Below are 57,523 nucleotides of genomic sequence, written 5' to 3'. Positions count from 1 at the left end.
AGGCTGTGATTCGGTAGCGGGCCGAGCGACGATCTCCGGAAGCTGTTGCCGCCGAAGTTTTCCCGCTGTGGTCCGCGGCAGCTCGGCCGCGAAGACGATCTCGCGCGGAACCTTGTAGTTGGCCAGGGTGGACTTGATATGTGCTTGCAGCACAGCGACACTCGCGCCAGCACCGTCCTTGAGCACCACGACCGCCGCCAGCCGCTGCCCGAAATCCGCGTCCGGCACGCCCACCGCCCCCGCGTCGGCGACCGCCGGATGCGCCAGCAGCGCCTCCTCCACCTCCTGCGGGAAGACGTTCTCGCCGCCGGAGACGATCATGTCGTCGGAGCGCCCGTCGATGAACAGTCGCCCGAGTTCGTCGACATGGCCGAGATCGCCGGAGTCCATGTACTTTCCGAGCATGGTCTTGGTCTTGCCGTCGCTGTAGCCGTGGAACAGGCCCGGGTTCTTGTTGATGATCCGACCGGTGGTCCCGGTCGGCACCTCGCGCCCGTCGGAGTCCACGATGCGAATGTCGACGATCCCGGTCGGCGGCTTGCCCACGGTGCCGGGCGCGGCCCGCAGGTCCGCCGGTGTCGCGATCGCGCCCGCTCCGGTCTCGGTGGAGGCGTAGCCGTTGAACAGCACCTCACCGAACTCGTCCATGAACGTGCCCGCCAGCCACGGCGGCAGCGGCGCGGCACCGCACACCACCATCTGCAGGCTGTCGACGTGATAGCCGTGCCGTTCCGGCGGCGGCAGGTCCATGATGCGTTTGAGCATGGTCGGCACCAGGCAGGCGATGCGCACCCCGTGGCGTTCGATATCGGCGAGCACCGTCTCGGCATCGAATCGCTCGTGCACGATGGCCGTGGATCCGAGCGCGAAAGCCGCGATCAGCGCGAGGAATCCGTAGGTGTGATGCAGCGGCGGCGCGACGATCATGGGTTCGCCGAGCCGGGGAATCGGCTCGATCTTGGCGAGATCCTCGAGCGCCAGGAGCATGCGCGGACTCAGGCCGACGGCCGCGGAACCCGCACCGCGCAAACCCAATTGGCGTGGCGCGCCCTTCGGGACACCCGTGGTGCCACCGGTGAGCAGGACCAGCGAGCCGCCGTAGGCCGGTTCCCGCACCGCGGGCCCTCCCGCCGCGACCAGCTCGGCCACGGTGGGCAGTCCCCGAGCGCCACCCCGGACGATCACCTGTCGGCCGTGATACCCGGATTTCTCTATCTCACCGTGGAATTCGCCGTCGTAGAACAGCAAGTCCACACCCTCGCGGTCGAGCACCTCCCCTATCTGCGGACCGGCGAACCCGTAGTTCAGCGGCACCAGATCCGCCGACAGCCGCGCGGCCGCGTAGCAGGCGAGCACGAACCCGCGATGATTGCGGCACAGCACCCCGACCCGATTGCCGCGCCGGATATCCCAGCGCGCCCGCAGCGCCGCTGCCAGCCGCCGCACCTGCTCGTCGAGTTCGGCCGCGGTGATCGGCCCGTCATCGTCGATCAGCGCGGGTCGATCCGGAAACCGCGCCGCGAAACTCGACAGCACCGTCGCCGGTCCGACGCCACCGCGCAGTGCCCAGGCCAGCTGTGGAATCCTGCTGGGCGGCACCAGTTTCAGCGCGCCACTGGACGGCACCCAGCCGGCGACGGTGACGGCGTCGTCGAGCAGGTTGACCGCCCGCTCCACCCGCCCGATCGGTCCGGCCCAGTCGGTCGGGCGATTGTTCCAGTTGCCGGCCTTGGCATACTGGGTCAGCATCCATTGCGCGGCACGGGAATTGTCCAGTGCGTACGACATCGGCGCGGCGGCCCGTTCCCACCAGGGGCGAATCGCCAAGGGCCGATCCACGATCGCGCGGCACACCATGCTCGCCGCCTCCTCGGGCGACATGCTCGGGGTGTAGCGGTAGATCCGGTACGGGCCCAGCATGTCCGAGCGCACCAATTGCAGATGCACGGAGGTGACGGTGATGCCGTCGGCGCGCAATTCCGGCGCCGCCCCGCGCATCCAGGCATTGAACGCCGATTTGGTGGCGATGTAGGCGGTCCAGCCGACCGCCGGACCGTGCACCCCGGCGGTGCTGATATTCACGATGTGGCCGCGGTGGCGGGCCCGCATGGACGGCAGCAGGCTCAACACCAGCCGCACCGGACCCAGGTAGTTGATGTGCGCGGTGTCGTCGAAGTTGTCCCAGCGCTCCAGTGAATCCGACAGCCAGCGGCGAATCGACTTGCCCGCGTTGTTGACGAAGACATCGACGCGGCCGTGGTCGGCGAGCACCCGCGCGATCAATGCCGCGCAGGCGTCCGGATCGGCGAGATCGGCCGGATAGGGGTGCACTGTCCCTGGCACGCCGGACATTTCGTCGCGGAGTTCCTCGAGCAACGCGGTGCGGCGGGCCACGGCCAGCACGGTGGCCCCATTGGCTGCCAGGCGGCGCGCGGTCGCCCGCCCGACCCCGCTGGACGCGCCCGTAACCAGGATCACCTGGCCGGTCACGGCGGCTCCGAGCCGCCGGTCGCTGATCCCGGGACTGGCCGCGCCGAGCGCGATCCGCAGGGATTTCGGTAGTTCGATCATGGCTCGACTTCCTTGTCGGGCAGCCCGATTCAGGCGGTGCGGATATCGAATTCGTAGTCGGAGAACGGGAATCGATGGTGAGCGCGCCGCGCCGCGAAGAACCCGGTCGGACGGATATAGGTGCTGTCACCCTGGGAATTGCGGTAGTAGGTTGGCACGTGCGCGTTGAGTTCGGCCAGGTAGTAACGCATGGCCTCGCCGTGCCGGTAGATGCGCTCGTGATAGGCGTCGTGCGCGGACTGCCGAATGGCGACGAAGGTCGCGCCCCGCCGCCGCGCCTCCGAAATCGCCCGCACCGCATGGTCGGCCGTCATCTCCACGAACGCGTGCCAGCCGCTGCCCGACCACGAATACGGGCCGACCAGCGTCCAGCGATTGGGCAGGATCGGCAGCGCCACACTCTGATACGCCTGCAAACCGTGCTCGGTGAAGAACTTGCCCAGATCGACACCGTCGCGCCCGATCACCATGCCCGGCGTGTAGGTCTCCGGATCGGAGAAGACGTGATAGCCGGTGGCCAGCACCACCATGTCGAAACCGCGCTCGACCCCGTCCCGGGTGCGGATGCCGTCCGCGGTGAAGCGCTCGATCGGATCGGTCACCAGCTCGACATTGTCGCGATTGAACGCCAGCAGATAACCGGTATTCGCGGTGGGCCGCTTGGCAATCGGCCCGTAGTCCGGAGTCAGCGCCGCGCGCACCTGCGGATCGCGCACCATCAACCGCAGCATGGCCCGATAGCCGCGGATCGCGGTGGCGTCCACGGCGCGCAGCGTCGGCCGCACCACCGGCATCGGCGTATTCGACATCACCCGCAACGCGGCATCGACCACCACCAGCGCCGAACCGTGAATCGCCGCCTGCAATCCGGGTGTCCGCAACACCGTCTGCACGGCGCGCGGAATGCGCGGATTCGGTTTCGGCACACACCACACCGGCGTGCGCTGGAACACCGTCAGGCTCCCCACCCGGCCCGCGATCGACGGGGTGATCTGCACCGAACTGGCCCCGGTCCCGATGATCGCCACCCGCTTACCGGTCAGGTCGTAGTCGTCGTCCCACTCCGAAGGCCGCTGCAACTTGCCCCGGTACTCGGCCAGCTCCGGAATCCCGGGATCCTCCTTGGGGCTGATGAACGCCCCGACCGCACTGACCACGAACCGGGCCGTGGTCTGCGTGCCGTCCGCGAGATGCAGAATCCAGCAGTGCCGTCGCTCATCCCATTCCTCGCTCAGCACGCAGGCGCCGAACCGGATGTGCGGATACAACCCGAACCGGCGCGCGACCGCCACGTGATAGCGCTTCACCTCCGGCCCGGAGGCGAACAGCTTGCTCCAGTTGGGATTTCGCGCGAACGAATACTGATAGGCCAGCGACGGGATATCGACTTCGAGACCGGGGTAGTGGTTCTCGTGCCAGCTCCCGCCCACGTCCTCGGCGCGCTCGAGAATCACGAAGTTCGAGATCCCGGCCTGCTTCAATTTCACCCCGGCCGCGATCCCGCCGGGCCCCGCGCCGATGACGGCGACCTCGTGATCGGGAGTGGCGGGAACCTCGGCTTCCGCAGGGCTGTCGGCAGATTCGGTCTCGGCTGGCGTGGCGGTGTCGCCGGTGGATTTCGGGGTGCGGCGGGCAGGTTTCGCTGCGCTGCCACCAGAGGATGCAGGGGTCACGACGGGACCTTCCGGACGGACTCCGGCGCTGCGCTGCGCCGGTCGTGTCACCCAGGGTAAGTCTGTCTGGGACAGTGATCAAGACCCAGTGTGTAACACACCTGGTCCCGCGGTCCGTGAGGCCGGATTGGAGTGGTCAGCCCGCCGCGAACCCCGTGGCGGTGGTGGCGGCGCGACGGGCGCGCACCGCGTTCAGATCGGTCGGCTGCCCGGTGCGCTGCCGGTATCGTGCGATCACCGCGGCGAGATCGGGTGTCCAGCGCAGGATTTCATCGCGCAGGGGACCGGTGGTGTCGAGCTGGGCGATGGTGCCGACCAGGGTGGCCAGGCCGCGCTGGAAGGGCGTCAGATACGCGGGGACGTCGAGCTGGCGGTACACATTGTTCAGATCCGGGTCCACCACACTCCTGGTGAGCCCGCGCAACCAGCGCATGTCCAAGCGAAAGACGTCGTGCCGCAGCAGTTCACTGACCGGCAACAGCTTCGCGACCAGTGCCTCACTGTCGAAATCGCGCTGCGCGTCCACGAATCCGTGCCGCCGCGCGGTGATGTCCAACTCCCCGGGGTCACCGGTGAGCAGCGCGCTCACCAGATCGCGCAGCAGCGCCGGGAATCGTTCCGGCGGCCACGGCGGACACGCGCCGAAATCCACCACGCCCAGCCGCCCGTCCGGCAGCACCCGGAAATTGCCCGGATGCGGGTCGCTGTAGAGCAGCCCCGAGCGCGGAGCGGAGGACCAGAAGAACCGCGCCGCCAGCAGCCCCACCCGATCGCGTTCGGCCTGCGCACCCGAATCGATCAAGCGCGACAGCGGGATTCCGTCCAGCCACTCGCTCACGATGACGTCGCCGCGCTGCGCCACCACCTGTGGGACCCGGAAATCCGGATCGTCGGCGTAGGCGGCGGCGAAGCGGCGCTGGCTGTGCGCCTCGGCCTCGAAATCGAGTTCGGCGCGCACACATTCGGCCAGCTCGTCGACGAAGGCGCGGGAATCCAGGTACGGCGCGAAAACCGGTGTCAGCCACGCCAATCCGCGCAGCTGCCGCAGATCGGCGTCGATGGCCGCGCGAGCGCCCGGATACATCACCTTCACCGCCACGGTCCGGCCGTCGTGCCAGGTCGCCCGGTGCACCTGCCCGATGCTGGCGGACGCGGCCCGGCGATCGTCGAAGGCGCGGAAGTCGTCTCGCCACCGCGGCCCGAACGATTCCGCGAGCACCCCGTGCACACTGCGCGGCAGCATGGGCGGCACGGCGTCCTGGAGACGGCTCAGCGCGATGCGGTAGGGCTCGGCCAGATCCGGCGGCAGCGCCAGCTCGTAGATGGCCAGGATCTGCCCCAATTTGGCGGCGCAGCCCTTCAATTCGCCGAGCACCTCGGCCATGTGCTCGGCGGTGCGCAGCTGGATCGCCCGATCCACCTCGTCGGCGGGGCGGCCGAGCGCTCGTTTACCGGCGCCGGCCATCCGGCGTCCCGCGTAGGACAGCGGTACCGCGGCCAACCGGCCGGACCGGGCCATCCGACCTGCGGGCGGATTCGCGCCCGGGTCCTGGTCATCCCGCCGAGCCCGCCGAAAACTCATCGATCAACCCCTCGTGCGCGTCGGAGCGAATGCGCACAGGCAGTCTGCCACGAAGTGAAACCGGACGGACTGGAATCCCGTACCGCGCGGTAGCTTCTCCGGGCGGCCGCTGGTCAGGGCTGTCGGACCGACACCAGCGCGAGATCTGCCAGGCGATGGGCGCGAGCGATCTCGGCCGGGGTGAACGGCTCCCCGCTGCGCAGGAATGTCATAGGGTCCAGCTTCTCCGGCGGCGCGATCTCGAGCAGGGTACTGCCCGGCACCCGATCCGGATCCGGCGTCGGAACATATTGCGCCCCCAGCAGTTCCGCGATCACCAGCGGCAGCTCCGCGGGATCGGCGGCCACCCGGGTCGCCAGGCCCAGCGCCCGGGTCTGCCCGTCGACCAGGGTCAGCGCCGAGGCGGGCCAGATGCCGACCGGCACGCCCCCGGCCCGGGAAATGGCCTGGGTCAGGCGATTCGGGGCCACATCGGCCGGGGTGGAGACGATCAGCTCGTCGAGCACGCCGTTCTCCAGATGGTGCACGTGCACGGTGAGAATATTGGCGCGGCGAATGGCCAGCTGCTTGGCGAGCAGTTCGAGGCGGCCGGGCTTGTTGTCCAGGCGCACCCGGATGCGCCACAGCCGTTCGGCGCTGTCTAGGTGCGCGCGGTGCTGCAATTCCGGGCCGTGCAGCCAGCGGCCCAGGTACCGCATGGCACCCGGTTCGACCACCCAGATGACGAGGATGGTGGTGGTGATGGTCAGCACCGCCACCATCGCCAGGTACGGCAATTCGAGATGGATCACCAGCGCGTGCAGCGCCAGCTCGACCGGGAAGACCGCGCCGAGTTTGGCCAGCGTCAACCGGGTCCGGCGGGGGTGGGGCAGTCGTCCGCACACTTCGCATGCCAGCGCATGTATCTCGGATTGCCTCATGTTCACCAGATTCCGCGACCGAGGTTTCGGCACTGTGCCGCGGTGTAAAGCCGCGATGAATCATCGCGGGAAAGAGCTTGGGGCAGCACACAATCGAGTGAACCGAGACACACGCCGTCGCGCGCTGTGCCGCAGCGCACAGAATTTGCCTCGATAAACCGGCGGGCGAGCTACTTGACCGGGAGGGTCCGCGCGAAGGACACCCCGCGCCGCACCCACTCGTCGAGCACCGCGTCGTCGGCCACCGTCTCGGTGCTGACCCGCAGCCAGCCGCGCATTTCGCGCCCGCCCATCACCATGGGTTCGACCGTGCCCGGTGACAGCAGCTCCGGGGCGTCCGCCGGATCCACCCGCACCATCAGACCGCCCTTACCGCTGGCCGCCACCGCCATATTGCCGCCGATCAGAAACGCCAGACCGCCGAACATCTTCTTCTGCACCGCCTCGGCCACATCCGGACCCAGACTGTCGCGGATGCGGTCGGCGAGCTGCTCGTCGTATGCCATCCCGATATTGTGCGCCCGTCCACCGACAGGGCCCGATCGGCTACCCTGCGGCCCGCTGACCAGCTAATTCCCTGCTCCCGAAGAGACCGTTCCGGCAGGTGTCGGGCGGCTCCGATTGAGGTACACAGGGTGAGTGGAAGACCCGCCGACAGTGGGTGTCGAAGAGGAGTTCCTCCTCGTGGATCCGCGTTCCGGTGTGCCCGTCGGTCGAAATGCCGACGTCGCCCGTACCGCAGCGGATTTCGGCATGGACCTGCAATTGGAAATCATGCGCTGCCAGGTGGAGACCACCACCCGCGTGCATACCAACACCGCCGACCTGCTCCGTGAACTGCGCGAATTGCGCCGTGGGGCAGCGGTCTGCGCCGAGAAGAACGACGCGCTGCTGCTCGCCGCGGCCGTACCCCCGACCATCCCCGATGACCTCGCCATCACCAATTCCCCGCGCTACTCCCGGATTTCGGAGAGCTTCGGGCGGCTCGCGCACGAGCAGGGCCTGTGCGGCTGCCACGTGCACGTCGCGGTGCCGGATCGGGCCGCCGCGCTGCGGGTGAGCAACTTCCTGCGCCCTTGGCTGCCGCTGCTGCTGGCGCTGACCGCCAACTCGGCCATCTACCGCGGCGGCGAAACCGGGTACGCCAGTTGGCGAAATATCCTTTGGCGACGCTGGCCCAGTGCCGGTCCGCCACCGCATTTCGACTCGGTGGGCGACTTCGAGACGGCGGTGGAGTCCATGCTGTCGCTGGGCGTCATCCTCGATCGCAAGATGGTCTACTGGGATGTGCGGCCCTCCAGCACCTTTCCGACGGTGGAGGTCCGCGTCAGCGACGTGCCCGCCACCGTGGAGGAAACCGCGCTGCTGGCCTGCCTGGTGCGGGCGTGCGCGATGACCGCGCGCACCATCGAGGTGGTGCCGCTGGTCGCGGAAGACACACTGCGCGCGGCATATTGGCGCGCGGCGCACGAGGGCATCGACGGCACCGCCATCGACCCGCTCGACGGTCACACCATGCCGGTCCGGGATCTGCTGGCCCGACTCATCGAGCACATCCGGCCCGCGCTCGAAGAACTGGGCGACCTGGACTTCGTCACCGAGACGGTGGCGGACGTGTTCGCCCGCGGCAATGGAGCGCGCCGCCAGCTCAACGCTTTTCGTGCCCGCGGCGAACTCGCCGACGTGATCGACGAGCTGGCCGAGGCCACCCTGTTCACCTGCCGATGAGAGGCGAAATCACTTCAGCTGCAAGCAGAGTGCGAAATCCTCGAGCTCCGGTCCGCCGCCGTAACTGACCTTGTGGGTGATGATCACGTCGGTGGCCGGGTACTGGGTATCGCACTCGGTGTCGGCGGTCGGCCCGGTCGGCTTGCCGAGCACGGTGGCCTGTGCGCGCTGGTCGCCGCAGTCCACGATCTCCACCTTGGGAGTGTTGTCGGTCTGGATCGGCCCGTTCGAATCCCACACGCAGTCACCGACTTTCGCAGCCTTCGCACCGCGGGTCGCGGGCGTGGTCGGCACCACCGGGGCGGTCGGGAAGGTCGGCATCACGGGCGCGTCGAACGTCGGCACCGGATAGGTGTTGTGGCTGCCCGAAGACGGGTAGCTGTGGTGGGAGGAGGAGGACGACGAGCTCGTCGCCGAGACGATCAGCAGCACGATCAGCCCGATCGGGACCACCAGACCGAGGATCTGCGGCCGCAGGTACAGCGGTTTACCCGGATCCATCGGCCGCGACGGCCCGCCGGGAATCGGCGGGGCCAGGCTGCCCAGGCGAGCGCGGTTGACCGCGTTGATCAACAGGGTGACCGGATTGGCCAGCAGGAACGAGATCGGTCCCCACCAACCCTGAACCAGGCTGTCGCCGGTCATCTTCCGGAAGGAGGCCAGCCCGCAGTCGCGGCAGTACGGTCCCGGCAGCTTGCGGAACTGCATGATGAAAACCATGCCGCGATGCGCGCGGAAGTCGAGGTCGAGGCCGGGGGTGGAGCCGCAGTAGCGGCAGTACACCCCGTTGGCCTGCGAGAACTGGGCGGGCGCCGGTTCGTGGTGGACCGGACCCGACGTGAATCGGGTATCGGCGAACGGCGATTCGGGCATGGACAAGCTGAGCAATCCCCCTGGGTGGAGCTGGAAACCGCCGTATTCAAGCACATCGGTGTGACAACCGCAGATTCCAGCTGAACAATCGCCCAGATTTGGGGGTGGATACGGATTACGGCATGGGCTGATCGTCGCGGATCATGTCGTAATTGACCTTGGTGCCTTCGACATTGGTGGTCTTGGCGGTGACGCCCCAGCGGGTGCCGTCGGTCTCGGTCACCACGCACCGCACCGTCGCACCGGTCGCGCCGCGCAGCAGGCCGTTGCAGGTGGAGGACTGCGGGGCCTGTCCGACCTGCTGCTGATAGAACTGCGAGACGCTGGTCGCGATGTCGTCGGGGCTGACGAAGGCGTCGTTGATGTTGATGTCGTAGTAGGCGTCGCTGCCGTCCACCTTGGTGACCTTGGTGGTGACGTTCCAGTTCTGCCCGTCGGCGGAGGTGATGGTGCAGTTCTGGGTGGCGTCCACCTTGGCCTGCAGATCCCCGTCGCAGGCGACCGTTTTCGCGTCTTCGTGGGACTTGTCCTTGAACAGGCTGCCCACCTTGGTCTGCACGTCGGTCTTGCTGACCGAGCCGGGGCTGGACGAACAACCCACGGCGATGAGAGGTACACACACGAGTGCCAGAACGGCTGTCAGGTTTTTCATGAACAACTTTAGGGGTGGTCGGCCCTGAAAAATCTTGAAATTCGCTGTGCGAACCTGGCAAATCCGGCGTGTCGGGGGAGGCCGCGCCGTGCAAATGTCCGAATTGAGGGGTGCCCCTAACGGACCGGTCCGAACTGGGGCCCGGACCGGACCGCGGGCACGTGATCAGGCGTCTTGCTCGCGCCACTCCGACAGCTGCGGAGCCTCGTTGCCGATGGTGGTCGAGTCGCCATGCCCGGTGTGCACCAACGTTTCCGGCGGCAGGGTCAGCAGCCGGTCCGCGATCGAATCGACGATGGTGCCGTGATCGGAGAACGACCGTCCGGTCGCGCCGGGGCCGCCGTGGAACAGGGTGTCACCGGTGAACACCACCCCGAGATCGGGGGAGTGGAAGCACACCGCGCCGGGCGCGTGGCCCGGCGTGTGCAGCACGTGTAGTTCGGTGCCGCCGATCGCGATGGTCTGCTTGTCGGTCAGCTCGCCGTCGGGTGCGGTGTCCGGATGCGTCTGGTGCCACAGCACCAGATCCTCCGGGTGCAGCAGCACGGGAGCGCCGGTGGCCCTGGACAATTCGGGTGCCACCCGCACGTGGTCGTCGTGCGCGTGGGTGAGCAGGATGGCCTTCACCACACGGGTGCCGATCACGTCCAGGATGGCCGCGACATTGTGCGGGGCGTCGATCACCACGCATTCCAGATCGTCGCCGACGACCCACACATTGTTGTCGACCTCGAAGGTCTCACCGTCCAGGCTGAAGGTGCCGCTGGTGACGGTGTGGTCGATGTGCGCCATCAGAACACCACCACCGAGCGCAGCACGTCACCGTGATGCATCTTGGTGAAGGCGTCCTCGACCCCGTCGAGCGGGATGGTCTCGGAGACGAAGCCGTCCAGATCCAGGCGGCCCTGCTTGTAGAGCTCGATCAGATACGGGAAGTCGCGCGAGGGCAGGCAGTCGCCGTACCACGAGGACTTCAAAGACCCACCGCGCGAGAAGAAGTCGATGAGCGGCATCTCCAGGGTCATCTCCGGGTTCGGGACGCCCACGAGCACCACGGTGCCCGCCAGATCGCGGGCGTAGAACGCCTGCTTCCAGGTCTCCGGACGGCCGACCGCGTCGATCACCACGTCCGCGCCGAAACCGTCGGTGAGTTCCTGAACCCGTTCCACCGCATCCTCTTTCGCGGCGTTGACGGTGTGGGTGGCCCCGAAACCCTTGGCCCACTCCAGTTTCCGCTCGTCGATATCGACGGCGATGATGGTGGTGGCGCCCGCCAGCTGCGCGCCCGCGACGGCCGCGTTGCCGACACCGCCGCAGCCGATCACCGCGACGCTGTCACCGCGGCTCACGTTGCCGGTGTTGATGGCCGCCCCCAGGCCCGCCATCACACCGCAGCCCAGCAGGCCCGCCGCGGCGGGGGAGACGCTGGGATCCACCTTGGTGCACTGCCCGGCGTGCACGAGGGTCTTCTCCGCGAACGCGCCGACGCCCAGCGCCGGGGTGAGCGGAGTGCCGTCGGTCAGCGTCATCGGCTGTGCGGCATTGAAGGTCGAGAAGCAATACCAGGGCTTGCCTTTTCGACAGGCCCGACAGGAACCGCAGACGGCCCGCCAGTTCAAGATGACGAAATCGCCGGGCGCCACATCGGTGACGCCCTCGCCCACCGATTCCACGATGCCCGCGGCCTCGTGTCCGAGTAGGAACGGAAATTCGTCGTTGATGCCGCCCTCGCGGTAATGCAGATCGGTATGGCAGACCCCGCAGGCCTGCACGGTGACCACGGCTTCGCCCGGACCCGGATCGGGGATGACGATTTCGGTCACTTCCACGGGCGCGTTCTTGGAGCGTGCGATGACGCCGCGCACAATTTGGGACAACGAAAATTCCTTCCTGGCAAACGCAATGTCTTCGACTATGGCATCCGGTCTGGGCCACGTCACGTGGTAACTCCCGACACCCGGGACGAAACGCCTTGTGGCCGATCACAAGAGGGCTTGCGCGGCGGCCTCGGCGATAGTGGCCGCCACCTGGCTCAACGCGGGCGAATCCAACTTCCACTGCTGCCAATACAGCGGAACGTCAACGTGCACATTCTCATCGAGGGGGACCAGGTCGTCCTCCGGGCGGATCATCAGGTCCGGAATCATGCCCCAGCCCATGCCGAAGCGTACGGCGTCGTTGAATCCGGCGGAGGACGGGATGTAGTGCCGCGGCGGATCCAGTTGCCTGCGGGTGTAGTGCCGCATCAAGCGGAACTGTAGATCGTCTTTGCGGTCGAAGAGCACCACGGGCGCGACCGCGAACGCAGCGGTGGTCGCGCCGTCGGGAAACCAGGTGCGCGCGTAGGCGGGTTGGGCCATCGGCCGGTAGCGCATGGCGCCGAGTCGGCGCACCGTACAGCCCTGCACGGGGGCGGCGGTGGAGGTGATGGCGGCCATCACGGTGCCGTCGCGCAGCAGCCGGGTGGTGTACTCCTCGTCCTCGCGGTGCACGTCGAATGAGACCCCGGCGGACGCCCGCGCGAGGGCGTCGATGACCCAGGTCTGTAGTGAATCGGCATTGACGGCAAGGGGAATGATCAGTGGCCCGGCCGCCGGTTGATGCGCGTCGCCGAGTTCGCGCGCGGTATCGCCGGTGAGCAACTGGATCTGGCGGGCCAGCCGCAGCACGGTGAGCCCGGACTCGGTGGGCTGCACCGGTTTGGTGCGCTGCACCAGGATCCGCCCGGCGGAGTCCTCGAGCGCCTTGATGCGCTGACTGATAGCCGAGGGAGTGACACTGAGCTTCCGTGCGGCCGCCTCGAAGGTGCCCTCGCTGATCACGGCGTCGAGTGCGCGCAGCTGATCGAGCTGTAGATCCATAATTAGAGATCCTAATGGTGGGTCAGAATCTTTAGCTGGCCTGGTGCTGGACGGTTGCCTACTTTCAGAGTGTGAACGCATCATCGGCGGCCCTGGCGGCCTTCTCGGGACTCGGCTTCGGACTCTCGCTCATCATGGCGATCGGCGCGCAGAACGCCTTCGTGCTGCGCCAGGGCATCCGGCGCGAACACGTGCTGCCCGTGGTCGCGGTGTGCATCGGCTCCGATGTGATCCTGATGACCGCCGGGGTGGCGGGGTTCGGGACGGTGATGCGCACCGCGCCGGAGATCATGACCGTCGCCAAGTACGCCGGCGCCGCGTTCCTGCTCGGCTACGCCGTGCTCGCGGCCAAGCGTGCGTTCTCCGCCTCGACCCTGTCCGCGGGCGGCGGCGCGCCCATCGCGCTGGGCGCCGCGGTGGCCACCTGCCTCGCGGTCACCTGGCTCAACCCGCACGCCTACCTCGACACCGTGGTGTTGCTGGGCTCCTTCGCCAGCACCTACGCCACCCCCGACCGCTGGTTCCTCACCGCGGGCGCGATCATCGCGAGCCTGATCTGGTTCGTGTCACTGGGTTTCGGCGCACGACTGCTCGCCCCGGTCTTCGCGAAGCCCAAGGCGTGGCGGGTGCTGGACTGTGGTATCGCCCTGGTGATGACCGGCCTGGCCGCCGGTCTCGTACTGAGCTGACCGCCGCCGCAGGCACTTTCGCCCCGCTGGTAGCGTCGCGCCCGTGAGCACGCTGCCGACCGCCGCCGAAGAGACCCGGTTCTGGGCCGTCCTGGAATCCGCCTGGGAGAGCCTCGGTCCCGAACCGGCCCGGCTGCGAAAGGCGTTGCTGGACGGCGATTCCGCCGCGGCGGACGCCCTGGACCCCTATCTGGACCCGTTCGTCGCCGCCCTGCGCACCGCGGCCGCCGACCTGACCGGTGCGGAACTGACCGCTCTGGACCGGGTCGCCGAACGCACCCTGCACGAACTCGACCGCGAGGACATCCACGAGGTCACCGACGGCTCCGACGACGGCTTCCTCTACTGCCGCGGCTTCATCCTCGCCGTGGGCCGCGACTATGTGAGCGCCGTGCTGGCCGACCCGTCCCTCGCGGTCGTGGACGCCGAATGTGAATCCGTCTGCTACCTCTTCGCCCATCAGCACGCCGACCGATTCGGCGATTTCCCCGAAACCGGCTCGGGCATTTCCCGGGAATCGTTCGCCAACCCCGCGGGCTGGTCCTGACAATCGCGGCAAGAATGGGTGCAAACCCTGAGGCGAGGCGCGGTTATCTTTCGGCACACTGGCCGAATGGAGACATTGCACCTGGTCGACGGACCTTCAGCGGCGGAGTCCTTGCGCGTGGCGCTGAGCGGTATCGCGGGCCATGAGAATGATTCCATCGCCTGGTTTCCCGACGACCTGAGTATCGGCCCATTGACACCCCAGGATCCGGCCATTCGCGCGCAATGGTGGCGCGGCTGGTGGGAGGAAATGGTTATCGCCCAAACAGGCGCGGAATCGACCCACGTGGACGACCTGCCAGCGGAACTGACAGCGTTTTGGGAAGCCGCGGAACAGGCCGACCATCTGGTGGTCTGGTACGGCCGCGACAATGCCGGTGAATTGTCGTTGTTCCACGCGGTGTGTGACCGCCTGCGCGACAAGCCTTTCGACGTGATCGAACTCCTCGGCGCGGTCGCCGCCTACGATCCGGACAAGCTGGCCGTCCACGTCCCCGAGGCCCGCCCGATCACCGCGACCGAACGCGCCACCGCCCGCCACACCTGGCAGCACCTCCGCGAGGAGAACCAAACCTTCCGCATCGTGCGTGGCGACCTGGTTTCCGCCCCCGCCCACCACTACGACGGCGCCCTGCTGCAAGCCGCGACCGCCGACTGGACCCCCATCGCCCGGACCATCGCCCCGGTCATGGCCGCCATGAACGTCGGCGACTCCCCGCTGATCTGGCGTGTGAAAACCCTCACCGAATCCGGGCGTCTTCTCATCGACGGCGATCCCTGGTTGGCCCGCGAAACGTCCGTCAAACGCCCTGCTCCCCAGCCCAACTGATCAACCCACCCCAGGACCGAGGAGCTCCCAACTGCCGCTGCTCAGCGCCCGGCGTGCGCGATGAGGTTGTTCACGACATCGGGGAAGTCGGCGGTGATCTCCGGCCCGATCTCCGGTCCGATGGAATCGGCTGCGGTACCGGTGATCTCGGTGCGGTAGGTGACGCGGGTGCGGCCGTCCTCGAGTGCGGTGAGCCGGTGTTCGGTGCGCACGTCGAACCCGTCGCCGGTCATGACGTCCACCCACAGGCTGCCGGTCTCGATCTCCACGAACCGCAGTTCGACGGTGTCACCGCCGGGCACGGTCATCCGGAAGCTGGTGCCGACCGCGAACGGACCGTCGAGTTCGAACTTCTCGATCCCGTCGTTCCATTCGATCCACAGCTCGGGATTCGACCAGCTGTTCCACAGCGCCTCGGGTGACACCGACGTCTCGGCGCTGTACTCGTATTCCCACATATCCCGAGCTTCCGTTCGAATCCGATCGTAGTGCGCGCAACGTATCACGATTGCGATCCCGTTGTGGGCCAGCGAGATTGCCTGAGAACGCGCTGTGTGACTAGCCGTTCGAGGCCCAGGCGATCGGGTCGACCGAGAGCCACGGCGCGACCGCGAGCGCCGAGGGTGTGAGCCCCGCGAACGCCATGACATCGCGATGTAGATGGGATTGATCGGCATACCCGCAGTCGGCCGCCACCGCGGCGGCACTGTCGCCCCGCGCGAGCAGGTGCGCCGCCCGATCGAACCGCACCAGCTGTGCGGCCCGCTTCGGCGTCATCCCCACCTGTGCCCGGAACCGCGCCCACAACCGTTTTCGACTCCATCCGGTCTCGACCGCCAGCTGTTCGACCCGGATCCGCCCGCGGCTGTTCATGATTCGCCCCCACGCGAACTCCACCTCCGGATCCACCGTCCGCCCGACGTCCCGCCGCCGCATCACCTCGCCGCTCACGATCGCGAACCGCTGCTCCCACGACCCCGCCGCATGCATCCGCTCCCGCACCCGCGCCGCGTCACCACCCCAGAACTCCTCGAGCCCCGCCACCGTCCCGCCCAATCCCGGTGCACCCTCCAGCACCCCGTGCGCCACCACCGGAGACAGCCGCACCTGCAACAAATCCACGTCAAGCCCCGCACCGCGCACACCCGCAGACCCCAGCCCCACCACCCCCTGGCCGCCTCCGACCCCACCGTCGTCCATCAACCGCACATCCCCGAAATCGATGAACACGGTCAGCGCCGGGTACGGAACAACCTGAAGCTCAATGGGACTCGCGGCCCGCCCCCGAAACCCCGCCATGGCAATCCCCGCCACCAGGCCCGCCCGTGCGGGAACCGAGACCTCCACCGGAACCCCCGCGATACGCACCGGCTCGACCGCCATCCCGCCATCGTACGAGCCGCGTTCGCTCGATACGAGTCACCGGCTGTGACGGGGAAGTTGGTCGGCGAGGGTGGTGAGGCGATCCTCGATCCTGGTCATCAGGAGTTGAGCATTGCGGCAGCGGCTCAGGTCGAGGGCCTCGTCGAAGATCGCCCGGGCGGCGTCTGGATCGCCGTCGCGCTGGCGGAGGTCGGCGAGGTCGATGAGGGCGGTGATGAGTTCGGTCGAGGATTCGCCGCGCCGCAGCAGCGTCACCGCGGTGGCGAGGGTGTCGGCGGTGGTGTGGTCGGCGGCGGCGAGTGCCACCGCGCGCAGGGCGCGCCCGACGGTGACCGGAGTGTTCCAGCGCCGCGCGAATTCCAGTTCGGCGGCGGCCAGTTCGCGCGCCTGCTCCAGCTCACCGAGCCGGGCCAGATGCAGCGCGGCCCAGCTGCGCCAGGGGATATGGGACGGATTGTGCAGGTCCCAGGCGGCGAGGCGGCGGCCGATATCGAGGAAATGGCCGACGGCCGCGCGGGATTGGCCGCGCGCGGTGCAGATCAGCGCCCGCACATAGGTGATGACCATCCACTCCCAGGAGTCGGAGTAGGTGTAGGCGCGGGTGCTGTCGAGCCACCGTTCGGCGTCGTCGAAGCGACCGGTGCCCAGCAGTGCGTGCGCGTACTGCGCGACCAGTGCTGGCGGATGCCGCACTCCGTCGGCGGGCGGCGTCAGCGCGACCACGGCCAGCAGGCGCTCGGCATCGGCATACCTGCTCTGCCGCAACAGGGTTTCCGAACCGATCACCAGCCGGTAGATATCGATATCCCCGAAATGCTGGTCGGCCGCACGGGCGCTGAGTTCACCGGCGAGGGTGAGTTCATCGGTCCACAGCGCGACGTGCGCGGCGATGCCCAGCAGCTCGGGCGGCAGCCGTCCCGCCGCGGATTCGCCGGTGGCGGAAAGGAAGTACGCGCGCGCCTGCTGCGCCGTGGTGCGCACCGAGAACGTGTCGCCGAGCACCACGGTGGCCGAGTCGATGCGGTCGGGCGCGTCGGTCCCGTGGGCGTCGGTGAGGTAGCGCGTCCAGGCGTCGGCGGTCAGCGCGGCGATCATCCACCGCCCGGCCCGCACCGGGGTGATGGCCTCAGGGTCACGCGCGAGGGTCTCGCCGATCACCTCGTCCAGCAGCTCCTCGGCGGCGCGCGGCTGCCCGCAGCTGACCAGCGTCCAGGCCAGCGGAATAACCGCCGCGGGAACGGTTTCCGCGGCCCGCTGCCCGGCCAGCGCCTGTTCGAGATAGGCCCGGGCGGCCACCGGCTCGGACCACTGCTTGACCAGCCCGAGTCGCATCAGCACCTCGTCGCGCTGCTCGGGCGTCGAAATGCGTTGCGCTGTCTCGAGATAGGCGGCGGCGTCGCCGAGGTCGAGTTCCCGCACCGCCTCGCTCGCGGCGTCGATGAGCGTCGGCACCCACGACGACCACCGCGCCCCGGACAGCTCCCGCAGGTACCGCGCGACCGTCCGGGCGTTGGACGACCGTTGCCGGGCACGCAGGGCCGCCAGTTCCCGAATGCGATGGACCTCGGGATACGGGCACATCTGTCGTAAAGAGTTGGCGGGCAGCGGATGCCGGAACCGTGGCGGGTCGGCGACGGCGAGAATGCCCCCGGTGACCAGCAGTGCGCACCGTTCGGCGACCTCGTGCTCGGGCTGCTCACTGGCGGCCGCGATAACCTCCACCGGGGCCTGATAGTCCTGCAACACCGCGATCACCCGCAGCATCCGCCCGCCGTCGGGTGAGTACCGGCTCAATTGCCGTCGCAGCGCGCGCAGGTAGGTGCCGCCCGCGAGATGATCCGGCACCCGGCTCGGATGATCCAGTAGCGCCAGGTCTCTCAGCAGCGCGGTGGCCAGCAGCGGCAATCCGGCTGTCGCCTGGTGGATTTCGAGGGCGAGCCGATCATCGACCGGACGGCCCAGCATCCGCTCGGCCAGCGCCGCGACGGCCGTCACCGGCAGCCCGCCGAGCCGAATCACCTCGATGGCAGCGCATTCCAGCTCGGTGTGCAGCTCCGATACCTCTGTCGCGTACCAGCCGCGCTCGTCGACCATGGCCACGATCAGCACCCGTAGACGGCGCAACATCGGTGCCAGCGCACGCAGCAGTCGCAGCGACACGAGATCCGCAGTGTCGAGATCGTCGAGCAGGATCAGGCGCGTCCGTGGGTCGGCGGCGAAGCGTTCGGCCAGCAGCTCCGCCTGTGCCGGAGCTGTATCGGCGTCGGCGGCTGCTCCGGTGACCCGAGTCAGTGCGCTGAACAGTGCTGTACCACCGGCACTTTCGAACATCGATATGAGATCTGCATCGGCAACCGTCCCTGCCGCCGCGGTCAGCAGCGCGGTTTTGCCCGCCCCCGGATACCCCGACACCACGATCAGTCCGCCCGCTCCACGCCCGGCCTGCGCGTACCCCGCCGCGATCGCCGCCAGTTGGATGTCCCGATCGAGCAATTCGGTGCTCCGCGCGACCACCGGCCCCGGCGCGCTCGACACCTCCGCCCGCTCGGACTGCCCGTGCAGCAGCCGCCGATGCAGTTCCTGCAGTTCGGAATTCGGCTCCACCCCGAGCTCGTCGACCAGCCGCCGCCGAGTCTGCGCGTACACGTCGAGGGCCTGCGACCGCCGCCCCTGCCGGGCCAGCGCCCGCATGAGCAGCCCCGTCGATCGCTCCCGCAGCGGGTGCTCGGCTGCCAGCGGCCGCGCCCGCTCCACCACGAAGTCGGTGCGCCCCAGCGTGAGCGCCACCATGAGACTGTCCTCCAGTAGCGACAGATAGCGTTCCCGCAACACCGTCCGCCGATTCGCCGCGGCGGGCCCCGGCACCCCGGCCAGCGGCTCTCCACCCCCCAGCTGCAACGCCTGCTCGTAGAACCGTTGCGCCCCCGCCAGATCGCCGCGCCCCCGCGCCTGCTCGGCCTGCGCCGCCAGCTGATCGAACACACCCAGGTCGAGTTGCTCGTCGGTGATGTTCAGCCGATACCGCCCGCGCGCGGATTGCAGCAGCGTCGATTCCGCGCGCGGCGCGCGCTCGGGTTCGAGGGCCCGCCGCAGGGCCGAGATGTGCGTCTGGATCAGCCCGATCCCACTGGGCGGCATCTCCCCGTCCTCGTAGAGACCGTCCAGCAGCGCCGTCGCCGGCACCCAGGTGCGCCGCTGCACCGCGAGCATGGCCAGCAGCGCCCGCCGCTGTGGCGGCCCGAGCGGTACCGGCTGCCCGTCGCGCAGCACCTCCACTACATCGAGCACCACGATCCGGACATCCGGCACCCGCACCTCCGCGCCGGGATGTGTCATCGCTTCTTCCTCCGCACCCTGCTATTCGTTCGCAAACCCGAACAGCCTAGCTAAACCGGACAAATATCGGATGCCTGTGGGCCCTGACCTGTGCGTTCGGAACTCGTTGAGTCGCCATTGAGCGGCCGCCCCCAGAGTTCCTCCCATCTGACAAACCCGACAGTTTCGAAAGGGCATCACCCACATGCGCAACACCCTCCGCCGATCCGGTCGCACGATGATCCTGATGAGCGCGCTCACCATGGCCCTGGCCGCGGCGGCGTGCTCCTCAGCGAGCGATCAGCCCGCCGCCAAGCCCTCCGCCACCGTGCAACCCGATCCGGCCAAGCCCTCGATTCTCCTGGTGCACGGCGCGTTCGCCGACGCCTCCAGTTGGAGCGGTGTAGTGGAACAGCTGCAGCGCAAGGGCTTCCGAGTGACCGCCGCCGCCGTGCCACTGCGCGGACTCGACTACGACAGCGCCTACATTCGCGGCATCCTCGACACCATGCCCGGCAAGACCGTCCTGGTCGGGCACTCCTACGGCGGCGCGGTCATCACCAATGCCGCGGTCGGCTCGCCCAAGGCCGCCGGGCTGGTCTACGTGGCCGCCTTCGCCCCGGACAAGGGCGAATCGCTCGGCGAGCTGGACGGCCGCTACGGTGGCCCGGCCACCAAAATCACCGTGCCGCAGATGTTCCCGGCCCCGGCGGGCGGCGCCTCCCTGCCCGAGCTGGTGATCACCCCCGACAAGTACGTCGAGTACTTCGCCCCCGACGTCCCGCCTGTGCAGGCCGCGGTGCTGGCCGCCGGGCAGCGCCCCATCGCGGTCACCGCCTTCACCGAGAAGACCGGCGACCCGGCCTGGCGCACCCTGCCGTCCTGGTATCTGGTGGCCAGTGACGACCGGATGATCCCGCCCGCCGGTCAGCGTGAAATGGCCAAGCGCAGCAATGCCACCGTTACCGAGCACGCGGGCAGCCACGCCATCGCGGTCTCGCACCCCGACGTGGTGGCCGACGTGATCGACAAGGCCGCGGGCGCGGTCGGCTGATGAGCGATCCGATCTTCGATGTCGTGATCGTGGGCGGCGGGTCGGCCGGTGCCGTGCTCGCCGCCCGGCTGAGCGAAAACCCCGACCGCCGCGTCCTGCTGCTCGAAGCCGGACCGGTCTATCCCGCCGACGGCTACCCCGAGACCGTGACCTCGAGCAGCCTCCTCGGCGCCTACACCGGCCACGACTGGGGCTACACCTCCGAACCCGGGCACATCGGTCACCCGGTGCACGCCTACCGCGGCAAGGTGTTGGGCGGCAGCTCCGCGGTGAACGGATCGGTGATGGCACGGGCCCTGCCCGCCGACTTCGACCGCTGGGCCGCCCGCGGCCTGAAGGGCTGGTCGTTCGCCGACCTGCTCCCCAGCTTCCGAAAGCTGGAGCGCACCACCGCGGGCGCCGACGAATGGCACGGCCGCAGTGGACCATTGCCGGTGCATCAGCTCACCCGCGAGGAACTGAGCCCCATGCAGCGGGCCTTCGTCGACGCCGCACTGGCGTGTGGAATTCCCGCCACCGACGACTTCAACGGCCCGCAGCCCTACGGGGTCGCGCCGTACGCGATGAACGTCGTGGACGGTGTGCGGGTCAACACCGGCATGTCCTACCTCACCGAAGAGGTGCGGGCGCGTCCGAACCTCAGCTTGCGTGGCGACGTCGCTGTCGATCGGATCCTGTTCGGCGACAACGACACCCGTGCCCGAGGTGTCGTGTCCGCCGCTGGCGAACAGGTCCTCGCCGGTGAGGTCGTACTCTCTGCGGGTACCTACGGCAGCGCGGCGATCCTGCTGCGCTCCGGCGTCGGACCGGCTGAAGACCTTGCCGGCCTGGATATTCCGGTGATCGCGGACCTCCCCGTGGGCCGCACCCTCTACGACCATCCCTTCTACTACAACGCCTACGCCGCCCACCCCGACCGCCTCGGTGACGGCCACCCGGTGATCGGTGCGAAGGTGTGGACCGCCAGCTCCACCGCTGCTCCCGGTGAACTGGACCTGCACATCACCGCTACTCACCTCATCGACCAGCACGCCGGCCCGACCGGCGCGGCGTTCGTCCTCGCCGTCGCACTCACCCGCCCCGAATCCCGCGGCACGTTTACTCTGGCCGGTCGAGATCCGGGCCTGGCCCCCGTCATCGACCTGAATTTCCTTGCCACACCGGGTGATCGGCAGCGGCTGCTGGAGGGTGTCGCCCTGAGTCGCCGCATCGGGCGCAGCTCCCCGCTCTCGGACCTCGTCGATCACGAGATATCTCCCGGCACAGGCGATATCGAGACGTCCCTGCTGGCCACCCTCGACACCTACCACCATCCGACCTCGACGGTCCCCATGGGCGCGGACGACGACGCGGCCGCTGTAGTGGACGCGCTGGGCGCGGTGCGCGGCCTGGCCGGGCTGCGTGTCGTGGACGCGTCGATCTTCCCCGACGCCATCTGCGCCGCCACCAACGCCACCGTGATCGCCGCCGCCGAGCACATCGCCGCCCGGCTCTGAATTCCCCTGCGACCGAAGGATTCTCCTTGCCCGAACTGCTGCATGCCCGGCACTACATCGACGGCCTGTGGTCCGACGGCGGTGCCGTCTCCACCTCCCGCAACCCCGCCACCGGCGCGGTACTGGGCACCTTCGCCGACGGCGGCGAAGCGGAGGCCCTGGCCGCCATCACGGCCGCCCGCCGTGCCTTCGACACCGGTACCTGGTCCCGCGACCGCGACCTGCGCGCTCGCGCCCTGTTCGAACTCGCCGACCGCATGGCCGAACGCCGCGACGACCTGGTCGCCATGCTGGCCCGGGAGAACGGAAAGATCCGCGCCGAAGCGGAATTCGAGATCGACCTCTCGATTCCGAAACTGCGTTACTTCGGCGCGCTGGCCCTGGCCGACACCGGCCGCGCCGCCGAGGTGAAACCCGGCCTGTACTCGACCACCCTGACCGAACCCGCCGGTGTCGCCGGAGTGATCGCGCCCTGGAATTCGCCGGTCGTCCTGGCCGTCCGCTCCTTTGCCCCCGCGCTGGCCGCCGGGTGCACGGTCGCCATGAAGCTTCCCGGCCAGACCGGTCTGGTCAACGGCCTGCTCTACGAGATCATCGCGGCCACCGACAGCCTGCCCACCGGTGTCCTGAACTGCTTCACCGAATCCGGCAACGACGGTGCGCCCCTGCTGGTTTCGTCACCCGAAGTCGACGTGGTCAGCTATACCGGCAGCACGGTGGTCGGTCGCATCATCATGGCCAACGCCGCCGCCACCCTGAAGCCGCTGTCACTGGAACTCGGCGGCAAGAGCCCGATGATCGTCTTCGACGACGCCGATCTCGACGCGGTGGTGCCGGTACTGACCAAGGCGATCACCACCTTCACCGGACAGTTCTGCATGACCGGGAGCCGCATCCTCGCGCAGCACGGCATCGCCGCCGAACTCCGCGATCGCATGGCGAAATCCCTTGCCGCAGTCAAGGTCGGCCCCGGCGACGATCCCGCCAGCGAAATGGGCCCGATGATCGACCGCGCCAATGCCGAACGCGTCGACCGCACGGTATCGGAGGCCGCCGCGTACGCCACCATCGTGGAACGTGGCGGACTGGTGAACCGCGGGCCCGACGCCGTCGACGCCTACTACCGTCCCAGCCTCGTCGAGGTCACCGACCTCGCCGCCCCCATCGTGCAGCGCGAGGTGTTCGGCCCGGTGGCCACCTTCGAAACCTTCGGCAGCGAGGCCGAGGCCATCACGCGCGCCAATGCCACCGAATACGGTCTGGCCGCGAGCATCTGGACCCGGGACGTCGACCGTCCGCTCCGCGTGGGCCGGGAACTGCAAGCGGGCACCGTGTGGACCAATACCTGGGCGGTCGTCGTCGACCAGTTCGAGGAGGGCGGTTTCAAACAGAGCGGACTCGGCCGCCTCAACGGCCTGCGCGGCCTCGGCGAGTTCCAGGAGATCAAACACCTGGTGCACCGCGCACCCCGTGGTGCCTGAGACCGCACCCCGGACCCCACCGCACTGGAAACAGGCGGTGGTGTCCGCGATCTCGATCTTCCCGATCTCCCTGCTGGGCAACGCCGTCCTCGGCCCGCTGCTGTCCTCGACGCCGCTGGTCGCGCGCACGCTGGCCTTCACCGTCCTGTTCAGCACGGCGATGACCTTCCTCGCGCTACCGCTGGTGTCGTGGTTGCTGCGCGGCTGGCTGTACCCGTCCACTGAAAGCGCTTTCGACGATGAACGAACTCACCATTGAACAGCTGGCCGCGCGCACGGGAGAGGTGCTCGAGGCCGCGCCCGGACAGCGGATGCTGCACCGGCGTGCGGTGAGCGCAACCGGGTGGTTCCAGGCTGATCCTGTTGCGGCGCAACTGAGTTCGTCTGCGATGCTGGGTGGCGACGCGATCCCTGTCACCGCCAGATTCTCCGGCACTCGTGGCGGGGCGCACGACGCCCGGACCGGCGATCAGGGTGTCTCGGTGCGATTTTCCCCGCCTGCCGCCCCGCCCACCGATCTGATCGCGTTCACCTTGCCGGTGTTCTTCGTGCGGACGGCCGCCGACATGCTCGAATTCCTGGAAGCGGGTGCGGCTGGGCCGCAAGCGATGGCCGAGTTCCGGGCGCGCCATCCGGAGGCGGACGCCGCCCTGGCGGCGGCGGGGGAGCGCGCTCCGACCAGTTACCTGGGGCAGCGCTACCACGCCGTGCACGCGTTCGGACTGGCCGACGCCCACGGCGAAACCGCCTGGGCTCGTTTGCAATGGGAACCCGACACTCTCGTCGACCCCCTCGACGTCGATGCGGCAGCAGCGCGGTCCGCCGACTACCTCACCACCGATCTGACCGACCGCCTGCCCGCGGGCCTGACCCTCTACGCCCGGCTGCCTCGCGAAGACGACCCGCTCCACGATCCGACCGCCCCGTGGAGCGATCCACCGCGCCTGGTCCGGCTGGGCCGCATGAATCTCGAAACCCGCACGGCCGAATGCGATCTCGACTTCGACCCACTGCGGCTCGCGCCCGGAATCGCCGCCCCGCTCGACGCTCTCGCCGCGGACCGCTCCCGGTTCTACCGGGCCGCCCGCGCACTCCGACAGACGATCAAGGAGACCCAACCACAATGACCACCACCGCAATCATCGGCCTCGGCAATATCGGCGGCCGACTGGCCTCCGGTCTCGCCGCCGCCGGATCCGAAATCCTGCTCGCCGCACCGCAACTCGCTGACGCCGAACGCCTCGCCGCCACCCTCGGGGCGCATACCCGTCCGGTCGCCGTCGAGGAGGCCGTCGAGGAAGCCGACATTCTGATCTTCGCGGTGTGGCTCGACGCCCTCCGCGATCTGATCGAGCAGTATCGAGACCGCCTGCCCGGCAAGATCATCGTCGACCCGTCCAACCCGATCGCGCCCGACGGCAACGGCGGCTTCGTCAAGACCATCCCCGCCGAGCAGTCCTCCGGCGAAGTCATCGCCGCCCTGCTTCCGCCGAACGCGGCCCTGGTCAAAGCCTTCGGAACCTTGGCGGCCGACTCGCTGACCACTGCCGCGCACCGCAATCCACCCGCTGTCGGCTTCTACGCCACCGACGATGAAGCGGCCGGCGAGGTCGTCGCCGTCCTGATCCGTGCCGCAGGTTTCGACCCGATGCGCGTCGGCGGCATCAGCTCCGCGGCCCGCATCGAAGTCTTCGGCGACCTGCACGAATTCGGCGGCCTGGGTCACCCGGTCACGCGCGCCGAGGCGGAAGCCGCCCTCACGCAGAACTGAAACACGTTCTTGTCCGGCCGGGTCTCCTTGTGTACGTTCGGCATCGCGCGAGGTGCGATGCCGACGAGGGGAGTGGCAGCCATGACCACGGAGGTGGCGGAATTGCTGCTGCGTTCCCGGGAACTGCTGGACTCCGCCCTGTCGAAACTCGACGGGCCCGGCGTGGACCCGGCACCGGTGACGCCGCAGCGGGATTGGGGCGCCATCCTGCAGCGGCGTTTGGACCAGGTGCGGGAGGAAGTGGTGATCGCCATCTCCGAACCGATCAGCGTCGGCCTCGAGTACCTGGCCGCCGAGGCGCAGATACGTGAACTGGTCGACGCCGGGATCCGGGTGCAGATCCTGCTGTCCGCCCGGTACGCCGACGACCGGGAACTCGCGGCCAGGCTGCGGGTCTGCACGTTCGCCGATCGAATTCGCGTCACCGACAACGACTTCCACAACACCATGGTGCTCGATCGCCGCATCGCGGTGCTGTGGGCCCGCGTGAACGGACAGCCGCAGGCCCACGTCGCGTCGGAGTACACGCTGATGGGTGCGATCTACCAGTTCGCCACCCAGACCTGGGAGACCGCCCTGCCCCTGTGCGACCATCTGGCGCTGCGGCATCGCGAACTCGACGACACCACCCTCGCGGTGTTGCGGCTGCTCAACGACGGTGTCACCGATGAGGTTGCGGCCCGGCGGCTTTCGGTCTCCACCCGCACCTATCGGCGCTGCATCGCGGAGGTGATGACCCGGCTCGGCGTCGCGACCCGATTCCAGCTCGGTGCCCGCGCCGCCGAACTCGGGCTGCTGCGTTCCTCATCTGGGTGAGCGCGCCAGGTCGCCGTGTTCGGCGGCGTACTTCTTCGCGGCCGGATAGTTGGCCTTCCCGCTGGGCTGCCGCATCATCTCCGCCACCACCCAATAGCGGCGCGGAGCCTTGTATCCCGCGATCCTGGTCCGGACATGGGCGTCCAGCGCCGCCAGATCGAGTTCGGTCCCCGCACGTGACTGCACCAGCGCCGCAACGGAATTCCCGAACCGTTCGTCGGCGACCCCGATCACCAGGGCGTCGAACACGTCCGGACAGGAGGTGAGCGCACCCTCCACCTCCTCGGGAAACACCTTCTCCCCACCGGTATTGATGCACTCCGACCCACGCCCGAGCAGCGTGACGGTCCCGTCCTCCTCATAGCGCGCGTAGTCGCCGGGCACCACGTAGCGCACCCCGTCCACCTCCACGAAGATGGTCGCGGACTTCACCGGATCCTTGTAGTACCCGAGTGGCACATGACCGGAACGCGCCATCCGCCCTACCGCTCCCGGCACGCGTGGCACCAGGTTCCCGTCATCGTCGATGAGCGCCGCCTGCGCGCTGTAGCGCACCCGCGGGCCCTGCGAATGATCGGAATCCTTGCCCACCACGGCCAGTCCGGTACTGCCGCTCTCCGACGAGCCGATCACGTCGGTGAGGAACAGATTCGGAAACTCCGCCAGATACTGCTGTTTGAGCGACTGCGAGAACAAGGCCGCATGACTGCTCAACGCCCACAGCGACGACACGTCATACGGCTTCTCGCGATAGGCGTCGAGCAGCGGACGGGCCATGGCGTCACCGACGACGGTCAGCACATTGACGCGCTCCCGCTCCACGGTCCGCCACACCTCCTCGGCATCGAACCGCGGCACGAACACCACGGTGCCGCCGGAGTTGAGGGCGATGAACGCCGCCCACTGGGCCGCACCGTGAATCAGCGGCGAAAGCGGTGCCATCACCAGGCCCTCGGGTGCGGACTTCGCGTTCTCGGCCAGTTCCCACTCATCGGCGACATACTCGCCGGTGACATGGTTGATGCCGCCGCCGAGCGTGCGCCACACATCCTCGTGGGTCCACATGACGCCCTTCGGATAGCCGGTGGTGCCGCCCGTGTAGAGGATGTACAGGTCATCGGAGCGACGCTCGTCGAACGCGCGCTCGGTGGATTGTCCGGTACGCGCCGCGTCGTAGTCGATACCGCCGTAGCCCGAATAGTCGCCGCCGGAGCCATCTTCGATCACGATGACGTCGGTGAGCATCGGTGTCGTCGCCATGACCTCAGCCACCACGTCGGCGTAAACCCGTTCGTGCACGAGGGCTTTCACATCGGCGTTGTCGACGATGTACCGCACTTCCTCGGCTACATACCGATAATTGACGCACACCGAAACCGCCCGCAATTTGTACGTGGCGATCATCGCCTCCAGCGCCTCGATCGAGTTGCGCGAATATACGCCGACATGATCGCCCTTGCCGATGCCACGCGAAGCCAGATAGTGCGCAAGCTGATTCGCCCGCTGATCGAGTTCGCGATAGGTGACCCGCCGATCCCCGCAGATGACCGCGATTCGATCGGGCACCGCGTCCACCGCGTGCTCGAACAGGTCCGCAACATTGAAAGCCATGCGCCCAAGCTAGAACCGGTCGCCGAGCCCGGACAACGGAAGTTTTTGCCGACTGTTGGCAAGAACTTGCCAGGACTCAGATCAGAGTGAGCACGGCGAGCAGCACGCAGCAGCCCATCTCGATGATGCCCACCTCGGCGGGCCGCAGCTTGTATCCGGGCAGGACAACAGCGCGCGCCAGGAACAGGATGAATGCCACCGCGAGCAGCGGTTGCAGCCAGGTCGCCAGCGCCAGCGCGACGATGTGGAAGATGACGGCGGCGCGATAGTAATTGCGGCTGCCGCGCTCCCGGATCATCGTCTTCACATAGAAGACCGTCCCCGCGAAGTACAGCAGACAGGCCACCGCCGCCCGCCATCCGTCGCTGAGCGCACCTCCGCCCACATACAGCGAGGCCAGCAGCATGCCGCAGGCGGGAACCACCGCCAGCAGTCCGTTCGCCAGCGCGCGCTCGTCATTGCGCCACGCGTACCGGAGATTGACCAGGAAGAACGGCAGCATGATCGCGGCCGCCACGAACAGCCCCGGCTTCGCCACGGCCACCGGCACACCCGAGACGATCAATGCCGCGCCCGACACCAGCATCGGTCGCAGGTGCCGTCGCGGGGCTTTCGGGTTACGGGAAATTCGGCGCAACCGCAGATACTGCTGGAGATGAAAGGCCGTCGTATAGGCCAGTAGCCACGCCAGCAATAGCGGAATATGCCACCACGAAGGATGACCGAGCAGCATTCCGATCAAGAACGGGACCACGAGCATCGCCCATGCGCCGTGCTGATTGGGCAGCCATTTGCGCACCTCCTTGCGCACCCGGTGTTTTCCGCGAGGCGGGGCAGCGAGGGCTTCGGAGGTCACCTTCGAATGGTATTTCCGATCCGCCTGGCCGTCCCTGTGTTTCCAAACCCGCGCCCCAGCGCCGTATTGCGGACCACACCTTGGTGGTGATCGGCCCACCCCCGGCGGTGGTATTCGAGTCCTCGGGGCACTGCTGAACGGGTTGACGGTGACGAACACTGGGAAGTGCCCCGCAGCAGGAACCGGAGAATTCGATGTCGATCACCCACACCATCGCCACCTCGGCGTCACGCCGCGTGACCGTCGACGCGGAAGACGGTGTGGCGCTGTCGATCCGGGAGTACGGTCCCCGCCACGCGGCGCTGACGGTGGTGCTGCTGCACGGGCACTGCTCGCGTACCGAATCCTGGTCCTACGTTCGTGACGCTCTGCGTCGCCGGTACCCCGAGGCCCGGGTCATCTGCTACGACCATCGCGGCCACGGTGACTCCGCCACCGCGCCGCGCCACACCTACACCCTCGAACAGCTCGGCCGTGACCTGCACGATGTGCTCGACGTCGTCGCTCCGACCGGGCCGGTCATTCTCGTCGGCCATTCCATGGGCGGCATGACCGCACTGACCTATGTGGACCTGTATCCGCACGAGATCGGGACTCGAATTGTCGGCGTCGGCCTGGTTGCCACTGCCGCGAGCGGTCTCGCCGAAACCGGCTTCGGCCGCCTCCTCCGCAACCCCGCCATCGCCGCCTTCCGCACCGCGGTTCGCTGGGCACCTGCACTGATGCAGAACGCGAAACACCTGGCGCGCAAGCTGTTCACTCCGATCGTCCGCAATGCCGAACGGGGTGATCGCACGGTGGGTCCGCGAATTCTGGCCCTCGCCAACGCGATCCACAATCAGACCTCGATCGTGACGATGGCGGCCTTCCTCGCCGCGTTCACCACCTACAACCGCACCGCCGCGCTGCCGCTGCTGTCCGCCATCCCCACGCTGATCCTTTGCGGCTCAGCCGATCTGATGACCCCGCCTTCGCATTCCGTCGCCATGGCGTCGGCCATCAACTACGCCGACCTGGTGCTGATCGACGGTGCGGGCCACTCGGTGATCCTGGAGGAGCCGGATCGGGTGGCGGACGCCGTGACTCGACTGGTGGGGCGGGCGTACGAAATGGGGCAGACGACGCATCGTGGACTTGTCGCTGTCGCCTGAATTCGCCACCTGCCCGACGCCGAGCGCACCTGGCCTATCCGACCGGCGCGACGATCTGAATGAGGTTGCCGCAGGTGTCTTCGAGAACGGCGGTGGTTACCGGCCCGGCGGCAACCGGGTCCTGGCGGAAGGTGACGCCGAGGGCGCGCAGCCGGTCGAACTCGGCCTGCACGTCCTTGACCTGGAATGACGCGGCCGGGATGCCGTCGGCGAGCAAGCCGCTCTTGTAGGGCTGCACCACCGGGTGAGTGTCGGGTTCGAGGAGCAGTTCCGCACCTTCTGGATCCTCGGGCGATACCACGGTGAGCCAGCGGGCCGCGCCCAGGGGGACATCGTGCTTCTTCGTGAAACCCAGTGTGCCGGTGTAGAAGTCGAGCGCCTTCTGCTGGTCGTCGACGAAGACGCTGGTGATGTAGATCCGCATGCGAGGGTTCCTCTCGGTTCGGTGATCCGCCTCACCTGGGCAGGATAGGGGTGGGGGGTGACATTCGGGCCGGTGGGTGGGACGGGTGTGTCGTTGCGGAGGCTCGGGTGTGGGCGGCCAGCATCATGGGTGGCGGACGAACCTGGACTCGCGAGCCGTAGGAGGCAGCTTTGAGCGACCATGAAGTGCGGATGATCATCTTGTCGACCGATGACCTGGATGAATCGATCCGGTTCTACAGCGAGACCCTCGGAATGCCGGTCAAATTCCGCGACGGCGCACACTTCGCCGCACTGGACGGCGGCGCGGTGACCCTGGCCCTGGCCACCGCCATCGACCACCCGATTCACGGCCAGGTGGTCGTCGGTATCAAAACCGCCGACGTCGACGCCGCCGCGAAGGCCGTCGAGGCCAGCGGCGGCGGCATCGTGAAGGGCCCCTACGACGACGCCCACGAGCGCCGCGCGGTCGTCTACGACAACAAGGGCAACGGCCTGGTCTTCTACAGCCCCCTCCCTCGCTGACCGAGTCGTCAGTCAGGCAGTGCGGGCACCTCGACCCCCAACGCGACCGTCAGGTCGATGGTGCGACGAGGCGTGTTGCACTGCCGACTGAGACCGGCCACATCCAGCCTGTTGTTGCGGGCCTGGAACAGGAACATCGACGCGGGGTGCGCTTTCATTTTTTCGGCGTCGAGGCCGTCGGCGGTCCGCTCGGCAGCGGAAACCAGCGCCGGGAACACCGACTGCAAGGCGACGGACCACTTCTCGATCTCCGCCAGCCAGGCGCGACTGGCCGCGTCCGGGGTCGCGGACAGGCGGGTGATCGTCTCGGCCAGCTCGAGCCAGGTGTATCCGTGCCACGGCTTGGTCCTCAGCACCGGTAGCTGCCAGTTCCGCCTGACGTTCGACCAGTGATCGGTGTGCGCGGCAACCGAATGAATCGTCATGTCCGGCAGGCTCAGTGCCGTCAGTCGCCCGCCGTGGCAGGCACCGGTATCGAGCCCGAAGATCCGCCCGTCCCGAACCATCGGCTCATCACCGGTCACGTGATGCCCGAAAGCGATCACCTCGGCGTCCTCATATCGATCGTGCCAATGACCGCTCGCGAATCGCGCCGCGAGTTCCCGCTCACCCCTGCTGGATCCGCACAGGATCTCCTCGGGCTGTTCGCTCAGCGGAATCCCCGGCACCATCCCCGCATGCACCACCCGCACATGCTCGTTCTCGAAGTAGTACGGCAGCGTCCGCATCCATTCGACCATCGCCGCGTACCCGTCACCGGCCTGCAACCGGGTGACGTCCTGCGAATACGAAAAGACCCCCCGAACATGTTTGCGCTCATGGTTTCCCGCGACCACGACCGAATTGCCCCGCGCCCGAAAGAACTCCACCACCTCGACCGGCTTCGGACCCCGATCCACCAGGTCCCCGACACTGACGAGCAGGTCCTCGTCGCTGAGCGCGAGTGCCTCCAGCAGTTCCATCAATTCGTCGAAGCATCCGTGAATATCCCCGACAACGACAGTGCGACCCATTCCCCGGACGCTATCCGCGCTCGCGCGACCCGGGCAACGGAATATCCGGCCGCGAATCAGCTACAGGCGGGGGAGGTTTGGCCGCCCAGTTGCAGCATGCTGCAGATCCATTCCTTCTGTACCTTCCACTTGCCGTCCTCGACCACGAACGGCACCACCGCTTGCTGTGGTTGTCCGCCGTTGACCGAGGCTTGCGCGGCGGCGCTGAGCATTCCGTTGCCGAGGTCGTTGACGCCGGTGACGGTGACGGTCGCATTGCTCTGCTTGTAGAAGTCGGCCAGCCGCTGCGGCAAGCTCGGGTCCGCTGAAACACCCTGCATGAATTCGAACTTCTGCTCGTTCGGGACGGCCGGGTCGACCACCTTCTGCAATTCGGTGTTCAAGTCCGCGGCGGTCGGCGCGGCGGGGAAGTTCCCCGGGGCCACAGCGACTTTCGAGGTGGTCACCTTGACGGGCTTCGGATCGCTGCTGCACGCCGACACTCCGAGAACCGTCACGGCCGCCAGCACGGCAACCCCCACCCGCCCGATCTTCTGAAGCTTCAAAAGCGATCCTTCGCGCTCGAAAACAGCTGTCACGCAACGATACAAGCGGTGCTCAGCTCGGGACCGACTGCCAGGTGCCGGTGGTGGAGTGGGGGGAGGTGGCGCTGGGTTGGCAGAGGACGGCTCGGCCGCTGGAGGATTTGGCTACGATGTCGCGCTGGGTGTTGCAGGGTTGGCCGGATTCGTGTGTGCCGCCGGACATTTGGCCGGGGATCTGCCAGGTGTAGGTGCGGGAGCCGGTGGCGTCTATGCCTCGGGCGCACAGGAGTTGGCGGCCGTCGGCGGTGGTGCCGAAGTAGCCGGAGGAGGAGGCGTCGCAGGTGGAACCGGCGGTGGGGGCGTTCTCGTCGAGCCAGGCCGGACTTGCGCCGCCGGCTATGTCGCAGGTGAGGGTGATGCCCTTGGCGCTCTTCGCGGTTTGGCCGAGGCTGAGGGTGTCGCAGGGGTCGTGCAGGGCGGGGACGGTGGTGGTGGTTGTGGGGGCGACCGTGGTGGTGGTCGTCTGAGGGGCCGTGGTGGCGGGCGCGTTGTCGACGGTGGTCGGCTGGGCGCGCGGGTTGGTGGCGCTGTCGGTGGGGGCCGCGCCACCCAGCGGGGTGATGGGGGCCGCCTTGGTGGGGGCGGCGGTGGTGGCGCCGGGGGCGGCCGACCAGGAGGCGTTGCCGGTGAGGACCACGGCGGCCAGCGCGACGAGCAGGACGACGATCGTCGCGGTGAGGCCGATGATCAGGTAGCGGCTGGTTTTCGCGGTCTTCGGGGCCGCCGCCGCGGACTTGGGCTCGACGGGTTCGGGAGGGGGCGCGTCAACGACGGCATCCAGGACTACCGTGTCCTGCCACCACAATTCGTCCTGCGGGCTGTATCCCGATGGCATCGAACTCCCATCAAACCAACTACTCTCGGGCGCCTCGGCACAGCGACGCGTTGGCGGGAGCTTACAAGCTGCGCAATCGGTACGCCCGCCATAGTCCGAATGTGGAATGGGCGTATCTCACTCAGTGGTGGGCCGGGTAGTCCCGCTCAGCGGCGAATCTCGGCCAGCCGCACGGGTTTGCCCTGATGACGGGACAGTTCACAGGCCTCGGCGATGTAGAACGCCTCGAGCGCCTCGGCGGGCGGACACGGATTCGGTTGCCGCCCGGTCGCGACCTCGAGGAAAGTGGCCAGCTCCTCGGTGTAGGCGGAATGGAATCGATCCATGAACCCGGGATAGGCGGGCAGCGGCGACTGTGGGTGCCCGGGTTCGACCGAGTGCAGCGGCGCTCGATCATCCAGTCCCACAATGGCATTGCCGAGCGAACCCAGCACCTCCAGGCGCACGTCGTACCCCGCGCCGTTGTAGCGGGTGAGCGAGACGGTGGCCAGCGCCCCGTCGTCGAGGCGCAGGATCACCGCGGCGGTGTCGATATCGCCCGCGTCGGCGAAGAACTGCTCACCGCGATTGCCCCCGGTCGTGTACACCTCGACCACCTCGCGGCCGGTGACCCAGCGGATGATGTCGAAGTCGTGCACCCCGCAGTCCCGATACAGCCCACCCGAGCGCGGGATGTACTCCGCGGGCGGCGGCGCGGGATCGAGGGTGGTGGCGCGCAGGGTGTGAATCCAGCCCAGCTCACCGGATGCCACCGCCGCCCGGGCGGCCCGGTAGCCGGCGTCGAAGCGCCGCTGGAAGCCGATCTGCACCGGCACCCGCGAGTCGCGCACCCGTTCAACCACCGCCAGCGTGCCGAGAATGTCTGCGGCGATGGGCTTTTCGCAGAACACCGGAATGCCGCGGTCGACGGCGGCGGTGATCAGCGCCGGATGGGAGTCGGTGGCGGTGGTGACCACCAGGGCGTCGATGTCAGCGGCGAGCAGTGTCTCCACGTCGGCGGCGAAGTCGATTTCGAGCTTGTCGGCAGTGGCGCGGGCGCGTTCGGCGTCGGCGTCGGCCACCAGCACGGCGGCGACGCCGGGCAGGGATTTCAGGCTTTCGGCATGGGAGGCACCGATGCGGCCGGTGCCGGCGAGGCCCACAGTGATCGGGGACATGGAACGGCTCCTGTCAATCGCGGGGTGGGGCAGTGGTCGAGCGGATCACCAGGGCGGGCTCGAGCCGCATGCGCACCGGTTCGGTGCGCTGCTCGCGCAGCCGTTCGGTGAGGGCCCGCACCGCCAATTGGCCGATGCGGGTACGAGGTTGGTCGATGGTGGTGAGCGAGACGTGCCGCAGCGCGGCCAGTGAGGTGTTGTCGTAGCCGACGACCGAGACGTCGTCGGGCACCCGCAGCCCCGATTCCTCGAGCGCCGCCATCGCGCCGACGGCGTTGAAGTCGTTGCCGCACACCAGAGCGGTGGGAAAGTTGCTGGGGGAGAAGATGTTCAGCAGTTTGCGGACGGCCGCGGCACCGGCGGTGTCGGTGTGCTCGCTGTCGATCACCATGGGCTCCAAGCCATGTCGGGTCATGGCCGCGGTGTAGCCCTTGCGTCGTGGCGGGGCAGCGAACGCCACGCCCCCGTCGAGGTGCACGATGCGCCGATGTCCCAGTGCCACCAGGTGATCCACGGCCAGCGCCGCACCGAGTTCACCGTCGTCGTTGACGGTGTCCACGGCCGCGATGGTCGAGGTGCGCGACACCAGCACCACCGGGCACTGGGCGGCCGCGTCGCGAATCCCGGACGCGGGCAAAACCGGTGAGAGCAGGATGATCCCGCCCGGCCGGAAGCCCAGCAGGCTCTCCAGCGCGGTGCGCTCGCGGGCGGCACTGCGCCGCCCGGTGTTGAGGATGAGTTCGAGCCCGGCCTCCTGCGCGGCCGCGTCCATGCCTTCGACGATGTCGGCGAAGAACGGGTTGCGCAGGTCCGAGACCATGACACCGACGATGTTGGAGGTGCGGCTGGCCAGCGAGCGCGCCATGGCGTGCGGCTGGTAGCCGAGTTCGGAGGCCGCCGCCAGCACCGCGCGGCGGCGATGGTCACTGACCTTGGGGGAGTTGCGCATGACCAGTGAGACCAGCGCCCGGGAGACCCCCGCCCGGGCGGCGACGTCCTCCATGGTCGGTCGGGTCATCGTGGTCCTCCGTGGGTTCCGGCTCGGTGTGTGTCGCACGCTACAGCGTGGCCGGGGGCCGAAGCAATAGAGCGCTCTAATCGGATATTCGAGGCAACTTTTCACGGGCTCATTTCGCCTGCAAGACAGTATTTTCCGAGTAAGAGGCCCTGTTTTCGATGCATGGCGAACTCTTGACACACGAGTGAGCCAAGTTACATTGTTGGAGCGCTCCAACGATGAGCACATCACTCGATGCCTGACGACGGGTCTGGGAAGTGCCGATGACCGAATCGCTCCATCCACTGCGTATCGCCGCCGCTCCGATCTCCTGGGGAGTCTGCGAAGTCCCCGGCTGGGGGCATGTCCTGGACCCCGCCACCGTGCTGTCGGAAATGGCGGGACTGGGTCTGGCCGCCACCGAATTCGGTCCGCCCGGCTACCTATCCGCCGACCCGCACGAGCTACGAGACCAGTTGCGCGGCTTCGGAATCGCGCCCGTCGGCGGCTTCCTGGCCGCGGTGCTGCACCGGCAACCCGGCGCGGCCCTGGCCCTCGCCCGTGAGACGGCGGCGCTGTTCGCCGCCACCGGGGCCGAGGTGCTGGTGCTGGCCGCCGCGACCGGCGACGGCGGCTACGACAGTCGCGCCGAACTCAGCGACCACGAATGGCAGACCCTCGTCGACACCGCGGCCACGATCGCCGATATCGCCGCCGAACACGGGCTGCGGATCGCCGTGCACCCGCATGTCGGCACCCATATCGAGACCGCCGCCGAGGTGGATCGCTTCCTCGCCGACTCCGACCTGGACCTCTGCCTCGACACCGGGCACCTGCTCATCGGCGGCGTCGATCCGGTCGCGCTGGCACAGCGTCACCCCGACCGCATCGGCCACATCCACCTCAAGGACGTGCACGCCGACCTGGCCGCCGAAGTGCGCGCGGGCCGAATCGAATACAGCGAAGCCGTCCGCGACGGGCTGTACGTGCCGCTGGGCGCGGGCGACGTCGATATCGCCGCCCTGGTGCGCGCGGTGCACACCGCCGGATACCGCGGCTGGTACGTGATGGAGCAGGACACCGCGCTGAATCCGGGCGATACCGCCGAGCTGCCGACCCGCAATGCCGAATCGAGTCTGCGACACCTGGCGGAAATCAGCGCCGGTCTCGCCTCGGCCCGGATTCACTAGGGAGGTGACGACGATGATGTCCATATCCTCCCGATCCCGACGCCTGCGCCTGCTGCCGTGGCTGGCCGTCGCGGCCGTCCTCGCGGCCTGTAGCGGCCCGGGCACCGAGACCGACACTCCGGTTTCGGCCCCGGCCGAGGTCGGCACGCTGCACTCGGTCGCCGTGGTCACCCACGGCTCGCCCGGCGACGCCTTCTGGAACGTGGTCAAGAACGGTGCCGAGGCCGCCGGCAAGGACCTCGGGGTGCGCGTGGAGTACAACTCCTCCGGCGACCCCACCCAGCAGGCCAAGCTCATCGACAACGCGGTCGCGCAGGGCGTCGACGGCCTCGTGGTGTCGATGGCCAATCCGGACGCGTTGAAGCCGTCGGTCGAAAAGGCCGTCGCGGCGGGCATTCCGGTGGTCACCATCAACTCCGGTGAGACCGAGAGCGCCACCTTCGGCGCGATCGGCCATGTCGGGCAGAGCGAACAGCTGGCCGGTGAGTCGGCGGGCAAACGCCTCGCCGCCGCCGGGAAACACAAGATGCTGTGCGTGATCCACGAGGCCGGCAACATCGGCGCGAATCAGCGGTGCGCGGGCGCGACGCAGGGGTTCGGCAATGCCACCACGCTGCAGGTCGACATCAACAATCCGACCGATGTGCAGTCGCGGATCAAGGGCGCGCTCGAGGCCGATCACTCGATCGACGCCGTGCTCACCCTGAACTCGCAGATCGCCGCCCGCGCGGTGGACGCCGTCGCCGAATCGCGGTCGCAGGCCGCGGTGGCCACCTTCGACCTGAATCCCGATGTGGTGTCGGCGATCCGGGCCGGGACGCTGCTGTTCGCCGTCGATCAGCAGCAGTACGAACAGGGCTATCTGCCGGTGGTGATGCTGAAGCTCTACAAGTCGAACCTGAACACGGTCGGCGGCGGGCATCCGGTGCAGACCGGTCCGGCCTTCGTGGACAAGAACAATGTCGATGCCGTCGCCGCGCTCGTCGGCCAGGGCACCCGGTGAGCGGGAGTGAGTGACATGGCAACTGTGACAACGACTTCCGAGCCGAACCCGCCGGTGACCCCGCCGGATCGGCTGGCGATCCTGAACCGCCTCATCGTGCGCCCGGAGATGGGTGCGCTGCTCGGGGCGCTGGTGGTGTTCCTGTTCTTCTGGATCATCACCGACAAATTCCTTTCGCCGCTGGGGGTTTCGACCTGGCTGGACGACGCCTCGACGCTCGGGATCATGGCGGTGGCGGTGGCCCTGCTGATGATCGGCGGCGAGTTCGATCTCTCGGCCGGTGTCATGACCGCCTCCACCGCGCTGATCACCGGGCTGCTGGCGGTGCACGCGGGCTGGAATGTGTGGCTGGCGCTGGCGGTTTCGCTGATCTTCGCGCTGGCCGTGGGTGCGCTCAACGGCTGGGTGGTGATGCGAACCGGGCTGCCGAGCTTCATTGTCACGCTCGGCACGTTCCTGGCGCTACAGGGTCTGAACCTCGGTGTCACGCGGTGGGTGACCGGGACCGTGCAGATCTCCGGAGTGCGCAGTGCACCCGGATATCAGTCGGCGGGTTGGGTTTTCGCCTCCACCACCAATCTGGGCGACGCCCGCATCCAGGCATCGGTGGTGTGGTGGATCGTGGTGACCGCGATCGCCGCCGTGGTGCTGATGCGGACGCGGCTCGGCAACTGGATCTTCGCGGTGGGCGGTTCGCTGCCGACCGCGCGCGCGGTGGGTGTGCCCGCCATGCGCACCAAGATCCTGCTGTTCATGACCACCGCGTTCGCGGGCTGGATCGTCGGCGCGTGCAATCTGCTGCGGTTCTCGAGTGTGCAGGCCAACCAGGGTGTGGGACTGGAGTTCCAGTACATCATCGCGGCGGTGGTGGGCGGCTGCCTGCTGACCGGCGGGTTCGGCTCGGTGGTGGGTGCGGCGATCGGTGCGCTCATCTTCGGCATGGCCCGGCAGGGAATCGTGTTCGCGCGCTGGGACAGTGACTGGTTCAACCTGTTCCTGGGTGTGCTGCTGCTGTCGGCGGTGCTGGTCAACAACGCGTTCAAGAAGCGGGCGGAAAGGGTTCACCGATGACCGAGACGACCGGTGCGGCTACGGTGCCGCTGATCGAAACAGCGGGCATCGGCAAGAGTTACGGCGGCGTGGTGGCATTGCGCGACGTGTCCACGGTGGTGCGGGCGGGCGAGGTGACCTGCGTGCTCGGCGACAACGGGGCGGGCAAGTCGACCTTGATCAAGATCCTCGCCGGGGTGCATCAGCACGACAGCGGAGAGCTGCGACTCGATGGCGAGGCGGTGCGATTGTCCTCGCCGCGTGAGGCTTTGGATCGCGGTATCGCCACCGTGTACCAGGATCTCGCGGTGGTCCCGCTGATGAGTGTCTGGCGCAATTTCGTGCTCGGCTCCGAACCCACCAGGGGTCCGCTGCGATTGCTCGATCGCAAGCAGGCCCACGACATCACGCGAAAAGCGCTGGTGGACATGGGGATCGAGATCAGTGATCTGGAGCAGCCGGTGGGCACGCTGTCGGGTGGTCAGCGGCAGTGCGTGGCGATCGCGCGCGCGGTGCACTACGGGGCGAAGGTGCTGATCCTCGACGAACCGACCGCCGCGCTGGGCGTCAAGCAGGCGGGTGTGGTGCTGCGCTATGTGGTCCAAGCCCGTGACCGCGGCCTCGGCGTCGTGCTCATCACCCACAATCCGCATCACGCGTACCCGGTCGGTGACCGCTTCCTGCTGTTGAAGCGGGGCGCGCAGCTGGGCAGCTACGAGAAGTCCGAGATCGACCTGCCGGAGCTGACCCGTCAAATGGCGGGCGGGGCCGAACTCGAAGCCCTGCAACACGAATTGGAGAGAGTGCAGCCGTGACGCGACCAGAGGCGAGCAGCACCCGGCCGGGGTCGCTGGAGGTGTTGACGATCGGCCGGGTGGGCGTGGACCTGTACCCCGAGCAGAGCGGTGTACCGCTGGCGGAGGTGTCGACCTTCGCGAAATTCCTGGGCGGGACGGCCACCAATGTGTCGGTGGCCGCGGCCCGGCTGGGGCGACGCAGCGCGATCCTCACCAAGGTCGGACCGGACGGGTTCGGCGACTTCGTGCGCACAGCGCTGGAGGGATTCGAGGTGTCGGCCGAATTCGTCGGCACCGCACAGCATTTACAGACGCCGGTGGTGTTCTGCGAACTGAATCCGCCCGCTGATCCGCCGCTGCTGTTCTTTCGGGCGCCCATCGCACCGGATCTCACGCTGACCGCCGATGAGATCCCCTGGGATGTCATAGATTCCGTGCCGTTGCTGTGGGTGACCGGCACCGGTGTCAGCGCCGAACCCGGCCGCACCACTCAGCGAGCCATTCTGGACCGGCGGGCCCGGCGCGGTCACACCGTGCTGGATCTGGACTACCGCCCCATGTTCTGGCCGGACGAGGAGACCGCGCGCGCCGAGATCGGCTGGATGGTCGATCACGTGAATGTGGTGGTGGGCAACCGGACCGAGGTGCAGGTGGCCGTCGGCACCGCGGACCCGGACGAGGCCGCCGACCGGCTGCTCGCCCGCGGTGTGCGCCTGGCCGTGGTGAAACGCGGTGCCGAGGGCGTGCTCATCGCCACCGGGGCCGAACGCTGGACCGTCCCGCCGTGCCCCATCGAGGTGGTGTGTGGGCTGGGTGCGGGCGACGGGTTCGGTGGCGCGCTGGTGCACGGCCTGCTGTCCGGCTGGGACCCGCACCGGGTCGCCGCCTACGCCAATGCCGCCGGCGCGCTGGTCGCCTCCCGCCTGGCCTGCGCCGACGCCATGCCGACCGATGCCGAGATCGAGGAGATGCTGTGCACCTGACCGACGAGCGCTGGTACGACCTACTGCGCACCCGAGCCACCGACCCGGAGGCCGTCCGCCGCGCCTACGCCGACCGCCGTCGCCGCCCGAACCTGCTGTCGCAGACCGGAACCCTGTTCCTGGTCGCCGCCGATCACCCGGCCCGAGGCGCGCTCGGGGTCGGCGCGGACCGCACCGCCATGGCCGACCGCCGCACACTGCTGGAACGGTTGCTGCTGGCGCTGTCCAACCCGGCGGTCGACGGGGTGCTGGGCTCACCCGACATCGTGGAGGAGCTGCTGCTCCTGGACGCGGTACACGACAAGATCGTCATCGGGTCGATGAACCGGGGCGGTCTGGCGGGCGCGGACTGGGAGATCGACGACCGCTTCACCGGCTACGACGCCGAATCGCTGGTCAAGTACCGCCTCGACGGCGGCAAAATGCTGCTGCGCCTGGTGGATTCGGATCCCGGCACCATCCCGACCCTGGAAGCCTGCGCCCGTGCCGTCTCGGAGCTGGCCGAACACGGGCTGATGGCCATGGTCGAACCCCTCCCGTACGCCCGCGACGAGGACGGCGCACTCGCCATGCACCGGGACGCCGCCTCCCTGCAACGGGCCATCACCGTCGCCTCCGGCCTTGGCGTCACCTCCGCTCACACCTGGTTGAAAATCCCAGCCCCGGAAGATGTCTCGGTCCTGGACGCCACCACCCTGCCCGTCCTGATCCTCGGCGGTGCCCCCTCCGGCGACCCCGAAGCCGACCTCGCCTCCTGGGGCGGAGCCCTCCGCCACGACGTGGCCCGTGGGTTGGTCGTCGGCCGCAGCCTGCTGTATCCGCCGGACGGTGATGTGGTCGGCGCGGTGACGGCCGCCGCACGAGTACTCGAGGCGGCAGCCAGATGAGGGGAAGACTGCTCGGCGCGGATGGCGTCGGTGCCCACGGTGATTGCCGCCCAGCACTTTTCGCTGAGCCGACCGGAATGTTGAGTAGTGCGAGATCCATTGCTGCCCTGCGGGTTCTTCCATTGACGGATGCGGAGGCGGCCGCATGAAGGGACTGCACAGGCCGCACGGGACCCTGTCGGACGCTGGGGATCCCGTGCTGTTGCTGCCCGAAGATGCGGTGTGGACGTACACGGGGCTGCGGGTATTGCGGTTGGCGGCGGGGGAGCGGCGGGTGATCGAGACGGGCGAGTTCGAGGCGTTCGTATTGCCGTTGGCGGGGTCCTGCACGGTGCGGGTGGACGGGGGGACGTTCGAACTTGCCGGGCGGGCTTCGGTTTTCGCGCGAGTGACGGACTTCGCGTATGTGCCACGTGACGCCGAGGTGGAGATCTCGACCGTCGGCGGTATCGAAGTGGCATTGCCGATGGCGCGTTGCGAGCGGCGACTCACGCCGAAATATGGCCCGGCCGAAGAGGTTCCGGTCGAGGTGCGCGGGGCGGGGCAGGCGACGCGGCAGGTCACCAATTTCGGAGCCCCCGGAGTGTGGGAGCACGCGGACAAATTGAATGTGTGCGAGCTGCTGACGCCGGACGGGAACTGGTCGTCGTATCCGCCGCACAAGCACGACGAGGCCAGTGCGTGCGAGGTGGTGAACGAGGAGATCTACTACTTCCGGATCGCCGCACGTGACGGAATCAACACCGGCAGTGAAGGGTTCGGCATGCACCGGACCTACACTGCGGACGGGTCGATCGACGAGAACGTCGCGGTCCGGGACGGGGATGTGTTCCTGGTGCCGCGCGGGTATCACGGTCCCTGCATCGCCGCGCCCGGCTACTCCATGTACTACCTGAATGTGCTGGCCGGTCCGGGCCCCGAGCGCTCGATGGCCTTCTGCGACGACCCTGCCCACTCCTGGGTGCGGTCGGCGTGGGCCGATGAGCCCCTGGACCCGCGGTGCCCGCTCACCTCCCACGAAGGACGGCTCGCATGAAGCTCACCACCGCGCAAGCCCTGGTGGCCTGGCTGATCGCCCAGCGGTCGGCGACCCTGGACGGGCGTGAAGTCCCTTTGTTCCCTGCGGTTTTCGGGATCTTCGGGCACGGCAATGTGCTCGGGCTCGGCACCGCACTGGCAGAACGCCGCGAGGCGATTCCCCTGTGGCGCGGGCACACCGAGCAGGGGATGGCCCTCGCGGCGGTCGGGCTGGCGAAGGCGGCGCAGCGGCGGCAGGTGGGGGTCGCGACCTCGTCCATCGGGCCCGGTGCGTTGAACATGGTGACGGCCGCCGGTGTGGCACACGCGAATCGGCTGCCATTGCTGCTGCTGCCGGGTGACACCTTCACCAGCCGGGCGCCTGATCCGGTGTTGCAGCAGGTCGAGCACTTCGGCGATCCGACCGTCACCGTCAATGACGCCTTCCGTCCGGTCAGCCGCTACTTCGATCGGATCACCCGGCCCGAACAGCTGATCGCGACGCTGCCCCAGGTGGCACGCGTCCTCACCGATTCCGCCGACGCCGGTCCGGTCACCCTCGCCCTGCCGCAGGACGTGCAGGTCGAGACCTTCGACTTCCCGGACGCACTGTTCGACGTGGTCGTCCATCACGTCCCACGTCCGCGCCCGGACCGGCGCGCGGTCGCCGCGGCGGCCACCGCACTACGACTGGCGAAGCGTCCCCTGCTCGTGCTCGGTGGCGGAGTCCGCTACTCGGGTGCGGGCCCGCGAGCGCTGGATTTCGCTCAGCGGCACGGCATTCCGGTCACCGAGACCACGGCGGGACGCACGCTGGTCCCACACGATCACTCGCTGTACGCCGGTCCGCTCGGCATCACCGGCGCGACATCGGCGAACACCCTGGCCCGGGAAGCGGATGTGGTGCTGGCCGTCGGCACCCGGCTACAGGACTTCACCACCGCCTCCTGGACGGTGTTCGCACCGGAAGTGCGTCTGGTGCACATCAATTCGGCCCGCTTCGACGCGGTCAAGCACGGTGCGCTCGCGGTCACCGGCGACGCCGACGCCGCGCTGCACGATCTCGAACCGGAAATGCGGGATTGGCGCGTCGACTCGGACTGGACGGCTCGCGCCGCCACGGTTCGCGCGGACTGGGACGCCCACATCGACACACTGCGTGCCCCCACCGCGGGCGCACCCAGCTATGCCCAGGTCGTCGGCGTGGTCAACGACCTGTCCGGCCCCAGCGACTACGTGATGACCGCATCCGGTGGCATGCCCGGAGAACTCGTCGGCGGCTGGCGTGCCGGTGGCGGCGAACCCACCATGGACGTCGAATACGGCTTCTCCTGCATGGGATACGAGCTCGCGGGCGCCTGGGGTGCGGCGATGGCGCATTCGGACGGTCTGGTCACCACCATGCTCGGCGACGGTTCGTACCTCATGCTCAACTCCGAACTGTTCTCCGCCGCCTTCGCCGGACACCCCCTCGTCGCCGTGGTCTGCGACAACGACGGCTACGCGGTCATCGCGCGGCTTCAGGAGGGACAGGGCGGCACCCCGTTCAACAACTTCTACGCCGATTGCCGCACCAACCACAGTGATCCGCCCCGCGTCGACTTCGCCCAGCACGCTCGCGCGCTGGGCTGCGCGGTCTTCACCGCGGACGAGATCGGCGAATTCCGCGATGCCTACGCCCGCGCCCGCACCGCCGCCACCGTCGAGCGAAGGCCCGCCGTGGTAGTCGTCCGCACCCGGCCCAACGCCTGGACCGAGGCGGGCGCGTGGTGGGAAGTGGGTGTGCCGCAGCACCTCTCGGGCCGCACCGAATTCGACCGGGTGAAGCCGACCCAACTCCGGTACAGTCGAGCCCGCTGATCGCCTTCGCCGTAGCGAAGATCGCGTATTCGGGCATACCACCGGATGGTCGACCCGCACCCGCGATTTATGGCAGACTCAGCGCAAATGTTGTCGTGAAGGCCCGTGCGCCCGTTGATTCGGGTGATCGCGCGGGCCTGATGTACGGGAGTTTGAAGGTCGCAATGGATCTCAGCGCCATCGAGCGCCAGGTGGCTGCGGATCGCGCGGCCGCGCGAGACCGTTCGGCCGAAACCGAGCTGGCGCTGGCCACCTCACTCTGCGTGCTCGCCCGCGCTCTGATCGCCACCAAAACCGACGGCTCGCAGCGTGATCACTCGCACTCCGCGCTGGAACCCGCGCAGGAGGCCGTGCTCATCCGGCTGCGCTGGCTCGCCGCCGGTCATGTGACCGCGGTGTTCGCCGCCGAGGTGCAGGAGGCGCTGCGGCTGTTCGAACTCGCCGCCCGCACCATCGGCCACCGCGAACTGGCCACCTCCACCATCCGCAACGCCTGCCAGGCCTATCGCCATGTGGCCAGCACCTATCCGCTGGCCGCGGGTGCGTCGGCGGACGCGCTGTCGAAATGCAGCGTGTGGCTGTGCCGCCTGGATCCGAAGGCCGCCGTCGCCGCCGGTGAGGACGCGGTCCGTATCCGGGCCGGCCTGTTCGCCGCCGAACCAGAGCAGGCCAACCGGTACCTTTCGAGCCTCAACACCCTGCTGCGCACGCTCATGGTCGGCCGTCAGCGCAAGCAGGCGCTGTCGATGTACCGCGACTGCTACGCCTCGGTCACCTCGCCCACCATGACGCAGCGACTACGCGAAATCCGGGTCGAGGACATCGGATTCACCAGTAAGACCGTGACCGCGCTGCACAAACTCGAATGCGCCACCCTCGAACGCGCGGGGTATCTGACCCAGCAGCAGATCCTCTACCAGAGTGCCGGTGACCTCGCGACCATCGAAGAGGTGAACTGGCAGCTGGCGCTGGTCGGCCTGAAACCGCTTGCCGCGGGCGCACTCCCGGACCAGCCGTCCAAGCCCGTCGACATCAGCACCTCGTTCGGTGCGCTGGCGGTGCGCTGCTCCTCCCGCAATGCCGTCACCCTGGTGCGCGCCGCCATCCTCGCCGCGTACACCGCCGACGGCGCGCAGGCCGTGCCCGCCTCCGCCTACCTCGGCGTCGAGGAAAAGCATTGGAGCACACCCGAACCCGAGGCCAACGTGACCGAACGCCTGGGTGAGGACGTGGTCCTCATCGAGAAGGTGTCCGAACACTGGGTGTCGGTCAAGAGCCTGAACTGGGAGGTGGCCCCCGTCGGCCGTCATCCGCTCGCGCTGCGCCTGTCGCAGGAGTGGCCCGCGGTCACCGTGACCACCACCGAGCAGATGTCCTACGAGCTGTGCTGGTACGAGGGCGGCGCGGCCACCCAGTACGCTGCGCTCGGCCTGCCCGCCGCCCAGACCCCGCTCGAAAAGCCGCTCGCACCACTGGATTTCAAGGCGCTCTCGGACTACGGCGCCGACTACGCCTCCGAGACCCAGGTGCGATCCGCCTTCGGCAACACCACCATGTTCACCAAGCTGACCTGCCTGCCCGGCAGCGGTATCCGGCAATCCGCGGAAGCGGCCCCGCTGGCCTCGCACGGCCAGAACATTCTGTATTTCCGTAGCGCCACCGAATAGTTTCGCGGCGCTCCCGGTCGCGAGCGGAGAAAACACACCCTCCGCCGCGGCCCGGTTCATGCTGCCCGGGGTTAGCTAGAAGCAATTTCGGCAACAGTGATTCAAGTCACTCATAAACCGCTACCCTGTGATCACCCGGCTGATCGTGTTGCGTCCCTATGGGTCTTCCGGTCACGCGAAACGCCGTGGAGAGAAAGGCGTTCCGTTATGAGTACTACCCCGACCGCTGTCCCACCGGGGGTGGAGTTCCCACCGCCGACGCTGGTCACGGGGCTGTGGCAGCGCAAACTGCCGCACTATCCGGAAACCCCGGCCCGCTCCTGGTATCTGTTCCTGGTCGTCATCACCTCGGTGGGGCTCTACTATCAGCTTTTCGTCTCGGGCGCGGTGGGCAATCAGCTGATCGCGTACTTCGGCCTCAGCTTCCGATACTTCGTCGGCATCTTCATCGTCGGCGCGGCCTTCGGCGCCGTGGCCTCGGTGGTGACGGGCCTGCTGGATCGGTGGGGGCGAGCCAATATCGTCGCCTACGGCACGGTGGTCTGCTCGCTGCTGACCCTGTTCGCGCAGCCCGCGACCACCACCAAAGAGTCCTACCTCGCCGTCTACTGCCTGATCAGCATTGTGGAGGGCGCCGTCCTGGTGGCCACGCCCGCGCTGGTGCGCGACTTCTCGCCGCAGCTGGATCGGGCCTCGGCCATGGGCTTCTGGACCATGGGCCCGGTGCTCGGCGCGCTGGTGACCACCGAGATCGCCACCCACACCCTCGACTCGCACGCGGACTGGCAGTACCAGTACCGGCTGTGCGGCGTGATCAGCCTGATCATCTCGGTGATCGGCGTGATCGGATTGCGGGAGTTGAGTCCGGCCCTGCGCGATCAGGTGATGGTGTCGCTGCGGGACCGGGCGCTGGTCGAGGCGCGCGCCCGCGGCCTGGATGTGGCTGCGCTGCAACGTGGCGAGTGGGGCCAGATGATGCGCCTCGATATCGTCGGTTCGGCGGTGGCCATCTCGATCTTCCTGGCCTTCTTCTACACGATCGTGTCGTTCCTGCCGGTCTACATGGCCACGAACTTCGGGTTCTCCTCGGCACAGGGGAACTCGCTGGGCAACTGGTATTGGATCGCGAGCGCGTTCGCACTGGTGCTGACCGGCATCGTGTCGGACAAGCTGAAGGTGCGCAAGCCGTTCATGATCTTCGGCGGCATCATCAGCATCATCGGCGTCGCGGTGTTCCTCGGCTACACCGATCAGCCCGGCACCGACTACTACACCTTCGCGGTGGTGCTCAGCTTCATCGCGATCGGTTCCGGCATCGCGTATTCCACCTGGATGGCGAGCTTCACCGAAACCGTTGAGAAGCGGAATCCGGCGGCCACCGCCATCGGGCTCGCGGTGTGGGGCGGCGTGCTGCGCACGGTCGTCACCTTCGTGCTGCTCGGCATGGTGTTCGTGGTGAACGCCACCGGCACACTGGTCAACTACGGGCCTCGGTTGCAGACCATCAACGCCAAGTACCACACCGAGATCGCGACCATTCAGACCGTCGGTGCGGACACGCTCGCGGCGCTGGGCAAGAACCCGAATGACCTTGCGGCGCAGACCGATGCGATGGTCAAGCTGACCGGTGACAAGGCCGCGGACGTGCAGACCGCACTGACCGTGAACGCGAAGTATCCGGATGAACTGGCGACCTTGCAGGCCATCGATCCCACCGTGCTGGTCAAGCTGCTGACCAACCCGGCCGATCAGGCCTCGGGGGCGGCAGCGGTCGCGCAGGTCGCGCAGAAGTTCAAGATTCCGCCGGATCAGGCCATCGCCCGGATCACGGCCGCGCAGAAGGTGCCGGTCGATCAGTTGGCCGTCGTCTCGCAGATCGGTCCCGGTCTGACCGCGGCCAGCGCACAGCTCAAAGCGGTGAGCGCGATCCCGGCCGACGATCTGGCCTTCCTGTCCGCGCACGGCACCGACGTGCAGAAGGCGCAGGTCGATTCGCCCAAGCAGTGGAAGACCTGGTGGTGGATCTGCCTGGTCGCCCAGATTCTGTTCCTGCCGTTCGTGTTCATCATGGCCGGACACTGGAGCCCGAAGAAGGCGGCGGAGGAGGCGGCCGAGCACGACGCGGCCGTGCAGCGTGAGCTGGCATCGCTGAGCGACAGCGAGCCTGCGAACCAGGATTGATCGCCAGACAGTACAGTTGTTGAAGTGACGAATTCGGTGGCCGCGACCTTCGATCTGCTCGGTGATCGACTGACGCTGACGATCCTGCGGCACGCCTTCGTCGACCACGCGCGACGGTTCACCCAGTGGGCCGAGCGCACCGGGGCGCCGCCCGCCGTGCTCACCGCACGGCTGGCGGCGCTCGTCGATTCCGGGGTCCTCGAGCGGGCCGACGGGCCTGAATACCGGCTCACCGAGCGCGGACTGGGGACCTGGGAGATTCTGGTCTGCGTGTGGTCCTGGCAGCGGGAATGGACCGCCGAGTGGGCGGTGCTGCCGGAGTTCCTGCACACCGGCTGCGGTCATCGCGGGCCGCCGGTGCTGATGTGCCGGGGGTGCGGGCGCGATGTGACCACGCACGACACCGAGGTCGAGCTGGATCCGGATGCGCTGTGGCAGTTGACCTCCGGACGCAGGCGCTCGGGGCGCACCGGGGTGCCGGCCGGTGGCGACGCGCGATTCGACGAGATCATGGAGGCCATCGGGGATCGGTGGAGCGCGGCGGTGACCGGGCTCGCGCTGGCCGGGGTGCGGCGCTTCTCGGATTTCCGTGCGGCCCTGGACATGTCGCCGACCACGCTCACCGAACGGCTGACCCGGCTGGTCGAGGCGGGGGTGCTGGAGCGATCCGGCGACGGTTCTCGGGACTACCGGCTGACGCCGCGCGGGCGGGCGCTGTTCGGGGTGTTCGCTTTTCTGCTGGCGTGGTCTGCGCACGCGCATCCGGACGCGCCGGAACCGGGATTGCGCATCCGGCACAAGGAATGTGGTGCGGTGCTGGTCCCGGCGCTGCGGTGCCGGGGTTGCGATGCAGTGCTCGGGCGGCGGGACGTGCGCTTCGAACCGTCCGGTGGTGCCCGTAAGGCGGCCCCGGGCGGCCTGTCGGCTCTTGACAGCTTCCATTGAGACGCGTATCACTTCATTAACTGTAGTGAATTTTCCGGGTGTCACCCCGGTCGCCGGAGGCTTCTCATGCCGCTCAACGAAGAACTCATCGCGCCCGCTGCCGAGGCGCTGACCAATCCGTATCTGGAGGGCCCCTACGCGCCGATCGCGCAGGAGACCACCGCCACGAATCTGCCTGTGCTGCAAGGTGAATTGCCCGTCGATCTGGACGGCGTCTACGTGCGCAACGGGCCGAATCCGCAATTCGCGCCGATGGGTCGCTATCACTGGTTCGACGGTGACGGCATGCTGCACGCCGTCCACTTCGAGGACGGGCGCGCCACCTATCGAAACCGGTTCGTGCGCACCGCCGAATTCGATGCCGAACAGGCCGCCGGAACCGCGCTGTGGCGCGGCGTGATCGAACCCTGGGACGGCAATCCGGCCGGCGACCGCCGCGAACGCAACTCCGCCAACACCGATCTGATCTACCACCACGGCAACCTGCTCGCCCTCTGGTACCGGGCGGGCAAGCCGTACGCGATCGACCCGGTCAGCCTCGAGACCCGCGGCGTGGACACCTTCAACGGCACCCTGTGCGGCGAGGTTTCGGCGCACGCCAAGGTGGACGAGCGCACCGAGGAACTGCTGTTCTTCGACTACGGCATCAACGCGCCCTACCTGCGCTACGGCGTGGCCGATCCGACCGGCACGGTCACCCACTTCACCGGTCTGGAACTGCCCGGACCGCGCCTGCCGCACGACATGGCCATCACCGACAATCACGCGATCCTGATGGATCTGCCGCTCTACAACGATCCGCGCGCGGCCGCAGCCGGACGCTTCAAGATCTTCTTCGATCGCACGCTGCCCAGCCGCTTCGCCGTGCTGCCGCGTTACGGCGAAGGGACGCAGGCGAAGTGGTTCGAGGCCGAGCCCGGGTACATCTATCACACCGTCAACTCCTGGGAGGACGGCGACGAGATCGTCCTGGTGGTGTGCCGGGTCACCGAACCCAGTCCGGTGTCGGACCGTGCGCATCCGCTCGCGCAGCTGCTGGCGTACCTGCGGCCGGAGGCGAAGCTGTACCGGTATCGGTTCAACCTGCGCACCGGCGTCACCATCGAGGAGCCGATGGACGACGTGAACACCGAATTCCCGGCCATCGACCAGGGACTCACCGGGCGGCGGGGTCGCTATTCGTATCAGATGCGACTCTCGGTCGATCGGACGATGATCTTCGACGCCGTCATCAAGTACGACATCCTCACCGGCGCAAAGGAAACCGCGCCCTTCGGAGACGGGATCTTCGGCTCCGAGCTGGCGGTCGTGCCGCGCGCCGGTGCGGCCGAGGACGATGCCTGGTTGACCATGTTCGCCCACAACAACCACACCGGACTCGGTGAGGTGTGGATCTTCGACGCGGCGAACCTGACGGCCGGGCCGGTGTGCCGCCTGGGCCTGCCGGTCCGGGTGCCGCTCGGCTTCCACGCTACCTGGGTGAGCGGGGACCGCATGCGGGCCGCCGCCCGCCCGGTCGAGTGAAAAGGGCTGCCCCCGTGCCCTTTTCGCACCTCAGTGTGAGCCTGCCGTACTGGCAGAACCGCGACCCGCTCGATGCGCTTGCGGTGGCGGAGTCCGCCGACCGGCTCGGCTACCACCGCCTGTGGGTCGGCGAGATGGCCACCTTCGACGCCTTCTCGGTGGCCACCGCCATCGGCCGCGACTCCGGCCGAATTCCCCTGTGCCTGGGGCCATTGGCGGTCGACGTCCGCACACCGGCCAATATCGCCATGGGCGCGGCCAGTGTCGCGGCACTGACCGGCCGCCGGGTCGATGTCGCGCTCGGGACCTCGAGCACCGTCGTCGTTCGCGACTGGCACGGTCGCCGAAGACTGCGCACCGCAAGGCATCTGGAGGAGACGACGCACATCGTGCGCGCGCTTCTCGCCGGCGACAAGGTCGAATACGAGGGCCAGCTCGAGCGGGTCCGAGGATTTCGGCTGCGGTTACCGGCCTTGCGGATGCCCGATCAGACCGGTGCGGGTGGTGAGATCGTGGTGGCCGCGTTCGGTGACCGAGCCCTCGAGGTCGCGGCGCGCTGCGCCGACCGCGTGGTGCTCAACCTGGTGACCCCGGCTCAGGTAGCCCGATGTGTCAGTGCCATAGCGGAATTCGCGAGGGCTGCCGATCGCCCGGCGCCGCCGGTATCCGTGTGGGTGACGGCCGCCGCCGATCCGACGCCCGATCTGTACGCGACCGTTCGCCAGGCCGTCGTCGGGTATCTACGAGCGCCTGGCTACGACGCCATGTTCACCGAGGCGGGTTTCGGCGAGACAGTCGCCCTCGCCCATTCGGGTGCGCACCCTCGGGAAATCCTCGCCGCCATTCCTGATGAACTGCCCGCCACCGTGGGCATGTTCGGCGACGCCGCCACCCTGGCCGCCCGGCTGTCCAACTATCGCGACGCGGGCGCGAACGAAATAGTGCTGGTCCCAGCGACTTCCGCCGAGGACCCCGCCGGTGAGCACACCCTGTCGACCATCGCCGAACTCGCCATCCGGCGGCGGACGCAATCCCATGTCGGCGGTCCGGCATCCGACGGCGAAGGCCGGGGGTGAGGTCGGTGGCTCGACTGTTCGATACCGCGCGAACCCGTTGCGCGACAGCGAGAAAGGAGGCGGACGGTGAGTGACGCGTTCGTCTATGACGTGGTGCGGCTGCCTCGGGGGCGGGTACGGCGGGGTGGGGGAACGCTGGCGGAGGTGCCGCCGTACGAGCTGTTCGGGCAGCTGCTGAGTGCGCTGGAGGCTCGGTCGTGTCCGCCGGAGGTGGTGGACGACATCGTGGTGGGCGTGAGCACCGCGGTGGGGGAGCAGGGCGGGAATGTGGCTCGGGCCGCGGCACTGTGGGCGGGGTGGCCGGACTCGGTGCCCGGCGGAGTGGTGTCGCGGCTGTGCTGTTCCGGGCTCGACGCGGTGGAGAGCGGTGCCGCGCGGGTGGGAGCGGGGATGGCCGAGGTGGTGGTCGCCGGTGGGGTGGAGTCCATGTCGCGGGTGCCGATGCTCGCGGATCGGCCCGCCATCGCCGAGGACAACGATCTGGGCGAGCGGACCGGGTTCGTCACCATCGGAGTGTCGGCGGATCTGACGGCGGCCGAGTACGGATTCACCCGTGCACAGCTGGATGCCTATGCGGTGCAGTCGCACCGGAAGGCCACGGCGGCCGGGATTCCGGATTCGGTGATACCGGTGCGCAAGGGCGGCACGCTGCTGCTGGCCTCCGACGAGGGGGCGCGCGCCGACGCGACCGGGGCCGCGTTCGCGGCATTGCCGACCTTGTTCGGTTCGGATCCGTCATGGGAGCGGGTGGCACGGCGACTACCCGGCGCACCGCATCCGGTCGCCGGACTTCATACTCTTGCCACCGCACCACAACTCGCGGACGGGGCCTCGGCGGTACTGCTGGGCACCCACCGCGCCTCGCGGGTGCTGGGTCGTGCGCCGATCGCGCAGATCGTGGGTACCGCGCAGACGGCGGTGCGGTCGCCGCTGCTGACCGCGCCGGTGAGTGCGGCCCGGGTCGCGCTGCAACGGGCCGGGATCACGCCGGGTGATCTCGATGTGGTGGAGGTGAACGAATCCTTCGCTGTCACACCGCTGCTGCTGACGCGGGAGCTCGGCCTCGATCCGGTGCGGGTGAATCCCTCCGGTGGTGCGCTGGCGGTCGGGCATCCGCTGGGCGCGAGCGGCGGCATTCTCATCGCCCAGGCCCTCGACGCGCTGCGGCGCGCCGACGGCGAACACGCGCTGGTGACCATTCCGGCCGCGCTCGGGCTGGGTTCGGCCCTGGTGCTGCGCCGCATGTCCTGACCAACTAGCTCCCAGGGGATCCGATGGCCGAATCAGCCACCTCCGCAAGCACTTCCACTGTCCGTCCCGATGTCTCCACCTGTCATCCCGAAGACACCGTGCGCGAGTATCTGGCGCGCGGGTGGTGGGATGCCGAGACCATTCCCGAGTTGTTCCGCCGCCGTGTCATCGAGACGCCGGACGCGCCCGCGGTCACCGATCCGGCCAACCTGACCGCTCTCACCGGGGCGGATCCGCGCACCGCGACATGGCGTGAGCTCGACGATCTGGTCGTCGATATCGCTGCGGCATTGTTGGACAACGGAATTCGGCAGGGCACCACTGTCGCCGTGCAACTTCCCAACACCGTCGTGTTGACGGCGGTGTACCTGGCGCTGTGGCGGCTGGGCGCGGTGGCGACGCCCATGCCGGTGTCGTATCGGCGGCACGAACTGTCGGGGATCGTGGCCGTCACCGCGGCGGCGGCGATCATCACCGTCGGTGCGCTGGGCGATCGGGAGTTGGCGGCCGAAGCGCTGACTGTCGCCGGGGAGGGCTGTGCGGTCTTCGCTTTCGCGCCCGGGGTGCCGGACGGTGCGATCCCGCTCGGGGACCCGGTCGAGTCCGTGTCGCGAGAACGGTTGCGCGACTACGAATCCGGGCTCACGGTGACCGTCAACGACCGGGTCACGATCTGCTGGACCAGCGGAACCGAGGCCGCGCCCAAGGGCATTCCGCGCTGTCACGGCGACTGGCTGGCCGTCGCCGAGGGCGTTCAGGACGGGCTCGGCATCACCTCGGAATCGGTGGTGCTCAACCCGTTTCCCATGGTCAACATGGCCGGGTTCGCGGGCTCGTTTTTGCCCTGGCTGATCGCGGGCGGTCACCTCGTACAGCATCATCCGCTGGATCTGCCGGTGTTCTTCGGGCAGATCGCGACGCATCGCGTCACCCACACCAGCATGCCGCCCGCGCTGCTGACCATGCTGCTGCACAACGAGACCCTGCGGGCGCAGGCCGACCTCTCCTCGCTGCGCACCGTCGGATCCGGAGGTGCGCCGCTGCCGCCGCCGGTGGTGCGGGGCTGGCAGGAGGAGCTGGGGATCTCGGTGCTCAACTTCTTCGGGTCCAACGAGGGCGTGAGCCTGCTCGGTGCGCCCGCCGACATTCCGGATCCGACTGTGCGCGCCCAGCATCTGCCGCACTACGGTGCGCCCGGCGTGCAGTGGACGACCCGGCTGGCCGCGCGCACGGCGGTGAAACTCGTGGACGTCACCACCGGGGAGACCGTGACCGAGGTCGGCGGTCGCGGTGAGCTGCGGATGCGCGGACCGGCTGTCTTCGCTGGCTATCTGCCCGGGACCGCCACTTCCGAGCCGTTCGACGACGACGGATTCCTGTGCAGCGGAGATGTTTTCGAGCTGCGCGGTGACGGCGGCCGCTATCTGCGGTTCGTCGACCGGGTCAAGGAGATCATCATCCGGGGCGGCATGAATATCGCGCCCGCCGAGATCGAGGGACTGCTGGCCGATCATCCGGGCATCGCGGATGTGGCGATCGTCGGCTATCCGGACGCGGTGCTCGGTGAGAAGTGCTGTGCCGTAGTCGTTCCCGCGCCGGGCGCCACCGTGACCCTCGCCGATGTGGTCGCGCATCTGCAATCGCGCGAGGTCGCCTCCTTCAAACTTCCGGAACGTCTCGAGCTCGTCGACGTCCTCCCGCGCAATCCGGTCGGCAAACTGCTGCGCCGTGAACTGCGCGCTCGTCTCTGAACAGGAGTTGTTGTGTCCGTACATATTCTGGGCGGCAGCCAGACCGACTTCGCCGTCAATTGGCATCGCGCCGGGCTGGAGTACGACGCGCTGATCCGCGCCGTGCTCGAGGAGACGCTGACGGCGGCCCGCGTCGATGTCGCCGATATCGGGGTCATCCACGTGGGCAATGCCTTCGGTCAATTGTTCACCGGGCAAGGACATCTCGGCGGCATGCCCGCGACGGTGCTGCCCGAACTCTGGGGTGTGCCCGCCAGCCGCCACGAGGCCGCGTGCGCTTCCGGCAGCATGGCCGCGCTGGCCGCCATGGCCGACCTGGAATCCGGGCGATACGACTGCGCGCTGGTGCTCGGGGCCGAGCTGGAGAAGACGGTCCCGGGGGATCAGGCCGCCGCCTACATGGGCGCCGCGGCCTGGGCGGGGCACGAGGCGATCGGTACCGACCTGGTATGGCCGACCCAATTCGCCGAGATCGCCGCGGAATACGATCGCCGCTACGGCCTCGACGCCACCCACCTGCGTGCCATCAGCGAACTCAATATCGGCAACGCTCGCGCCAATCCGCTGGCACAGACCCGGAATTGGCGATACACCGACGCCAGCTTCAGTGCCGATGACAGCGCAAATCCGCCGGTGGCGGGCGTGCTTCGCCGTCAGGATTGCAGTCAGATGACCGACGGGGCCGCCGCGGTGATCCTGGTGTCGGATCGATTCCTGGAGCGGCGCAGCGACTTTCGGCCCGAGCATCACGCGGTGATCGCCGGATGGGGTCACCGCACAGCCGGGCTCCCGCTCGCGGAGAAGTTCCGGGTCTCGGCCGCGGAACCCTATGTCTTCCCGCACGTCCGCAACGCGGTCCTGGATGCGCTGTCCCGCGCGGGTCTCGCCGATATCCATCAGCTGGACGGCGTCGAGGTGCACGACTGCTTCGCCATGTCGGAGTATCTGGCCATCGACCATCTCGGACTCACCGCTCCCGGGGAAAGCTGGAAGGCGGTGGAATCCGGGGAGATCGGCCGTGACGGCAGCCTGCCGATCAACCCCGGCGGTGGGCTGATCGGCATCGGCCATCCGGTCGGCGCGACCGGGGTGCGCATGCTGCTCGATGCATACAAGCAGGTCACCGGGCAGGCGGGGGAGTGCCAGCTGCCCGACGTGAACCGTTATGCCACAGTCAATATCGGCGGCAGCACCACCACCGTCGCGAGTTTCGTCGTCGAGGGTGCGCAACGCTGAATCTCAGTCCATCGTCGGCCAGTCCCAGCCCAGCTGCAAGAACATGCCCAAACGGTCGCTGACGGCGCGGATTTCGGTGATCAGGCCGTCGGTCAGGGTGAAGATCCAGATCTGCTCGACATCGCAGGTGCGGCCGGTGGGCTCCGGCATGCGGGCGTGCGCCCCGGTGTGCACGCCGATCACGCGCAGCCGGGCCACGATTCGGTCGCCCTCGCCGATCAGTTCCTGCACCAGCAGGCCGCTCTCGCCCTCGTCGGTCTTGCTGAAGGCGGCCAGCTGCTGGCGGAAGCCCTCGATCGCCGCGCCCGGTGCCTCCTCCTCACCGAAGATGATCTTGTTGTGGTCGATCACCTGCGGCGACAGGTAGGCGATCCAGGGGTTCTCGCCGGTCAGTCCGACGTTCAGCGCGTCGATGAACGCGGTGATGGTGGCCTTGTTGTCGGTGATGGTGGCGGTGGCGTTCATCGGTTTCTCCTGTCGTGCGAACTCTTACGACGTAAGAGTTCCTCGCTGTGCACTACTATGCACTTACGTCGTAAGAGTTGTCAACACAGGAGTGAAAACCGATGCCGCCCAAACGCACCAGAGCCGAGCGAGCAGGCCTTTCCCGCGATCAGATCCTCGACGCGGCCCTCACCATCGCCGACCGCGACGGCCTCGCCACCCTCTCCATGCGCAAACTCGGCGCGGAACTCGGCGTCGAGGCCATGACCCTCTACCACTACGTCCCGAACAAGGACGCCCTCCTCGACGGCATGGTCGAACGCGTCCTCTCCGCCGCCGACGCGGGCATGGCCGACGCCCCCTGGCCAGAGGCCCTCACCCTCTACGCCCGAGCCCTCCGCACCGCCCTACTCCGCCACCCGGGCACCCTCCCCGTGATAGCGACCCGGCCCGCGGTTACCCCCCGCACCCTCGAAACCGCCGAACGCGGCCTGACCCTGCTGTGCGCCGCCGGTTTCCCCCTCGGCCGAGCCCTGGATTCCCTGAACGCCCTGACTCTCTTCGTGATCGCCCACGCGACCGCCGAAGCGCGCATCACCCCGATCAACGAGGCGGGCGAAGCCGGTTCACCCGACTTCCTGAAAACCCTTGACCCCCAAGACTTCCCCTTGATAATCGAGGCCGCGCGAACGGGCTCGGGCGCCGACGACGAATCCCGCTTCGAATACGCGGTCGCCGCCCTGCTCACCGGCTTCGCCGCGGCGCGCGACGATATCTGAAGCGAGAAGCGCTATCTCGACCGTGCGAGCCGATAGTTCTCGAACCCGGTCTACTCGAGGATGCGGGTGAGCAGCTCGGTGAGTGTGTCGCGCTCACTGGCCGACAGGACACGCAGAATGTCGTGTTGCGCCGCGGTGAGTGCGGCGTCCAGCTCTTCGAGTCGTCGTCGCCCGGCGGCGGTCAGCGTGATCCGGTTGCGACGGCGGTCGCTGGGGTCCGGGCTGCGCGCGACGTGGCCCAGCGCTGTCAGCTCATTGAGCATCGTGTTCATGTCGCTCTGATCGATGCCGCACCGTTGCCCGATTCGCACCTGGCTGTCCGGGCCGAACTCGTCGAGCGCGGCGAGGATCGCGAAGTGATGGGCATGCCCATCGAAAGTAGCCATCGTTTCCGCAATGGTCCGATGTGCTCGCGCGGAAGCCTTGTTCATCAGCCAGCTCGGTTTGCTGCGCAGACGCTTCGGCGCTTCGCCCATCTCCATGCGCGCAG

The 57,523-nt window shown here is 68.2% G+C and carries 53 protein-coding genes (1 of these 53 cut by a window edge); 30 read left to right on the top strand and 23 right to left on the bottom strand.

The features are described 5' to 3' along the window. From OG300_RS16605 to OG300_RS16585, 5 genes are all read right to left on the bottom strand, one after another. Positions 1–2,571 carry the 5' portion of an SDR family NAD(P)-dependent oxidoreductase gene (locus tag OG300_RS16605; protein WP_405496880.1) on the bottom strand. 6 nt of this gene lie to the left of the window's left edge, so 2,571 of the gene's 2,577 nt are visible here — the first part of the coding sequence; it begins with the start codon at positions 2,569–2,571; its stop codon lies off the left edge, out of view. A gap of 29 nt (positions 2,572–2,600) precedes the next feature. Next, entirely contained in the window at positions 2,601–4,091 is a 1,491-nt protein-coding gene (locus tag OG300_RS16600) for a flavin-containing monooxygenase (RefSeq protein ID WP_405498574.1), read from the bottom strand. A 289-nt stretch (positions 4,092–4,380) separates the two neighbouring features. Beyond that, the gene (locus OG300_RS16595; RefSeq protein WP_405496878.1) at positions 4,381–5,826 is read right to left on the bottom strand and encodes an ABC1 kinase family protein; all 1,446 of its coding nucleotides are present in this window, start codon (positions 5,824–5,826) and stop codon (positions 4,381–4,383) included. 113 nt (positions 5,827–5,939) lie between these two features. Further along, positions 5,940–6,746: an amino acid-binding protein gene (locus OG300_RS16590; protein ID WP_405496876.1), complete on the bottom strand. Its 807-nt coding sequence runs from the start codon at positions 6,744–6,746 to the stop codon at positions 5,940–5,942. Between the two features lie 170 nt (positions 6,747–6,916). Next, positions 6,917–7,252 carry a TfoX/Sxy family protein gene (locus tag OG300_RS16585; RefSeq protein WP_405496874.1) on the bottom strand — a complete coding sequence of 112 codons (336 nt, stop codon included), beginning with the start codon at positions 7,250–7,252 and terminating at the stop codon, positions 6,917–6,919. 133 nt (positions 7,253–7,385) lie between these two features. On the opposite strand from OG300_RS16585, the gene OG300_RS16580 reads away from it, so the two are divergent. Beyond that, positions 7,386–8,474 carry a glutamate--cysteine ligase gene (locus OG300_RS16580; protein WP_405496872.1) on the top strand — a complete coding sequence of 363 codons (1,089 nt, stop codon included), beginning with the start codon at positions 7,386–7,388 and terminating at the stop codon, positions 8,472–8,474. 9 nt (positions 8,475–8,483) lie between these two features. On the opposite strand, the gene OG300_RS16575 is transcribed toward OG300_RS16580, so the two are convergent. The 5 genes from OG300_RS16575 to OG300_RS16555 all read right to left on the bottom strand — a co-directional run bounded on the left by OG300_RS16575 (position 8,484) and on the right by OG300_RS16555 (position 12,860). Beyond that, positions 8,484–9,353: a hypothetical protein gene (locus OG300_RS16575; protein WP_405496870.1), complete on the bottom strand. Its 870-nt coding sequence runs from the start codon at positions 9,351–9,353 to the stop codon at positions 8,484–8,486. A gap of 109 nt (positions 9,354–9,462) precedes the next feature. Next, entirely contained in the window at positions 9,463–9,948 is a 486-nt protein-coding gene (locus tag OG300_RS16570; protein WP_405496868.1) for a DUF4333 domain-containing protein, read from the bottom strand. A 216-nt stretch (positions 9,949–10,164) separates the two neighbouring features. Further along, a complete protein-coding gene (locus OG300_RS16565) occupies positions 10,165–10,791 on the bottom strand; it encodes an MBL fold metallo-hydrolase (RefSeq protein WP_405496866.1) in 627 nt (208 codons plus the stop codon). Then, entirely contained in the window at positions 10,791–11,876 is a 1,086-nt protein-coding gene (locus OG300_RS16560; protein ID WP_405496864.1) for an S-(hydroxymethyl)mycothiol dehydrogenase, read from the bottom strand. The genes OG300_RS16565 and OG300_RS16560 overlap by 1 nt, the downstream gene beginning before the upstream one ends. 105 nt (positions 11,877–11,981) lie before the next feature. Beyond that, complete coding sequence (locus OG300_RS16555; protein WP_405496862.1) at positions 11,982–12,860, bottom strand: LysR family transcriptional regulator ArgP; 879 nt, start codon at positions 12,858–12,860, stop codon at positions 11,982–11,984. A gap of 134 nt (positions 12,861–12,994) precedes the next feature. Here OG300_RS16555 and OG300_RS16550 point away from each other — a divergent pair, with 134 nt between their 5' ends. From OG300_RS16550 to OG300_RS16540, 3 genes are all read left to right on the top strand, one after another. Next, positions 12,995–13,549: a LysE/ArgO family amino acid transporter gene (locus tag OG300_RS16550; RefSeq protein WP_405498573.1), complete on the top strand. Its 555-nt coding sequence runs from the start codon at positions 12,995–12,997 to the stop codon at positions 13,547–13,549. A gap of 43 nt (positions 13,550–13,592) precedes the next feature. Beyond that, on the top strand, positions 13,593–14,096 hold the full coding sequence (locus OG300_RS16545) for a DUF4240 domain-containing protein (protein ID WP_405496860.1): 504 nt from the start codon (positions 13,593–13,595) through the stop codon (positions 14,094–14,096). 66 nt (positions 14,097–14,162) lie between these two features. After that, positions 14,163–14,924, top strand: coding sequence for a DUF3658 domain-containing protein (locus tag OG300_RS16540; RefSeq protein ID WP_405496858.1), 762 nt, complete (start codon positions 14,163–14,165; stop codon positions 14,922–14,924). A 41-nt stretch (positions 14,925–14,965) separates the two neighbouring features. Here OG300_RS16540 and OG300_RS16535 read toward each other — a convergent pair whose 3' ends face one another. From OG300_RS16535 to OG300_RS16525, 3 genes are all read right to left on the bottom strand, one after another. Further along, complete coding sequence (locus OG300_RS16535) at positions 14,966–15,382, bottom strand: SRPBCC family protein (protein ID WP_405496856.1); 417 nt, start codon at positions 15,380–15,382, stop codon at positions 14,966–14,968. Positions 15,383–15,482: 100 nt separating this feature from the next. Continuing rightward, a complete protein-coding gene (locus tag OG300_RS16530) occupies positions 15,483–16,307 on the bottom strand; it encodes a helix-turn-helix domain-containing protein (protein WP_405496854.1) in 825 nt (274 codons plus the stop codon). A gap of 36 nt (positions 16,308–16,343) precedes the next feature. Continuing rightward, positions 16,344–19,643, bottom strand: a complete 3,300-nt coding sequence (locus tag OG300_RS16525) for a BTAD domain-containing putative transcriptional regulator (RefSeq protein WP_405496852.1) — start codon at positions 19,641–19,643, stop codon at positions 16,344–16,346. A 226-nt stretch (positions 19,644–19,869) separates the two neighbouring features. Here OG300_RS16525 and OG300_RS16520 point away from each other — a divergent pair, with 226 nt between their 5' ends. The 7 genes from OG300_RS16520 to OG300_RS16490 all read left to right on the top strand — a co-directional run bounded on the left by OG300_RS16520 (position 19,870) and on the right by OG300_RS16490 (position 26,240). Next, positions 19,870–20,676: an alpha/beta fold hydrolase gene (locus OG300_RS16520; protein WP_405496850.1), complete on the top strand. Its 807-nt coding sequence runs from the start codon at positions 19,870–19,872 to the stop codon at positions 20,674–20,676. Next, complete coding sequence (locus OG300_RS16515) at positions 20,676–22,172, top strand: GMC family oxidoreductase (RefSeq protein WP_405496848.1); 1,497 nt, start codon at positions 20,676–20,678, stop codon at positions 22,170–22,172. Before OG300_RS16520 ends, OG300_RS16515 begins: the two co-directional genes overlap by 1 nt. Before the next feature lie 26 nt (positions 22,173–22,198). Beyond that, entirely contained in the window at positions 22,199–23,653 is a 1,455-nt protein-coding gene (locus tag OG300_RS16510) for an aldehyde dehydrogenase family protein (protein WP_405496846.1), read from the top strand. A gap of 37 nt (positions 23,654–23,690) precedes the next feature. Beyond that, complete coding sequence (locus tag OG300_RS16505; RefSeq protein WP_405496844.1) at positions 23,691–23,912, top strand: hypothetical protein; 222 nt, start codon at positions 23,691–23,693, stop codon at positions 23,910–23,912. Continuing rightward, positions 23,893–24,780 (top strand): catalase, encoded by an 888-nt coding sequence (locus OG300_RS16500; protein ID WP_405496842.1) that lies wholly within the window; start codon positions 23,893–23,895, stop codon positions 24,778–24,780. The genes OG300_RS16505 and OG300_RS16500 overlap by 20 nt, the downstream gene beginning before the upstream one ends. Further along, on the top strand, positions 24,777–25,424 hold the full coding sequence (locus tag OG300_RS16495; RefSeq protein WP_405496840.1) for an NADPH-dependent F420 reductase: 648 nt from the start codon (positions 24,777–24,779) through the stop codon (positions 25,422–25,424). The genes OG300_RS16500 and OG300_RS16495 overlap by 4 nt, the downstream gene beginning before the upstream one ends. A gap of 81 nt (positions 25,425–25,505) precedes the next feature. Continuing rightward, entirely contained in the window at positions 25,506–26,240 is a 735-nt protein-coding gene (locus OG300_RS16490) for a hypothetical protein (RefSeq protein ID WP_405496838.1), read from the top strand. Here OG300_RS16490 and OG300_RS16485 read toward each other — a convergent pair. Then, a complete protein-coding gene (locus OG300_RS16485) occupies positions 26,229–27,851 on the bottom strand; it encodes an acyl-CoA synthetase (RefSeq protein ID WP_405496836.1) in 1,623 nt (540 codons plus the stop codon). The genes OG300_RS16490 and OG300_RS16485 overlap by 12 nt on opposite strands. A 76-nt stretch (positions 27,852–27,927) precedes the next feature. Then, positions 27,928–28,707 (bottom strand): YwiC-like family protein, encoded by a 780-nt coding sequence (locus OG300_RS16480; RefSeq protein WP_405496834.1) that lies wholly within the window; start codon positions 28,705–28,707, stop codon positions 27,928–27,930. Positions 28,708–28,901: 194 nt separating this feature from the next. Between OG300_RS16480 and OG300_RS16475 the strand changes: the two genes are divergently transcribed. Beyond that, positions 28,902–29,858 (top strand): alpha/beta fold hydrolase, encoded by a 957-nt coding sequence (locus OG300_RS16475; RefSeq protein ID WP_405496832.1) that lies wholly within the window; start codon positions 28,902–28,904, stop codon positions 29,856–29,858. A 34-nt stretch (positions 29,859–29,892) separates the two neighbouring features. Here OG300_RS16475 and OG300_RS16470 read toward each other — a convergent pair whose 3' ends face one another. Further along, positions 29,893–30,282, bottom strand: a complete 390-nt coding sequence (locus OG300_RS16470) for a VOC family protein (protein ID WP_405496830.1) — start codon at positions 30,280–30,282, stop codon at positions 29,893–29,895. A gap of 170 nt (positions 30,283–30,452) precedes the next feature. Between OG300_RS16470 and OG300_RS16465 the strand changes: the two genes are divergently transcribed. Beyond that, entirely contained in the window at positions 30,453–30,806 is a 354-nt protein-coding gene (locus tag OG300_RS16465; RefSeq protein ID WP_405496828.1) for a VOC family protein, read from the top strand. Between the two features lie 8 nt (positions 30,807–30,814). Here the strand turns inward: OG300_RS16465 and OG300_RS16460 are convergent, their stop codons facing one another. From OG300_RS16460 to OG300_RS16440, 5 genes are all read right to left on the bottom strand, one after another. After that, a complete protein-coding gene (locus OG300_RS16460) occupies positions 30,815–31,819 on the bottom strand; it encodes a metallophosphoesterase family protein (protein WP_405496826.1) in 1,005 nt (334 codons plus the stop codon). A gap of 56 nt (positions 31,820–31,875) precedes the next feature. Further along, complete coding sequence (locus OG300_RS16455) at positions 31,876–32,364, bottom strand: hypothetical protein (protein WP_405496824.1); 489 nt, start codon at positions 32,362–32,364, stop codon at positions 31,876–31,878. A gap of 52 nt (positions 32,365–32,416) precedes the next feature. Further along, complete coding sequence (locus tag OG300_RS16450) at positions 32,417–33,238, bottom strand: hypothetical protein (protein WP_405496822.1); 822 nt, start codon at positions 33,236–33,238, stop codon at positions 32,417–32,419. 146 nt (positions 33,239–33,384) lie between these two features. Beyond that, the gene (locus OG300_RS16445; RefSeq protein ID WP_405496820.1) at positions 33,385–34,395 is read right to left on the bottom strand and encodes a Gfo/Idh/MocA family oxidoreductase; all 1,011 of its coding nucleotides are present in this window, start codon (positions 34,393–34,395) and stop codon (positions 33,385–33,387) included. 13 nt (positions 34,396–34,408) lie between these two features. Continuing rightward, positions 34,409–35,413: a LacI family DNA-binding transcriptional regulator gene (locus tag OG300_RS16440; RefSeq protein ID WP_405496818.1), complete on the bottom strand. Its 1,005-nt coding sequence runs from the start codon at positions 35,411–35,413 to the stop codon at positions 34,409–34,411. A 263-nt stretch (positions 35,414–35,676) separates the two neighbouring features. Between OG300_RS16440 and OG300_RS16435 the strand changes: the two genes are divergently transcribed. From OG300_RS16435 to OG300_RS16360, 16 genes are all read left to right on the top strand, one after another. After that, the gene (locus OG300_RS16435; RefSeq protein ID WP_405496816.1) at positions 35,677–36,582 is read left to right on the top strand and encodes a TIM barrel protein; all 906 of its coding nucleotides are present in this window, start codon (positions 35,677–35,679) and stop codon (positions 36,580–36,582) included. Positions 36,583–36,595: 13 nt separating this feature from the next. Continuing rightward, positions 36,596–37,585 carry a sugar ABC transporter substrate-binding protein gene (locus tag OG300_RS16430; protein WP_405496814.1) on the top strand — a complete coding sequence of 330 codons (990 nt, stop codon included), beginning with the start codon at positions 36,596–36,598 and terminating at the stop codon, positions 37,583–37,585. A gap of 15 nt (positions 37,586–37,600) precedes the next feature. Beyond that, on the top strand, positions 37,601–38,656 hold the full coding sequence (locus tag OG300_RS16425) for an ABC transporter permease (RefSeq protein ID WP_405496812.1): 1,056 nt from the start codon (positions 37,601–37,603) through the stop codon (positions 38,654–38,656). Beyond that, positions 38,653–39,450 carry an ATP-binding cassette domain-containing protein gene (locus OG300_RS16420; RefSeq protein WP_405496810.1) on the top strand — a complete coding sequence of 266 codons (798 nt, stop codon included), beginning with the start codon at positions 38,653–38,655 and terminating at the stop codon, positions 39,448–39,450. Before OG300_RS16425 ends, OG300_RS16420 begins: the two co-directional genes overlap by 4 nt. Next, positions 39,447–40,415 carry a 5-dehydro-2-deoxygluconokinase gene (gene iolC / locus OG300_RS16415; RefSeq protein ID WP_405496808.1) on the top strand — a complete coding sequence of 323 codons (969 nt, stop codon included), beginning with the start codon at positions 39,447–39,449 and terminating at the stop codon, positions 40,413–40,415. The genes OG300_RS16420 and iolC overlap by 4 nt, the downstream gene beginning before the upstream one ends. Further along, positions 40,406–41,302 (top strand): aldolase, encoded by an 897-nt coding sequence (locus tag OG300_RS16410; protein ID WP_405496806.1) that lies wholly within the window; start codon positions 40,406–40,408, stop codon positions 41,300–41,302. Before iolC ends, OG300_RS16410 begins: the two co-directional genes overlap by 10 nt. A gap of 145 nt (positions 41,303–41,447) precedes the next feature. Then, a complete protein-coding gene (iolB, locus tag OG300_RS16405; RefSeq protein ID WP_405496804.1) occupies positions 41,448–42,338 on the top strand; it encodes a 5-deoxy-glucuronate isomerase in 891 nt (296 codons plus the stop codon). Continuing rightward, positions 42,335–44,179: a 3D-(3,5/4)-trihydroxycyclohexane-1,2-dione acylhydrolase (decyclizing) gene (gene iolD / locus OG300_RS16400; RefSeq protein ID WP_405496802.1), complete on the top strand. Its 1,845-nt coding sequence runs from the start codon at positions 42,335–42,337 to the stop codon at positions 44,177–44,179. Before iolB ends, iolD begins: the two co-directional genes overlap by 4 nt. Positions 44,180–44,274: 95 nt before the next feature. Continuing rightward, positions 44,275–45,846, top strand: coding sequence for a hypothetical protein (locus OG300_RS16395; RefSeq protein ID WP_405496800.1), 1,572 nt, complete (start codon positions 44,275–44,277; stop codon positions 45,844–45,846). Between the two features lie 207 nt (positions 45,847–46,053). Next, complete coding sequence (locus OG300_RS16390; protein WP_405496798.1) at positions 46,054–48,027, top strand: MFS transporter; 1,974 nt, start codon at positions 46,054–46,056, stop codon at positions 48,025–48,027. A gap of 24 nt (positions 48,028–48,051) precedes the next feature. Further along, on the top strand, positions 48,052–48,972 hold the full coding sequence (locus tag OG300_RS16385; RefSeq protein WP_405496796.1) for a winged helix-turn-helix transcriptional regulator: 921 nt from the start codon (positions 48,052–48,054) through the stop codon (positions 48,970–48,972). A 66-nt stretch (positions 48,973–49,038) separates the two neighbouring features. Then, positions 49,039–50,496, top strand: coding sequence for a carotenoid oxygenase family protein (locus OG300_RS16380; RefSeq protein WP_405496794.1), 1,458 nt, complete (start codon positions 49,039–49,041; stop codon positions 50,494–50,496). A 14-nt stretch (positions 50,497–50,510) separates the two neighbouring features. Then, positions 50,511–51,572 carry an LLM class F420-dependent oxidoreductase gene (locus OG300_RS16375; RefSeq protein WP_405496792.1) on the top strand — a complete coding sequence of 354 codons (1,062 nt, stop codon included), beginning with the start codon at positions 50,511–50,513 and terminating at the stop codon, positions 51,570–51,572. A gap of 66 nt (positions 51,573–51,638) precedes the next feature. Beyond that, entirely contained in the window at positions 51,639–52,823 is a 1,185-nt protein-coding gene (locus OG300_RS16370) for a thiolase family protein (protein WP_405496790.1), read from the top strand. Positions 52,824–52,846: 23 nt separating this feature from the next. Next, positions 52,847–54,574 (top strand): class I adenylate-forming enzyme family protein, encoded by a 1,728-nt coding sequence (locus tag OG300_RS16365; RefSeq protein WP_405496788.1) that lies wholly within the window; start codon positions 52,847–52,849, stop codon positions 54,572–54,574. A 12-nt stretch (positions 54,575–54,586) separates the two neighbouring features. Beyond that, positions 54,587–55,810: an acetyl-CoA acetyltransferase gene (locus OG300_RS16360; RefSeq protein ID WP_405496786.1), complete on the top strand. Its 1,224-nt coding sequence runs from the start codon at positions 54,587–54,589 to the stop codon at positions 55,808–55,810. Between the two features lie 3 nt (positions 55,811–55,813). Here OG300_RS16360 and OG300_RS16355 read toward each other — a convergent pair whose 3' ends face one another. Further along, positions 55,814–56,275 (bottom strand): ester cyclase, encoded by a 462-nt coding sequence (locus OG300_RS16355; RefSeq protein ID WP_405496784.1) that lies wholly within the window; start codon positions 56,273–56,275, stop codon positions 55,814–55,816. A 101-nt stretch (positions 56,276–56,376) separates the two neighbouring features. On the opposite strand from OG300_RS16355, the gene OG300_RS16350 reads away from it, so the two are divergent. Continuing rightward, a complete protein-coding gene (locus OG300_RS16350; protein WP_405496782.1) occupies positions 56,377–57,033 on the top strand; it encodes a TetR/AcrR family transcriptional regulator C-terminal domain-containing protein in 657 nt (218 codons plus the stop codon). 50 nt (positions 57,034–57,083) lie between these two features. Here OG300_RS16350 and OG300_RS16345 read toward each other — a convergent pair whose 3' ends face one another. Continuing rightward, positions 57,084–57,515 (bottom strand): MarR family winged helix-turn-helix transcriptional regulator, encoded by a 432-nt coding sequence (locus tag OG300_RS16345; RefSeq protein WP_405496780.1) that lies wholly within the window; start codon positions 57,513–57,515, stop codon positions 57,084–57,086. Positions 57,516–57,523: the final 8 nt, after the last annotated feature.

This window comes from Nocardia sp. NBC_00511, from assembly GCF_045161165.1.
GTDB lineage: Bacteria > Actinomycetota > Actinomycetes > Mycobacteriales > Mycobacteriaceae > Nocardia.
This window is presented reverse-complemented; position numbering and strand designations above follow the sequence as displayed.

Excerpts from the sequence above, each read along its gene's own strand:
- OG300_RS16355 (WP_405496784.1), bottom strand. The coding sequence starts at position 56,275 with ATGAACGCCACCGCCACCATCACCGACAACAAGGCCACCATCACCGCG.
- OG300_RS16475 (WP_405496832.1), top strand. The coding sequence starts at position 28,902 with ATGTCGATCACCCACACCATCGCCACCTCGGCGTCACGCCGCGTGACC.
- OG300_RS16500 (WP_405496842.1), top strand. The coding sequence starts at position 23,893 with ATGAACGAACTCACCATTGAACAGCTGGCCGCGCGCACGGGAGAGGTG.
- OG300_RS16495 (WP_405496840.1), top strand. The coding sequence starts at position 24,777 with ATGACCACCACCGCAATCATCGGCCTCGGCAATATCGGCGGCCGACTG.
- OG300_RS16520 (WP_405496850.1), top strand. The coding sequence starts at position 19,870 with ATGAGCGCGCTCACCATGGCCCTGGCCGCGGCGGCGTGCTCCTCAGCG.
- OG300_RS16345 (WP_405496780.1), bottom strand. The coding sequence starts at position 57,515 with ATGGAGATGGGCGAAGCGCCGAAGCGTCTGCGCAGCAAACCGAGCTGG.
- OG300_RS16445 (WP_405496820.1), bottom strand. The coding sequence starts at position 34,395 with ATGTCCCCGATCACTGTGGGCCTCGCCGGCACCGGCCGCATCGGTGCC.
- OG300_RS16515 (WP_405496848.1), top strand. The coding sequence starts at position 20,676 with ATGAGCGATCCGATCTTCGATGTCGTGATCGTGGGCGGCGGGTCGGCC.
- OG300_RS16470 (WP_405496830.1), bottom strand. The coding sequence starts at position 30,282 with ATGCGGATCTACATCACCAGCGTCTTCGTCGACGACCAGCAGAAGGCG.
- OG300_RS16590 (WP_405496876.1), bottom strand. The coding sequence starts at position 6,746 with ATGAGGCAATCCGAGATACATGCGCTGGCATGCGAAGTGTGCGGACGA.
- OG300_RS16430 (WP_405496814.1), top strand. The coding sequence starts at position 36,596 with ATGATGTCCATATCCTCCCGATCCCGACGCCTGCGCCTGCTGCCGTGG.
- iolB (WP_405496804.1), top strand. The coding sequence starts at position 41,448 with ATGAAGGGACTGCACAGGCCGCACGGGACCCTGTCGGACGCTGGGGAT.
- OG300_RS16425 (WP_405496812.1), top strand. The coding sequence starts at position 37,601 with ATGGCAACTGTGACAACGACTTCCGAGCCGAACCCGCCGGTGACCCCG.
- OG300_RS16550 (WP_405498573.1), top strand. The coding sequence starts at position 12,995 with ATGGCGATCGGCGCGCAGAACGCCTTCGTGCTGCGCCAGGGCATCCGG.
- OG300_RS16450 (WP_405496822.1), bottom strand. The coding sequence starts at position 33,238 with ATGCCATCGGGATACAGCCCGCAGGACGAATTGTGGTGGCAGGACACG.
- OG300_RS16420 (WP_405496810.1), top strand. The coding sequence starts at position 38,653 with ATGACCGAGACGACCGGTGCGGCTACGGTGCCGCTGATCGAAACAGCG.
- OG300_RS16485 (WP_405496836.1), bottom strand. The coding sequence starts at position 27,851 with ATGGCTTTCAATGTTGCGGACCTGTTCGAGCACGCGGTGGACGCGGTG.
- OG300_RS16565 (WP_405496866.1), bottom strand. The coding sequence starts at position 10,791 with ATGGCGCACATCGACCACACCGTCACCAGCGGCACCTTCAGCCTGGAC.
- OG300_RS16365 (WP_405496788.1), top strand. The coding sequence starts at position 52,847 with ATGGCCGAATCAGCCACCTCCGCAAGCACTTCCACTGTCCGTCCCGAT.
- OG300_RS16350 (WP_405496782.1), top strand. The coding sequence starts at position 56,377 with ATGCCGCCCAAACGCACCAGAGCCGAGCGAGCAGGCCTTTCCCGCGAT.
- OG300_RS16380 (WP_405496794.1), top strand. The coding sequence starts at position 49,039 with ATGCCGCTCAACGAAGAACTCATCGCGCCCGCTGCCGAGGCGCTGACC.
- OG300_RS16435 (WP_405496816.1), top strand. The coding sequence starts at position 35,677 with ATGACCGAATCGCTCCATCCACTGCGTATCGCCGCCGCTCCGATCTCC.
- OG300_RS16535 (WP_405496856.1), bottom strand. The coding sequence starts at position 15,382 with ATGTGGGAATACGAGTACAGCGCCGAGACGTCGGTGTCACCCGAGGCG.
- OG300_RS16390 (WP_405496798.1), top strand. The coding sequence starts at position 46,054 with ATGAGTACTACCCCGACCGCTGTCCCACCGGGGGTGGAGTTCCCACCG.
- OG300_RS16490 (WP_405496838.1), top strand. The coding sequence starts at position 25,506 with ATGACCACGGAGGTGGCGGAATTGCTGCTGCGTTCCCGGGAACTGCTG.
- iolD (WP_405496802.1), top strand. The coding sequence starts at position 42,335 with ATGAAGCTCACCACCGCGCAAGCCCTGGTGGCCTGGCTGATCGCCCAG.
- OG300_RS16440 (WP_405496818.1), bottom strand. The coding sequence starts at position 35,413 with ATGACCCGACCGACCATGGAGGACGTCGCCGCCCGGGCGGGGGTCTCC.
- OG300_RS16530 (WP_405496854.1), bottom strand. The coding sequence starts at position 16,307 with ATGGCGGTCGAGCCGGTGCGTATCGCGGGGGTTCCGGTGGAGGTCTCG.
- OG300_RS16555 (WP_405496862.1), bottom strand. The coding sequence starts at position 12,860 with ATGGATCTACAGCTCGATCAGCTGCGCGCACTCGACGCCGTGATCAGC.
- OG300_RS16525 (WP_405496852.1), bottom strand. The coding sequence starts at position 19,643 with ATGACACATCCCGGCGCGGAGGTGCGGGTGCCGGATGTCCGGATCGTG.
- OG300_RS16585 (WP_405496874.1), bottom strand. The coding sequence starts at position 7,252 with ATGGCATACGACGAGCAGCTCGCCGACCGCATCCGCGACAGTCTGGGT.
- OG300_RS16540 (WP_405496858.1), top strand. The coding sequence starts at position 14,163 with ATGGAGACATTGCACCTGGTCGACGGACCTTCAGCGGCGGAGTCCTTG.
- OG300_RS16595 (WP_405496878.1), bottom strand. The coding sequence starts at position 5,826 with ATGAGTTTTCGGCGGGCTCGGCGGGATGACCAGGACCCGGGCGCGAAT.
- OG300_RS16460 (WP_405496826.1), bottom strand. The coding sequence starts at position 31,819 with ATGGGTCGCACTGTCGTTGTCGGGGATATTCACGGATGCTTCGACGAA.